Origin of the sequence: Neobacillus niacini, from assembly GCF_048572935.1 — a bacterium.
In the GTDB taxonomy this organism is placed as follows: Bacteria; Bacillota; Bacilli; order Bacillales; family Cytobacillaceae; genus Neobacillus; species Neobacillus niacini.
Genome location: NZ_CP183883.1, coordinates 1441716 through 1499386 on the forward strand (window position 1 = coordinate 1441716; position 57671 = coordinate 1499386).

Genomic DNA, 57671 nt, shown 5'->3' on the forward strand with positions numbered 1-57671 from the left:
TCCCGTACGAAAATTATGTGAATCCGCAAATATTTGAAGAGGAAAAGAAAAAGATCTTTCAAGACAGCTGGATTTTAGCTGGACACACAAGCCAGGTGGAAAAACCGGGGGATTTTTTTACTTTTGATATAGCAGATCAGCCATTAATCATTAGCAGGGATAAAAACAATGAATTGAATGCCTTTTACAACATTTGCCCGCATAGAGGAACCAAAGTGGAAAAAACCGAATGTGGAAATAAAAAGGTTTTCACTTGCACCTATCATGGCTGGACATTCCACCTGAACGGGAAATTAAATAGGGCGCCAAACTTCGATACGAATGAATTAGGAAACCATAGCTGTATGCCACAAGTAAAGCTTGAAGTATTCCAGTCCATGATCTTCATAAATTTGAACCCAGAAGCAAGACCAATGGAAGAAACATATGGAGAATTTATGGCCAATCTGGAAAGATACACTTTCTTGGAGTCTTTGAAAAAGGTTCGGGTAAACCAAAGGATCATTGATGCTAACTGGAAAGCGGTTATTGATAATTATCTGGAGTGTGATCATTGTAAGATTGCCCATCCTGAGTTTTCAAAAACATTTGATATGAAAAATTACCACATCGATTTACATGGTAATTTCTCATGTCAATATTCAGAGTTAACCAATAAATCGAATGAACAACAAGATGATCACGCCAATTTCTATTGGGTATGGCCAAACTTGATGGTGAGCATTTATCCTGGAAAAGAAGGCAATATGACGATAAGTCAAATCTTGCCGCTATCACCGGATAAATCACTTGCCATCTATAGCTACTACTTTAAATCGGATGAAATTAGCGAAGAGCAAGAGGAACTGATTCGTTTTGTCGATCAGGTAAGATTAGAGGATTTCGACCTAGTAGAGTTATTGCAAAAAGGGTTCCATACGAATGCCTTCAAGCATGGAGTGTATTCACCGACTGAGTATGCACTCAAATTTTTTCACAACCTTTATGAAGAAGCTATGAACGTGAAAGAAGGAATGCTATAGCGTACCCCTTCGTTTATATGAAAATAGATTTATATAGAAATATATTACTAGACATATTTGGAGGATTAAAATGAATAATCAAACAGAATTCACAGCCGTTGCAGATCCAAATGTTAAAGGTTACCAAACAGAATTCACAGTTGCGGACGCCATTGTAAAAGAGCTCCTGCAAGCAGGAGTGGAAGCAGTATTTGGAATCGTTAGTATTCACAATATGCCAATTTATGATGCGATCCTTAGGGATGGAAACATCCGGACCGTTACTGCCCGTGGTGAAAGCGGAGCAGTCAACATGGCTGACGCCTATGCCCGTGCTACAGGAAAATTGGGTGTTGTCATCACAAGTACAGGTTCTGGTGCAGGGAACGGTGCAGGTTCCTTGTCAGAAGCATGGAACTCAAGCACGCCAGTTTTGCACATTACTGGGGAAGCGGATTCTAATTATATTGGAACGGATCAACGTTATATCCACGAGGCGAAAGACCAGTTAAAAATGATGGAGGGAGTCAACAAAGCAGCTTATTTGTTGAAGCGTCCAAAGCAAATCATTCCGTTTATGCGTAAAGCAATAAAAGAAGCGCTATCGGTACCAACAGGTCCGGTAACTGTTTCGATTCCAACGAATTTCCAGGCACAGATTATTCCTAACAATCAATTAATTGAAATGGAAGCGCTTCAAAAACAGGAGGTAAAACTCAACATTCCTGCTGATGTTGTTGAAAGGATTGCTTTAGCAAAAAGACCCATCATTTGGGCAGGCAATGGGGTAATTGCGTCAGGTGCATCAGAGGAACTGCGTAAGCTGATAGATAAAATTCAGCCTGCGGTCGTTACAAGTGAATCCGGAAAAGGGTCTATCCCTGAAAACCACCCGCTTTGCATCGGTAACTTTGCGTTTTTCCCTCAAGTGGAGGCACTATTAAACAAGTCGGATTTACTTATTAGTGTCGGTGTCCGTTTCCGTGGTAGTGAAACAAATGGATGGACACTTCCGGTACCGGAAAATCACATCAATATTGATTTGAACCCGAATGCCTTTAATCGTAACTTTGATACATTGTATACACTGAACGGAGATGCCAAGGCAGTCTTACAAGAGATTAATCGTCTTTTGGCCAATAAAGGGATCCATCCTGATGCAGATTATGTCGATGAAGTGAAGTCAGTCCGTCAGGCTGTACGTGATGACCTGCGAAGCCAAATTGGGCCTTATGGTGAAGTGGCGGATATTATGCGTGAACAGCTGCCTGAGAATACCGTTTTGGTGACGGACGTAACGATCCCTGGATACACTTGGGGAAATAAATTGTTCGATATTTATGAACCAAGAGACTACCTCTACATGACAGGCGGCGGAATCGGACAAGGTTTGCCAATGGCGATTGGCGCCAAAATTGGTCAGCCGGATAAAAATGTCGTTCTTATTGCTGGTGATGGTGGATTCATGGTGAATTCAAGTGAGATGATCTCAGCGATTCAGGAAGATGCGCCGATTATCGTTTTATTATTCGATGATGGCGGCTATGGAATCCTACGATACTATCAAGAAGCGGCATATGGCCGACGTATATCGGTAGACTTGAAAAACCCTGATTTCGTCATGCTGGCAAAATCAATGGGATTCAAATCAGAGAAAGTTCGCACGGTGGAAGAGTTCAGAGCAGGATTAGCGAATGCCATCGCAAGCAAAAAGCCTTATATGGTTGTAGTGGATGTAGAGGCAGTTGGAGTGTTGGAATACAAGGATTCGGACGAATACATTGCTTCTTTCCGTCCAAAACAGGGATAGATTTCCGCCGTATTTAACGTTATCCCCCACTTCTAAAGTGGGGGGAGCGCAAGCCATACTGGGAGGTACAAAGCTATGACAAAAGAGTTAAAACACTATATAAATGGGCAATGGGTAGACTCAAGTAACCCGAACAAACTTGATATTATCAATCCCGCAACACGGAAGGTCATTGCCAGGGCACCGAGCGCTACAAAGGAAGAAACAGAAGAGGCAATCAAAATTGCAAAAAGAACGTTTGAAAGTGGGATTTGGTCTGATCAATCTCAACAAGAGCGGGCGGCTGTTTTACTTCAGATTGCAGATCTATTACAGGAAAACAGTGATGAATTAAGAGATTTAGAAGTACAGAATAATGGAAAAACGAAAAGAGAAGCAGCGTCGGATGTTGAAGAGGCAGTGAATACATTTCGTTATTATGCAGGTCTGCTTAATGTGCCTAACGGCCAGGTTTATGAAACCTCCGGAAATATGCAGACATTGATCATTAAGGAACCAATCGGAGTTGCGGGATTAATTGTCCCTTGGAATTTCCCCTTATTGATGAGTGTATGGAAGATTGCACCGGCACTTGCGGCTGGTAATAGTATCCTTTTAAAACCTGCGGAAATTACTCCGATGACAGCAGTAAAATTGTTTGAACTGATTGATCAGTCCGATTTACCAAAGGGAGTTGCTGCCCTCATTATGGGAGATGGACCGGTTGTTGGCCAGACGATTGCTGAAAGTGATGATGTAGATATTGTTTCCTTTACTGGAAGCACAGGGGTTGGCCGCCATATCATGCAGGCCGCGGCCGGTAATATGAAAAAAGTGTCGCTTGAGCTGGGAGGGAAATCTCCGAATATCATCTTTGATGATGCCGATTTGGAAACAGCACTTGATTACTCTTTATTTGGCATTTTCATGGGATCTGGTCAGGTTTGTTCTTCTGGGAGCCGGATTCTTGTCCAAGAAGGACTGTACGATGAATTTGTTCAGAAATATATACAAAAGGCCAAAAAGATTAGAGTAGGTCCTGGACATGATGAGCACTCCCAAATGGGGGCTATTGTTAGTGAAAAGCACATTAAGAGTATTTTAAATTACATCCAGATTGGTAAAGAAGAAGGTGCGAACCTTGCTCTTGGCGGTAATAAAATCGAGGGTAACGGTTTAGAGGATGGATTTTTCATTGAACCTACGGTCTTTACCGATGTAACCGCCGATATGCGGATTGTCAGGGAAGAAATCTTTGGACCAGTTGTTACGATCCAGAAATTCAAAGATGAAGATGAGGCCATTAAGATTGCCAATGACACAGAATATGGACTTGCAGGTGCTGTTTTCTCTACTGATCATAACAAAGCCTTACGTGTCATCAAAAAGGTTCGTGCAGGGATCACTTGGGTAAACGCCTACCATCTTACAACGATTCAAGCGCCATGGGGCGGATATAAACAAAGCGGCATCGGCAGAAGCCTAAGTACGTATGGATTGGATGAATACCAGGAAACGAAACAGATTAACATTAATCTTGATCCTGTACCTATTCGCTGGTTTGAATAGTAACCTATTTTTTTTGAAGTGATAACAACAAATTCATAGTGTTAATAGTATTTTTAATAGTGGCTGCATGATGGTAGAAAGAAGAAATTCTTGGGAGGTATTGGAATGTCTAAACCATATTTAATTGTTGAGTGGAATGATACAGAAACGGACGCACAGGGGTGGCTTGTTGTTCATAACTTCGTGAAAGGATATACAGGCGGCGGTACGAGAATGCATCCGACAGTAACAAAAGAAGAGGTTGAAAGATTGGCCGAAGCGATGGCTTATAAGTACGTAGCTAGTGACAGCGGAACGACCGGAGGATGTAAAGCAGGAATTAAATATGATTATAAAGCTCCAGATGCGAATGCCGTATTAAGGAGATTTTTAATCGCGATGATGCCCTATATTGATAGCGGGGTATCTTTAGGAAGTGACCTAGGTACGAAGTACGAAGATGTACTACAAATCTTTAACGAATTCGGCATCGACATCCCGCTGACAAATTCAATGAAACAAAATCCTGCGATTCTTCAAGGGATCAAGGATTTTGATGGGCTGATGAAAACAAGAATTGATGGATTGCTTTTAAATGATGCTGTCACAGGATATGGTGTTGCGTTTTCAGCCGATGAAGCTTGGAAGTTTAAAAATGGTAAGGACGGCGCGAAGGTTGTCATCCAAGGCTTTGGTTGTGTAGGGGCAAGTTGTGCATTAAAACTGTCTCAATTAGGTTATAAAATCGTGGGAATTTCAGATGCAAACTTGTTAGTCACCTGTGAAGAAGGATTGGATATACAAAATCTTATTGACCATAAGAATGTATATGGAGAAATGGACCAAGATAATTTTGAACCAAACTATACGGTAAGGCCGAACTCTGAGTGGCTCGATGTGGATTGCGATATTCTTATCCCCTGTGCATTAGAGGACGTGATCAACAAGTCTAATGCTGATAGAGTTAAAGCGAGTTTGATTGTTGAAGCGGCTAATATACCATTATCTTCTGAAGGAGATGAAATCATCAAACAAAGAGGTATTGACATTGTTAATGATTTTGTTGCGAATCTTGGTGCAATCAGATTTTATGACGCTGTTATTTTTGGACTGGTCAAACCAGATCCGCAGGCAGTGATGGATGATATTGAAAAGCTATGCCGAAAAAATACCGATCAACTATTTTTAGAAGCGAAGAAACAAAACAGATATCAGCGGGATGTTGCGTATGAAATTTTTGAACCTGAGGTCAGTGATTTATTAGAGTTGACAAGCATGTCTGAGAAGGAAGCCGTCAGATAAGCAGGTAATAAAATGGGGCATGATTTGCCCTATTTCTTATACGGATCGAAAAAATACAGGGGGAATTGGATGAAACCAGAACAAGGAAGTCAACCAAAAGAATTAAAACGTTCGATGAAAAGCAGGCATTTATTTATGCTGTCCATAGGGGGAGTCATTGGAACTGGTCTTTTCCTAGGATCGGGGTATGCGATTGGTGAGGCCGGACCTTTCGGGGCTATTACCGCCTATTTATTCGGCGGCTTGCTAATGTACTTGGTTATGGTTTGTCTTGGGGAGCTATCCGTCGTCATGCCGGTTTCGGGTTCATTTCAGGCACATGCCGAGCGGTTTATCGGTCCTGCCTCTGGGTTTATGATTGGATGGACTTACTGGCTTAGCTGGGCCATTTATGTAGGACTAGAGTTTATTGCAGCCGGTTTGCTGATGGCCAGGTGGTTTCCAGATGTACCAGTCTGGGTATGGTGTGCTGTTTTCTCCTTACTTTTATTCGGTATAAATGCCTTGACTACAAGAAGCTTTGCTGAGATGGAGTACTGGTTCTCTGCCATTAAAGTAGTGGCTGTTCTCTTTTTTATTGTCGTTGGCGGGGCAGCGATTTTCGGGTTGGTCCCTATAAAGGGACAATCGGCCCCTTACCTTTCAAACTTTTTCGGTGACGGAATATTTCCAACAGGTTTCATCGGCGTCTTTATATCCGTGATGACAGTCGTTTATGCCTTTATGGGTTCAGAAATTATGGGAGTTGCAGCCGGTGAGACAGAGGATCCCGAAAAAAGTATCCCAAAAGCTATTCGGAGTATCATTGTCCGTATTTTACTTTTCTATGTACTGGCCACTTTTGTCTTATCAGCCATTGTTCCGTGGAAACAGGCAGGTGTGCTCGAAAGCCCATTTGTAACGGTATTCGATATGACAGGAATTCCTTATGCGGCAGATATTATGAACTTTGTTATATTAACAGCGATACTTTCAGTGGGAAATACAGGTTTGTTTGCTTGTACGAGAATCCTTTTTTCACTTTCCCAAAGCGGTCAGGCTCCTCTAGCCTTCGGTAAGGTAAACAAACGCGGTGTTCCGATGAACGCCTTGCTTGTGACGCTCGCCTTTGCTTTGCTTTCCTTGCTTACCAGTGTGATAGCAGAAGAAACATTATTTGTTGTCCTGCTTGCCATCAGTGGTGTTGGAGGGGTCGTTACGTGGATGGCCATTGCGTTTGCACAGTATAAATTCCGCAAACAGTATATTGCGGGTGGCGGAAAGCTTGCGGATTTGAAATATAAAGTTCCTTTCTTCCCGCTCGTTCCAATTGTCTGCCTTATCATGTGTGTAGGAATCGTCGTGTTTACTGCTTTCGATCCTGCGCAGCGGACATCGCTTTATATAGGATTTGGCTTTGTTGTCGCTTGTTATGTTTTTTACTACTTTAAATTTACAAGAAAGAAAGTGGCTACAACCGTCTTAACAAATGGGGAGCCTGATAAGATCGTGCAATAGATTTAAAAAAGCCTAGTTGTGTATGGATGGGCACCCAAAAATCAGATACCTTTCCAAAATTCAAAAAGATAATGGTTGCATGGAGTTTCTATTGTCAGAAGGTTCAAATATTAGCTATCCAAATAAAACATACCGTTTACTGAATTACATTTATCTATTCTAAACTAGGATGGTGAAATATGAAGAAGAAGGTATATCTATTAACTTTAATACCAGCCTTGGGTTCACTTTTTGTCATTAATCGGGTGGAACCCTATATATTTGGATTGCCATTTGTCCTTTTTTGGTCTATATGCTGGGTTGGTCTGACATCCCTATTCTTAATCATTGCTAATAAGCTGGATCCGGCGAATAAGGAGGAGGAAGAATTATGAACGCAGCCCTTCTAGTTATCCTCTTTTTCCTCGGATTGTGTATTTGGTTAGGTTTGCAAGCCCGGAAAGGGAAAGAAATGACGATCGAGCAGTGGTCTGTCGGGGGACGGGGTTTTGGAAGTCTTTTGATGTTCTTTTTATTAGCGGGTGAGATGTTTACCACCTATACATTCTTGGGAGCAAGTGGTGGTGCTTATCGATCCGGCATGCCTCCTGCCATATACGCTTTTAATTGTTTTTACTTTGTAATCGCTTACTGGCTGCTGCCTCCTATTTGGAAGTATGCTAAGAAAAATAAAGTCGTATCCCAATCAGATTTTTACGAGAAAAAGTATAACAGTCAGGCATTAGGTATTCTTGTATCCATCATCAGTATTGTTGCCGTTATCCCTTACTTAGTGATGCAGTTAAAAGGATTAGGAATTATTGTATCTGAAGCTTCCTATGGTTCTATTTCTCCTCACATGGCAATCGTCGTAGCGGTGACGGCTGTTACCATTTATGTAACGGTATCTGGGATGCACGGAGCCGCATGGACTGCCATTATTAAAGATATCTTGATCTTAGCTGTTATGGTCTTTATGGGGTTTTATTTCCCTTTTCATTATTACGGCGGCATAGAGCCGATGTTTGAAGCCATTGATACCGCCAAAACTGGGTTTTTACTATTCCCAGAACAAGGATTAAGTATTTCATGGTTTGTTTCGGCTACGATCATGACAGCACTGGCATTCTACATGTTTCCACATATGATGGCGGGGATATTCTCAGCTAAAAGTGGAAAATCACTGCGTATAAATGCAGGGATCATGCCCATCTATCAGGTAATTATCGTTTTTTCTTTGATCATCGGTTTTTCTGGTGTTTTACAAGTGCCAGATTTAAAGGGGCCCGATACAGATTTGGCCTTATTTAAAATGGCGAAATTGTCTTTTGACCCTTGGTTTGTCGGAGTCATAGGGGCAGCTGGAGCCATGGCCGCCCTTATCCCAAGTTCTTTGGTATTGACGGCAGTTTCAACGATTCTTTCTAAAAATATATATAAGGCATGGAAACCGAACACAACAGACCAACAGCTGGCAAAGCTGGCCAAAAGGTTGGTGCCTATTATAGCGTTGGTAACACTTTTCTTTACATTTAATGGAGGGGAATCGATTCTTACGCTATATCTTATGTCTTATAGCTTTATGGTTCAGTTATTTCCTGCTTTGTTTTTTAGCCTTTGGAAAAGGAACCCGGTTACCGTTCAAGGGGCCTTCGCTGGAATGATTGTAGGCAGTATCATCGTCATTTATTCAACCATTACAGAAATGTCACTTGCAACGTTATTCCCGTCATTCCCAAATGTCATTAAGGATTTAGATTTAGGACTGGCCGTATTAATCATCAATGTTGCTGTAACGCTGGGAGTTAGTGTTGTAACGAAGAAAACAGTGGCTAGTGTGGATGATGATACCAAATTAGTAATCTAGCATGAACTAATCTTAAAAATGATTGATAGAAGAGTTTAGGAGGATTTATCAATGCGCCATTTGAATTACATTAACGGCCAATGGAAAGAACCAACGACCCTTGAATATAAAGAGAATCTTAATCCACATAATGGAGAAGGCTTGGGGGAATTCCCATCCAGTGCAGCAACTGATGTACAAGATGCTGTAGCTGCTGCAAAAAATGCTTTTCCAGCTTGGAAAAAGCTCTCCATTCAACAAAGGGCAGTGTATTTACAAAAAGCTGCGGCTATTTTGAAAGAAAACATAGAGGAAATAGGACGGGATTTAATTAAGGAAGAAGGGAAGGCGTTTTCGGAAGGGATGGGGGAGGCTAATCGCGCAGTAAGCATCCTCGAATATTTTGCAGCGGAAGCACGGCAGCCACTTGGAGATGTCATACCTTCCGCGAATGAGAAAACATTTTTGTATACGACCCGTACACCCCTAGGTCCTATTGGCTTAATTACACCATGGAATTTTCCCATTGCCATTCCAGTATGGAAGATGGCACCAGCACTTATATACGGAAATACAGTGGTGATTAAGCCTGCTGATTTAACACCGAAATCTGTCTATCACGTTATGAAGGCTTTTGATGAAGCTGGTCTGCCAGCAGGTGTCCTTAATTGTGTATTTGGCAGAGGATCTGTTATTGGGAATGAATTAGTGAACCACCCAGATATTAAAGCCATTTCTTTCACCGGTTCAAACCAGGTAGGAAGGCAGATTCAAAAACAGGCTATAGAACACGGAAAAAAGGTACAGATGGAAATGGGAGGAAAGAATCCGCTCGTTGTTCTCAATGATGCAGACCTTGAAAGAGCCGTTGAGATAGCTGTAGGCGGAGCATTTAAATCTATCGGTCAAAAATGTACAGCAACGAGTCGTGTAATTGTCGAAGAAGGGATTTACGAGTCATTCCGTGATAGGCTTGTCAAGCGTACGAAGGAATTAACCATTGGTAACCCGCTTCACGAGGGAACCGATATCGGGCCGGCCGTATCAAAAGCACAGCTTGATGGGGTGCTCGAAATGATCAAAGCGGGGAAATCAGAAGCAACACTGCTTTGCGGTGGAGAGATCCCAGAAGATGAAGAATTAAAAAATGGCTTTTATGTAAAACCAACAATCTTTGAAAACGTGCCTAAAGATGCTCGTATTGCCCGAGAGGAAATTTTCGGTCCCGTTCTTGCATTGTTTAAAGCAAAAGATTACGAGGAAGCAGTGGAAATGGCAAATGATACTGAATTTGGTCTTAGCGCAGCCATCTGTACAAACAACCTAACATTGGCCCGCCGCTTTGTTGAAGATGCGGAAGTTGGACTTGTACATGTGAACTCGGAAACTTCGGGAGCTGAACCACAAATGCCTTTTGGCGGAGTTAAAAATTCTAGTTCCGGCAGTCGTGAACAAGGAAAAGCTGCTATTGAGTTTTATACAGAAGTGAAGACTGTTTATATGGATCCTATGTAATTCTTACTATTCAACAAGGAAAATCAAAATGGAGAGGGGTCCTAATGAATATGTATGATTTTGCAATCGTTGGCGGAGGAATTGTTGGTTTATCCACAGGGATGGCCATTTATGAGCGTTTTCCCAACGCGAAGGTAGTTGTCATTGAGAAGGAATCCGTTGTTGCCGAACATCAAACAGGGCATAACAGCGGTGTGATTCATTCGGGCATTTATTATAAGCCTGGTAGTTTCAAAGCTCGTTTTGCCCGTCAAGGAAGTAAATCGATGACTGCATTCTGCCAAACACATGGTATAGACCATGATATTTGCGGAAAAGTAATTGTTGCAACGAAACAAGAGGAATTACCGCTTCTTGAAAGTTTATATAATCGAGGGCTGGAAAATGAATTAGCTATTCATAGAATCGGTCCAGATGAATTAAAGGAAATCGAACCACATGTTAATGGTTTAGGAGCAATACGTGTTCCGGTCGCTGGCATCGTAAATTACAGACAAGTTAGTGAAAAGTTCGCTGAAATTATCCAAGAGAATGGCGGAGAGATTCGTCTAAATACAAAAGTGGAGAAAATGCAAGAAGAATCGGATCAAGTAATCATTGAGACAAATCGCGGAACATTAAAAGCTGGAATGGTCATTAACTGTGCTGGGCTTCACAGTGATCGTGTAGCACGAGCAACAGGATATAAAACAGATATGAAGATTTTGCCTTTTAGAGGCGAGTATTACAAATTAAAACCTGAAAAGCGTTATCTAGTAAAAAATTTAATTTATCCGGTTCCAAATCCAAAGTTCCCATTTCTGGGGGTCCATTTTACACGAATGATCAGCGGTGAAGTCGATGCGGGACCAAATGCTGTGCTTAGCTTTAAACGGGAAGGATACAGAAAGACAGATTTTAATGCAAAGGATTTACTAGAATCATTAAGTTTTCCTGGATTATGGAAAATGGCAGGGAAGTTTGCGAAGGAGGGGCTTGATGAATATATTCGCTCCTTCAGTAAGAAACAATTTACAAAGAGCCTTCAGGAACTGATTCCAGAAATCCAAGAAGATGATTTAATCCCTGCACCTGCAGGGGTCCGTGCTCAAGCATTAAGGAGTGATGGAAATATGGTGGATGACTTCCATATCATTCAAGGGAAACGAACGATCCATGTATGTAATGCGCCATCTCCTGCAGCAACGGCTTCAATCGAAATCGGAAAAGAAGTTGTGAATAGAATACCAGAACAAACAAACTTAAAAGAAGCAATACTAGTTTAATTAATTCCTTTGAGAGGTAGGCCTATTATGCTGAATGGAAAGACTATTTTTATTGCAGGTCACGCTCGTCTGCCGCAAGGAATGGCAGCAAAAAGCGTCTTCGATACGTTAACAATCACAGCTGAAATCGATCGTAAATACGGTGTAATCGTCGAGGCGTCTTGTACTTTAGCAACCGAGCAGGGGAGCGACTTTATTGGCCGTATATTAAAGGGCATTAGTCTAAATGATGGAGTAGAAGGCGCGGTTGAGGAAATTGAAACCTATTACCGTGGCAAGGCAACAAATGCTCTTGTTGCGGCTTTAAAGGATCTAGACCTTCATTTCCATCAAATAAAGACGGAAGAAAAGCAGAAGGTCATATAAAGTGGGCGATATGTTATTTTAAACTCCTCTTGCAGCACAAAACATCGGACGGGCAGTAGCGTCTGATGTTTTGTGCTGCTTTGAACAGTAAAAGGCAACATTATATCAGTCCTGTCCGAAGTCGAGGCAACTTCGGACACCAGGAGTGAAAATTACTTTAGCCCTGTCTGAAGTCGAGGTAACTTCGGACACCAGGAGTGAAAATTACCTTAGTCCTGTCCGAAGTCGAGGCAACTTCGGACACCAGGAGTGAAAATTACTTTAGCCCTGTTTGAAGTCGAGGCAACTTCGGACACCAGGAGTGAAAATTACCTTAGCTCAGTCCGAAGTCGAGGTAACTTCGGACACAAGATGGCAAAATTCCTTTACACCTGTCCGAAATCAGGAAACCTTTTTACAAAAAATGTTTTCCGACATGCTGTAAAAAATACTCGGTTTCCCAAGCACCTATTATGCTAATTTTCGTACAAAAGTAATGTTAATCAGGTTGATAGTTAAGTTATTCATTTTAATCTTCCACTTCATAACTGAACTACGTACAGATATTTTCGAATTATTCAAAATAATCAATTGACAATCTATCATATACAACATATACTAAGAGTAGTCAAAATATTATTAATACTTCCACTCCTGAATAACACCCTTTCAGATCCGTGGATAGATTATAATACTTGGAAACAGGAAATATAAACAACCATTAACTGCTAATTCATTGTGACTCTATTAACCATAGAGCTGTGAAATGATTATAAGCCAGTTGTACATTGAGTCCCGCTTTTTTTGGGTACTTTGTGCAGCTGGCTTTTTATATTCCTTAATTTCCATATTTTAACTATCTTACACAAAACAGGAGGAATAAAAAATGGTAATCACAGAAAAACAAAGAGGGAAATTCGAAACAAAAACAAATAGGTATGAAGTGAAAGTTCATCCGCAAACAGACCGTTTATACCACATTCAACTTTCAAAAAAGGCCATTCAAGGGTTTTTGGATACCGTCAAAGCAGAGAATTATTCTGTCCAGCATTTAGAATATACACCCTATTCTCGTCTTATTGTCTCTTCTATTTTATTAGATCATGTTGGAGAAGAATTCGGCGACTTACTTCGAAACATCGTTCATGACCGTGAATCTGGCGGATTTACGATTGGTTTGGATGGTGTTACTGAGGATACAGATGAATACGTTATTTTCTCTACTGCTATTTCTTATTTGTTAGGTTCATCAAACTTTGATTCAATGTCTGGAAAATATTATGCACGCTTTTCTGTCAAGCATACTGATAACAGTGACTCCTATCTTCGTCAAGCTTATCGCTTATTTACCCTTCATACGGATGGGACATTTGTAGATGAGCCGACAGATTGGCTGTTAATGATGAAAATAGTAGAAGAAAATGCATGCGGCGGTGAATCTCGATTATTACACCTTGATGATTGGAAGGACCTTGATACGTTTTCAACTCATCCACTGGCATGCCATAAGTTTACTTACAAAGCACCATCTAGTAAAAATGTAGATCAGGAAATTCAGCGCTTAACCTTCTTCAACTACAATAATAAGCCTGGTGTATGCTTCATCGACCAATTTGTCTATCCTGAAACCATTGAAGAAGCTAAATACCTTCATGATCTTTCCCATTCAATGGAAACCGATGAAAGTGTTACAGAACTCAAACTTCCAGTCGGAGATTTAGTAGTGGTTAACAATATATTCTGGTTACATGGGCGTGCAGCCTTTGAGGTAAACCCCAACTTGAACCGCGAATTACTACGTCAGCGAGGACGTTTTCAACAGTAATTGTCCCAAGTGACAAGCACCGCCCGATTTATGTCATAAGGCCAATTATCCTTTTCTTGGAGTGATTATGAATGACACCGTTTAAACATTTATTTAGTCCAGTTGAAATTGGCCATACAGAATTGAAAAATAGGATTCTAAGTACGGCACATCAAACCAATCATGTTAAGAATGGAATCCCTACATTGGATATGACTGCCTATCATGTAGAACGTGCCAAGGGCGGTGCCGGATTACTTATACTAGAAGCCGCCGCCGCACATCCATCGGGGATGCTGACAACCAAAACAATTGCTGGATATGACAAAAAGATTGTCCCTGCTTACCAGGAGCTATCCAATGAAGTGCATAAATATGGAACGAAAGTATTTTCCCAATTATTCCATGGCGGCAGGGAAGTCGTTTCAAGCGAGTACCGGAATGCGGCCTGGGCACCGTCAGCGGTTCCAAGCCTTAGGTTCAGTACGATGCCCAAACCGATGAGTATGGAAGAAATTAAAGATGTGATTGAAGGATTTGCCCTGTCAGCTAAATGGGCGAAGGAAGGCGGGCTGGATGGTGTAGAAATCTGTTGCTCACACGGATACTTGCCTGCACAGTTTTGGTCGGAAGAGACCAATCTTCGTACCGATGAATATGGGGGATCGTTTGAAAACAGAATGCGGTTTATTGTCGAAGTGATGGAACGAGTCTGGCAGGAAGTTGGGGAGGACTTTACGGTTGGACTCCGTATGAGTGCAGATGAAATGACCATGGATGGAACAACCGTATTAGATGCCGTACAAATTGTCGAATATTTGGTCGAAAGAGTAAGATTGGATTTTATTGATGTCACCTCCGGGGATTCCAGTACATTTGCCGGATCCACCCATATTGTACCGCCATCTCCAATGAAGCATGGATATAACACACCCTATTCTTTCAAAATTAGAATGGCTGGTGCTGTACCGGTTTTCGTCGGCTCGCGTATTGTAGACCCGGCAGAAGGGGAGAAGATTGTGGCAACAGGAAAAGCAGATGTTGTCGGCATGACCCGTGCATTAATTGTAGATCCTTACATGCCTAACAAGGCAAAGTCTGGCAATCTTCAACAAATTGATGCCTGTTTAGGCTGCTTACAGGCTTGTATCGGGCATTATCACAATGGTTTAACCATCGGCTGTGTTCAAAATCCCTCAGCGGGCAGGGAAAATGAAGTGCAAACACTTAAGAAAAGCCATAGAGACAAGAAGAAGGTTCTTGTGATCGGTGCTGGACCAGCAGGCATGCAAGCAGCGGTTACATTAGATGAACTTGGCCATCACGTTATTCTGGCAGATAAGGGTGACAAAATCGGCGGATTATTGCATACATTAAAAAAGATGCCCATGAGACATGAGCTTGCTGAATACATGCTTGATAATTATATGCGGAAAATATCTACTAGTAACGTGAACGTTACACTTGGAGTGACTTTACAACCAGATGATATTAACAAAATTTCGCCGGATGCCATTATCTGCGCCACAGGATCAAGACCGTATATCCCCGATATTCCAGGGATTCATGATCAACGTGTCATGACGGTGGAAGAGGTGTTTCAGCATCCGAATAACCATATTGGAAAAAGTGTTTTGGTATTTGATTTTGCGGGTGATTGGCCAGCCATAGAAGCAGCGATTGATTTGGCGGAAAAGGGGCATATCGTCTCGCTTATTACGGCAAGGCTGCATGCGGGCGAAGGCGTGCCTCAATACTTACGAAATGAATATTTAAAAAAGCTTTATCAACTAAACGTAAAAATAATGCCTCACTATGATTTAGGAGAAATTAAAGGGGATTCTGTTGTCATTAGAAATCTATTCTCTTATGAAAAAATGACATTGGAAAATTGGGATTCTATTATTCTTTCGCACGGTCGTGTACCAAATAGTGAACTATATGAACAAATGAAGAAATTAGCACCTGAAGTATGGCAAATCGGTGATTGCCTGGCGCCGAGAACAATAGAAGAGGCAACTTTTGAGGGTATGTCTATAAGTTTGCAATTAGGAGTCCAAGACAATGGAAATCTTTCCGTTTCTACTAGTAAAGGGCTTCTAACGAAATAATAGTGTGGCCATCACGTTTTTTCAAATAAGGATGAGTAGGAGGTGGGATATTTTGAAAGGAGCTTTGGAAGGTATAAAAGTATTGGATTTATCGAGGGTACTGGCGGGTCCATACTGTACGATGATTCTTGGGGACCTTGGAGCGGATGTCATGAAAGTGGAGGCTCCGGGAGGCAGTGATGAAACGCGGGGCTGGGGGCCGCCGTTCCAAAATGGTGTAAGTGCCTATTATTTATGCACTAATCGCAATAAGCGCAGCATCACCGTAAATCTGAAAACCGAAGAGGGAAGGGAAATCATTCGCACTTTAGCTAAAGATGCTGACGTAGTGATTAATAACTTCAAAACCGGTTCGATGGAGAATTGGGACTTGGACTATGACTCTTTGAAAGCGATCAACCCGAGGCTGGTATATTGCTCGATCACCGGCTTTGGCGAAACGGGACCATACCGGCATTTGCCGGGCTATGATTACATTATTCAGGGAATGAGTGGACTGATGAGCATTACCGGGAATAATGAAAGTGGCCCAATGAAAATTGGTGTAGCAATGGTTGATATTTTAACAGGTTTATATTCTGCCATTTCGATTGAAGCAGCCTTACTGGAAAGAGAGAAATCCGGACAAGGGCAAAAAATAGATATGTCGCTTATGGATACGGCGGTAAGCTCCCTCGCCAATGTAGCAAGCAATTATCTTATATCTGGAGCAATCCCAAGAAGACTTGGTAACGACCATCCAAATATTGTGCCTTACTCAACATTTAGAGCAAGAGATGGAGAAATGATCATTGCAGTTGGTAACAACCGGCAGTTTGCCGCCCTTTGTGAAGTAATGGGAATAAGTGAAATTGCAGCTGATGAACGGTTCCATACCAATGAAGCAAGGGTTAATCATAAACTTGAACTCACGGGCATTTTAGAAAACAGGCTGCAAATCAAACCTGTCGATGAGTGGATGGAGCTGTTTTCACAGCATAATATTCCGTGCGGTCCTATTGCGATGATGGATCAGGTATTTAATCATCCACAAGTATTGGCACGGGAGATGGTCGTTGAAGTGGATCACCCGGAAGCAGGTTCAGTCAAGCTAGTCGGCTCGCCCATTAAACTGTCACGAACGAAAACAAAAATAGAACGTCATCCCCCGATTGCTGGGGAACATACCGTTGAAATCTTGCAGCAGGCGGGATATTCACACGTGGAAATTGAACAATTAAAAAAGAATAATATTATCCAAATTTACCAGGAGGCGTATACGCTATGAATTTTGAATTTTCAGAAGAACAGGTAATGTTAAGAAAAATGGTTAGAAGTTTCGTAGATAAAGAAATTATTCCAAATATGAAAGAATGGGACGAGCAAGGGAAATTCGATCCGATTATTTGGAAACGATTAAGTGAGCTGGATCTTATGGGTGTTTGCATTCCTGAAGTATATGGCGGAAGCGGCATGGATTACAATTCACTCGCCATTGTTTGTGAAGAAATGGAAAGAGGCGATACTACTTTCCGTACTGCTGTATCTGTTCACATCGGCCTAAACAGTTTAACACTACTGCAATGGGGGAATGAGGAACAAAAACAAAAATATCTCGTTCCGCAGGCAAAAGGTGAAAAAATTGGCGCCTTCGGGTTAACAGAACCAGGGGCGGGTTCAGACGTGGCAGCCCTTCAGACAACGGCAGTAAAAGATGGGGATGACTATATTTTAAATGGTTCAAAAACGTGGATTTCCCTTTGCGATGTAGCGGACCATTTCATTGTGTTCGCCTATACGGATAAATCGAAAAAACACAACGGTATTTCCGCATTTATTGTGGAGCGTACCATGCCTGGTTTCTCTTCAAAAGCAATAAAAGGCAAAATGGGTATCCGTTCCGGAAATACAGGAGAGTTATTTTTTGATCAGGTAAGGGTTCCAAAGGAAAACCTTTTAGGTTTAGAGGGTGAAGGGTTCAAAATCGCTATGGCCGCACTTGATAACGGCCGCTTTACCGTTGCAGCAGGAGCTGTCGGTCTGATTATGGCGAGCTTGGAGGAAAGCGTAAAGTATTGTCATGAGCGAAAAACATTCGGCAAAGAAATCGGCCGGCACCAGCTTGTACAGCAAATGATTGCAAATATGGAAGCTGGATTGCAAATGAGCAGCTTACTCGTATACCGTGCCGGTGAGCTTAAAAATAGGGGAGTTCGTAACACAAGAGAAACATCACTTGCCAAATGGCAGGCGTGTGATTTTGCCAACAAAGCAGCGGATGACGCAGTTCAAATTCATGGGGCATACGGATTTTCAAGCGAATACCCTGTTGAACGATTCTTAAGAAACTCAAAAGCACCTGTTATTTACGAAGGAACGAGGGAAATTCATACCATTATGCAGGCTGAATACGTTCTTGGTTATCGTGTAGATAAGACGTTAAATAAAATGCTGCCGGCGTGGCCGTTTGAAAAAGAAACGGTAGAGAGCAGGTAAAGGAATTCACAATGAAAGCATAGAATGAATATAATAGACTTCCCTTTTTAACGGGGAAGTCTATTACTGTCTATGGTCGAACGGGTTCCTTAAAGTCACCGAATTATTGATGAAGGGATTCATATTGTTTATACAAATCCTTTAACGCTGCGATTAGCGCGTTATTGGCTTTTCCTAAGTAACCCTCTTTTAACTCTTCAAGAGGCGTGTCAATCCCATTTCTCAAACTATGGCCTTTTAGCAATCTAGCAATATAATCTCTCCCATGTTCAGTTGCCAGCGTACAAGAGGCCTCCACTATGACCCCATAATATTTATCGATTTCTGCCGTAATAGTCAATGTTTCATAGATACTTCTAGCTGCCATTCCTGTAGGTAATTTCGCATGTCCAGCGATAAAAATGGTATTCATTCGACCACTCTCCTAAATGAGATTTACTTTTAGAATAATATATATTCAAAGAAATAGTAAGGATAATTACAGCACTCTATATTATATGTTTCCCATCTCTTGGTTTATGGTGCCTGTCACCGCTCGTGGACACTGTCCACCTCAGGCGGACACAAAAAAGAATGATGAATTGAATAAAAAAATCTGTAAATACTCGTTTATTACTATGCAGAAGCGGGTAAATAAAAAATAGAAACTTTTTGAATCGCTAATAGACAATAAGTGGTTGTATTGGGGTGGTTCGATTTAGCAAATCTGTAACGTTTGCACTATTTTTGAAAAAATAGGGAACATTTCCAATTTTAAAACGTCTTATTAGTATAGGATCCATTTGGGGGGGAGTAAAAATGATGAAGCATGGTTTAATCTTGATCACTTTTTTGATGGGAATGACTGCATGTTCTTCTGTTGATGTTTCTCCAGGTAAGGTAGAACAAACGAATGAATTACTTCCACAAACTATCGCTTTGGAACAGACCAAGTATATTACTGAAAATGAAATGATTGATAGCAACCAAGATATGAAACTGGTAAACAGTGAAAATATTAATAGCGTTGAAACGCAAAGTTTCCTTTTAAATTCTACACAAACACTGGAAGACAATACATACTTTTCACAGGAATCTTTAGAAAGCCTAGTGGACGAAAAGGAAGAAACACCTGCCGAGGATTCTATTATCATTGGCGATACGGAATATATTAAGATATCGCATGAAGAAAAATTTCAGGATTGGCTAACGGTTGCAGAGAAATATGGAGCAGCACTTTATGCTATCCCCTATTCTGATGTTTTTGCTATTGTAAAAGACGAAGAGATACTGGTCGGTATGAGTACCGGGGTGGCCAGTGCGGCACCAAACCATATCGATATTCTATGTGATTTGATGGCAGATAAAGGAGAATATTCATCAGAAATTATAGAGGGCATTCAACATGTGGCTCAAACCGGGGAAAGTGTGCAAGTGAACGGTCCGCAGGAATTTGGCGATGATTTTGCCATTGATAAGCAGGATGATTGGATTGTTGTATCCTGGTAATAAGAAGGGAGGATTTCTAACAGCTTAGAAACCTCTCTTTTTTGGTGGCATGAATTTGTAAAATACACACTTTCATCAAAATCACCTAATGCTAAAACGAATCCTCGAACTATTTTTTAAATCATTTGAAATTTTAATGGTAAAAACTGTACAAAGTTTAAAAATGTCACTTAAAATAGACTCGTTAGTCTATTTATTTTTAGGAGGAGTATCCATGAAAAGTTTTGAAGAGAAATTGGATCAATATGCTGAACTCGTGGTCAAGATAGGTCTTAACATTCAAAAAGGACAGCGCTTACTGATAAATTCTCCTATTGAATCTGCGGATTTCACACGGAGAATTACGAAATATGCTTATGAACATGGATGTAAACGCGTGTTTGTCGATTGGGTTGATACAGGTTTAAATAGAATCCATTACTTAAACGCCTCGGATGAGGTTTTAAAAGATTTCATTCAACCGTGGGAGATTGAAAAGTTTAACAGCCTGGGAGACAAGAATGACTGTATGCTATATATAGCTGGTACAGATCCTGCTGCATACGCAAATATCCCGCCTGAACGTATTATGTACGTTCAAAAAAATGGAGCTGACAAACTGAAATCATTGGCTGAGAAAAGACTAAGGGGTGAAGTACCCTGGGCCATTATCGGTGTACCTACGGAAGCTTGGGCAGCGAGCATTTTTCCAGATTTGAACAAAGAAGAAGCGGTCGCAGCATTATGGGAAGCGATCTTTAAAACTGTCAGAGTCGATCAACCAGATCCAATCGCAGCATGGGAGGAACATTCGGCTGAACTTACAAAAAAAGTGGATTATCTGAACGAACAAAAGTTTAAGACGTTGCATTATAAATCACAAGGAACAAATCTTTCCATTGATCTACATCCTGAGCATAAATGGGTCGGCGGTGGACATCCATCCACTTTTGGTACCATGTACATTCCAAACCTTCCAACCGAGGAAGTGTTTACGACACCACATAAATATGGAGTAAACGGTACCGTCGCTAGTAAAAAGCCTTTATCTGCTTTAGGCAACTTAATCGATAACTTTACCATAACGTTTAAAGAAGGAAAAGTTGTAGATTTTACTGCTGAAAAAGGATACGAGACATTAAAGCAACTTATTAATATGGATGAAGGTATGCTATACCTCGGTGAAGTGGCTCTAGTCCCACATGACTCACCAATTTCTAACTCCGGTATCATCTTTAATAATACCTTGTTTGATGAGAATGCTTCGTGCCACCTGGCTATTGGAAACGCGATTTCTATGGCGCTTCATAATGCAAAGGATATCAGCACGGAGGAGTATGAGGAAAAAGGTATTAACCAAAGCAGCGGACACACTGACTTTATGATTGGTTCAGCGGATTTAGAGATCGATGCTGAGTATCATGATGGGAAGAAGGTTCCTTTGTTTAGAAATGGTAATTGGGCATAACAAGTTGCAATTTAATGGGAGAGGAGCTAAAATGCCTCTCTCTTCGTGAAAAATTATTCGGGACAATCCTCGACAAAAAATTTTCTAGGAAATAATAGAAAGTTCGTCTATTAAAAGGGTTTAATGTACTTTTAATCAAACGATTGATTGGAAAGATTATAATCTGAATTTGTCGAGTTTACACTCTTTTGAGTAGACGAGAAAAAGCCACTGTTTCGGCTAACAGTGGCTATTTCCTTTGATATCCTGCTGAATTTCATTTCAAACGTTAAAATCTCATAACTGTTTTTAGGAAAAATCAATATTTTTATTCCTGATGATATAGGATTTTTAAGGTGACCAGTAATATACTTTTAGTAAGAAAGTGCGATTAAAGGAGGTTAAGTATGAAGCAACTTTATATAAAGCAGAAGGTACTCAGTCTCAGTGGCAAGTTTACGGTTAAGGATCAGCAGGAGAAGGATGTCTATTATGTAGAGGGCAGCTTTATGCAAATTCCAAAAACTTTCTCCATCATGAATACAACAAGAGATGAAGTTGCACTTATTACAAAAAAGACGTTTAGCATGTTACCTAAGTTTTTTGTTGAGGTGAATGGCCGAGAAGTGTTAACGATAAAGAAGGAGTTCTCCTTCTTTAAAGCACGCTATACAATTGATGCGGCAGGCATTGAAGTAAATGGTAATTGGCTGGATATGGATTTTCAGGTATTACAACATGGTAAAGTCGTTGGGACGGTAAGCAAGGAGTGGTTCACTTGGGGCGATAGCTACAAGGTTCAAGTATTGAATGAAGAGATGGAAACCATGGTGATTGCGCTCGTTGTCGCCATTGATTGTGTGAAGGCTGACCAAGCAGCTGCTTCATCAGGAGCGACGCCTTAACGTAGGTATGTACATAAGATAGGGACGGTTCTTGTGGTCATAAGCATATAAAAACCATGAGAACCGCCTTTTTTGTTAAGATGGATTCGTTGACCACAGTCCTGCCGTTTTTAGGACAACTCTTGGATGAAGCTTTAAACCTGATACAATCAGGTCAGCTAAATCTTCAGGGTGCATCACTTTTTCTGAGTCGCCCGTAATGAGATTGGTATCATAGGCTAAATCCGTAGCGACTGTACTTGGTGTTAATGCTGTCACACGAATATTATGCTTTCTAACTTCAAGCATGAGCGATTCTGACAGTCCAAGGACAGCAAATTTGGATGCACTATATGCACTTGTAACTGGAGCTCCTTTTTGCCCTGCAGAAGAAGAGATATTGATGATATCCCCGGATTTTCGTTCAATCATTCCCGGTAAGACAGCTCTAGTAACATTATAAACACCCATTACATTTACACGGATAATGCTTTCCCACTCTTCAGGAGATAACTCTAAAAAACCTCCAAATTTGGCAATCCCTGCGTTGTTAATTAAAATATCAATAGACTCGAGGTCTGATTGTAAATGCTCTACAGCGTGTTGAACGGACGTTAGATCAGCTACATCAGCTGCTGCAGCAGAAACGTTAACATCATATGAAGCTAGTTCAGCCGCCACTTTTTCCAGGTTAGACATATTTAAGCCGATTAACCCTACATTGACACCTTCTTTGGCTAAAGCAATGGCTGTAGCTCGGCCAATTCCTCTTCCAGCCCCTGTGATGATTGCGTTTTTTCCTTTTAATGAGATCATCTGTACACTCCCTATGTTTACTAATGAGTCATTTCAGAGGTATTATCTCCATATTTTTCAAATTCATTACGAAAAAGGCTTTACCGTAAAGGTCGAATTCCAAACGATATCATGCCTTTGACGATTGACTCAGAACCATTCTAGTTTTTTTACAGGAATGGATTTTTTGATTACACTTTGGGTGCATATACATAAGAATCAATAATTGGAAGCAAAATAATAGGGTTAACATAGGGGGTGGCTTATGAAAAACAGCCAGTTTTGGAACCAGATCTATCAGAAAAATGGGGAGGTAAATGCTCTATATTCTGATTATTGGAAGGAATATTCCGATTTAGGAACGTGGCAATTTTGGGTAGTTTTAGCGTTGCTGATTATACCTCTAATCATATTATGGTTTACAATTGATCGAAAAAGGATTTTTGAGTTGTTTTTCTTCGGTTATACCGTACATATTCTTTGGACCTATTTTGATATTGCACTTGGAAGAAACGGTTACTTTGTTCACAAATATTTTTTAACTTCTGTTCTGCCAAACGCAACCAATATGACAGCTTCTGTTTTACCAGTTGGTTTCTTACTCGTTTATCAATACTGTATCAATAAACAAAAGAATTTTTATTTATATATAGCAATCTTAAGCGCTTGCTTTGCTTTCATTTTTGCTTCGATTGAGCAATATATGGAATTTGTAGAATTCCGAAAAGGAATGAATCAATTTTACCTTTTCCTTATTGATTTAGTCATCGTATTTATTTCTTATTGGTTAACGAAATTTATTCTTAGACTAAAACATGGGGTCCGCTCCTAAGCTGCTTTCTCACCAAGCAAAATTAGCGGAAAATCATGAAGATGATGAAAAGTTTGTTTCAAGAAAATAGCCTAGTCTATAGAACTAGGCTATTCCTGTATTTCTACCAAAACATTTCTGTCTGCTTCTATTGTTGTACTAACCGGACAAGCATATGAGCCAGTTTATGCTGCTCTTCCTCCGTCCCCACTTTCCAAAGCTCTTGCAATAATCGCTCCTCGGTATTCTTAGGAGACTCCTTGGCCGCAAGGTAATCTGCTACTTTCTGAGCCGAGTTGGCTAACTGCTCTTCATCCATACCTAGCTTTTTACCTAAATTTACTTTTCCGCTAAGATATTCCCTGAAATCATCAAAACTTGTTAAGGAATCTCCATTCTTATAAATCTGGTTTTCTATTTGTTTCTCATCTAACTGTTTGTCCATGAATATCACTCCTTTAGATTGTTTTCATGTGCTTGTCTTGTACATTCCCTGTTTCTTTCTAAATAAAACCTAATGAAAAAGGGTTCTTAAAAAAGGTTAATAGGAGCATAGAAAATCAGAACAGACGAGAAAAAGGCCACTGATTGGGCTTTTGCTCACAGTGGCCTTTAACGATCATTAAGAAATCTTGCTAAATTTCATTCCAAAGGTTAAGATTTCATAATTGTTTTTAAGAATAAATCCATAATTTTTTTTATGGTCTATCACGATATCCTCATCTAGATGGCTAATCACCACTGGGTCGATTAGAATCGTCATTCCATCAATATTAAAACTCTCTTCATTGCTTATCTGCTCAACCTGAGCAAGTTCGTACTCATAGGTGGCACCTCAACCAGTCGTTCGGATTTGAACCAGCTTAATGAGGGGCTCTTCACCAAGTAGATTTTTTAACTGCTGTTTTGCGTCTATCGTAAGCGTAACCTTCATTTTTTTCACCTCAATCTAATAATACCCTGTATTGAATATTCCTAACAATTTAGGTGCAACATTTTCAATGTATTTATCTATTTTACTATAGCAGGAGATTTTATCGATTTCACGTTAGAGGAATTTTTAAGGAAAACTCTCCCCAGCATTCTTGCCTTAAGAAACTGCAAACCATTCTCGACAAAAAAATTTCTTGAAAACAGGCAAAAATATGATTGCCAAAAGGTTTAACTGACTTTTAATCAAACGATTAATTAGTGGATTTGGTTTTTAAGTAAACGTTTGATTAAATTGCCTTTTTCGCTGTCACAATAACTTTTAGTCCTCCTTCGCGGTGAGAATATTGTCGAGTGGAGTGTTTAGAAAAAAGTGCGTTTTAGCATACTATTTGAGAACATTTGCTGTAAAATCATAGGCTGGGGACAAAACTTGTATGTATTTTCAATAATAGCAAAATATTTTTTGAAAAATAATAAAAGATAGCGTTTGCATGAATATTTAGTATATTGAGAAAATATTCATCCCGTGCTACTATTACAATAGTTTAAATTCTTCAGAGTTTAGACCTCCTAAATGGAACTTAGTCTAGACCACTAAGTTCTGCTTTGGCCTTTGATTAATTCAATCAAAGGTCCTTTTTCATTGTTTGCTGTGGATGATCAGATTGATATCTTGAATGAATTAAAAAAGGCTTTTTTGGTATTATAAACCTGTAATCATTCGTATCATTGACATTCTTTTAAAAACACACCGAGAGAAGGCAGTTAAATGTTGAAACAACTAACAAACAGAGTGTATTATATGCCGCATTATTCGGAAACTGATCGTCCTGCCTTGGGATTGATATGTGGGGATACCTTTAGTGTCATTGTTGATTCCGGGAATTCACCTGCACATGCGAGCGATTTTCTCGCGTTAGTGGATAAAATGGATATACCGCCTGTGAAGTTTGTGATCATTACTCATTGGCATTGGGATCATATTTTTGGTATGAAAACGATGGGATTCGTATCAATTAGTCATGAGGAAACGAAAAAGAAGCTAGCTTATTTGAAAACGTTAAACTGGGATGATGCCTCATTGGACGCACGCGTTGTGACTGGTGAAGAAATTGAGTTTTGCAGAGACATGATAAAACGGGAAATGCCTAACCGGGATCATTTGGAATTGAAGGTGCCGGATCTTGCCTTTACGGGTAAAATAGCGATGGGTTTAGGCGGCGTGAACTGTGTCATTGAGCATGTTGGCGGCGTTCATGCGCAAGATTCTTCTATCATTTATATACCTGAAGAAAAAGTAATGTTTTTGGGGGATTGTATCTATCAGGATTTTTATAGCGGCGAATGGAGCTATGACCTGGATGAACTTGTCATTCTATTAGATAAAATCAAGAAATACGATGTTGAGATATATGTAACTGGGCACCAACATCCAAAAACGCGTGAAGAAATGTGGGGATTTTTTGATGAACTGACGAGTATTGGGGAAATCGTGGCGAAAGAGGTCTCACTTGAAAAAGCTGTCACGGCCTTTACCGAGATGCGAAGGGAAAAGCCGAACGAAGAACAACTCGAGTATATTCAAAACTTTGTTAATGGAAATCGGAAGAAATGAAAATGCAGCAAGGCCGGTTCTCATGGATTGAGAACCGGCCTTGTGGTCTTTTTTAAAAGTTTTAACTGTATATATTCAATTTTATGTTCGAAAACTGCTGGGGGATATAAAATTTATTGTGTATGATGGGATAATCACCATTATTGTAAAGACTTTCTAATAGGATAAAGCACTCACTTTGGCCGATTAATTTTTCATTCTTATCGGCTACATTCACGGTATGTGTATATTTTATTTCCATTTCTCCATGGTTGGCATTTTCATACACTTGATTCTCTAGAAAATTCAGCAGCTGTTCTTCATTATTTAAATCCAGAGATAAACTTTCTACGGTTTCCATGGACATAAACGTAAACGCATACGCTACTAAATCATTTCCCATTCGATACAATCGTTCCATAGCAACGACTTGAGACGAATCTCTTTTTAATACTTGTTTCGTGTATTCCGTATCCTCATCGAAACGATAATTTGTATCTATTCGGTCAAAGGTGCTTATATGACACTTATGCATAGGATTACTTAATTTTTCTAAATGAACATCCTCTTGCTTAACGAATGAATTGACCACAAAATTCCCTTTACCGCGTATATTTCTTACGATCCCATCATCTTGCAACAGTGCCAGCGCTTGTCGTAATGTTGCCCGGCTAATCCCTAATCTGCTCGCTAAGTCTGGTTCTGACGGAAGCTGGCTGTCTACAGGGAATATTCCTTTCTTAATTTGAAGAAGGAGCTCGTCATAAACATTTATATAAAGTGGTTTTTTCAATTGAGCATGTTTAGTTGTATTCATTCATTTCGTTTCCTTTTCAGCAAATTTAACAAAGAACCCCAAAATACATGTTTTGGGGTTCTTTTTATCGTAACATATTATTTTAGGAATGGTAAGAATGAATCGCCGAATTCAGGCTTATTCACATCGAAATTATCTGCAATTGTTGCCCCAATATCAGCAAATGTATCATTTTCAGGTAATTTGCCAGAGTCCTTCAATTGTTTCGAATAGGCTAAGACAGGAATAAATTCACGTGTATGGTCTGTACCCGCAAATGTTGGATCATTCCCATGGTCAGCCGTAATGATTAATAAATCATCCTCATGGAGTGAATCCAATACTTCGTCTAAACGTTGGTCGAATGCTTCTAATGCTTTTCCATAGCCCTCTGGGTCACGGCGATGGCCATATAGCGCATCAAAATCGACTAAATTTAAGAAGCTCATCCCTGTAAAATCCTTCTTGATGACGTCGAGCAATTTGTCCATTCCATCCATATTGTCTTTCGTCCGAATGGATTCTGTAACCCCTTCGCCATCAAAGATATCATTAATTTTTCCAATGGCAATCACATCATAACCGCCGTCTTGCAGGCTATTCATGACGGTTTTTCCAAAAGGTTTTAATGCATAGTCATGACGATTGGAGGTTCTTGTAAAATTCCCAGGCTCGCCCACATAGGGTCTTGCGATAATGCGGCCGATTAAATAAGCAGGGTCTTTTGTAATTTCTCGAACCTTTTCACAGATATCATATAATTCCTCTAGCGGAATGATTTCTTCATGGGCTGCAATTTGTAAAACAGGGTCAGCTGATGTATAAACAATCAAATCTCCCGTTTTCATTTGATGCTCCCCATATTCATCAATAATCGCTGTCCCGCTTGCAGGTTTATTCGCTACAACTTTACGACCTGTTATTTCTTCAATCTCTTTAATTAGTACGTCTGGGAATCCATTTGGGTATACATTAAATGGTTTGTCGATATTCAAACCCATGAGTTCCCAATGGCCTGTCATCGTATCTTTACCCACTGATTTTTCTTGTAATTTTGTATAATAAGCAAGAGGTTTATCCGCTTTCGGCACACCCAAGATTTCTTCAATATTTGATAGTCCTAATTTAGCTAGGTTCGGTACATTTAATCCATTCATATGCTCTGCAATGTGGAGGAGCGTATGAGATCCAACATCATTAAATTGCTCCGCGTCTTTTCCTTCGCCAATCCCTACTGAATCCATGACTACCAAGTGTATTCGTTTAAACTTCTTCACGCTGCTCGCTTCCCTTGATTTAGAATGTTATTGTCTTTTTTACGGCCAACTAAAGCCCAGAATAAAACGATCGCAAATAGAGCAATAGCTGCAATAATAAGGATAATGGAACCATAGTTCAATGCTGCTGCATTATCTGTCGTAAAACTCAAAAAGCCAAATTGTAAATCTTTCTTATCAATTAAGAACGCAGAATAGGTGAAACCAGCTGACATCGCAATATTGATACATAAATTATAGAATCCCAATGCTGTCCCTGCTTTTTCAACTGGAACATTTTTAATGCTGGTATCAATTAATGGCGCATATAACAAAGCAAAGCTGCATGAGAATAAAATAAGAGAAATAACAAATACAGTAATAGATGAATCTACAAAGATGGCACCCATTAAAATACTGATCGTAATTAAGCTCATGGCTAAATAAATGCATTGCTTACTACTTAAATATTGTCCTATTTTCCCTGAAAATGCCCCAACTGTTGCAGCTAGCAAACACGCAGGTATAAACATCAATGAAACAGAATCCAATTTGATATCATATACAGTCGTTAACAAGAACGAAAGTGTATTTAACGCATAAGCAGCATAAGTAGAATAAATGATAAATGCCACAATTAATACGAATAAAAATTGTTTGTTTTTAAAAAATTCAATGGTGATAAAAGCATTTTTCTTTTTACTTATATAGAATAAGAACACACAAACGGATGCAACAAAGAGAATAAAAAGTCCCCAATTGAAATAGCTCATATATAACATAATAGAAGTAGCTACAGCTGCAATTAAAATAAGTCCAATAAAGTCTACATTATTTTTCTTTCGATCTTCTTTTGGTAATAGTTTTAGAATGAATGGTAATAATAGTAGGCTTAACAAAGGAATTAAGAATAAGTTTTGCCATTGCAAATACGTAGTAACAAATCCGCCTGTTAAAATACCAATAACGGTCGCAAGTTGGTAACTGCTTGTACTGAAGCCCAAATATTTTTTTTGGTCTGCTGCACTTGCATATTTAGCGACAAAGATTAAGTAAAGTGTTTCCGTTGCCCCTAAACCAGCAGATTGGATGATTCTTGAAAAAACAAGTAACCAATAATTTTCAGATACAACATAACCAAGTAAAGAACCCGCACAAATTAAAATGATACCGGCTACTAGTAAATTTCGTACACTAATCGAATCAGACAAAGAAGAATAAACTACTGCACCGATTCCAATTACCAAACCTGCAAGCGTTACTTGCCAGCTTACCGTACTTGCGGAAACGCCAAAATATTTTACTAAATCTGGAGAAATAATTTTAAAAGAGTTATCAATTACGAGTGAAAAAATCATTAAAAGTAAGACGACCGGAACGGTTTTACTTAAGTTTACAACCGGTTTGTTTTCAATTGAACTATTCATGATAGTACCTCCAGGATAAATTCCGAACATAGTTGATTAACAGCGTTTTCAATATATCGATAATATCAAGCTTCCTTCACGACAACTGCCGTGAAGGAGGCTTGTCTTTACTGTTTAATGGATGCGATTTATGCTAATTCTAATGCGATTTCCATCATTTTCGTAAAGGCAGTTTGACGTTCCTCCGTAGAAGTCTGTTCTCCTGTGATTAAATGATCACTCACCGTTAAAATACATAATGCATTAACACGCGCTTGAATCGCATTCCAATACAGGGATACCGATTCCATTTCAACACTCAATATCCCCATGTCTTGCCATTTTTTCATAGCTGTTGGATCGGCGCTATAAAAGATTTCACTGGATAAGATGTTTCCAATATGAACTTTCTGTCCTTTTTCATCCGCTACTTTCTTTGCTTTTTCCAATAGTTCGAAAGAAGCCGTTAATGGAAATTGACCAGGTAAATTAAATTGATGGCCATAATTGGAATCCGTTGCCGTTCCCATACCTAAAATCACATCATATAAATTAATGTTTTCCTGCATGGCACCACATGTACCAATGCGAATTAAGTTTTTCGCTCCAAAGACATTGATTAATTCCCAAGAATAAATCCCCATGCTTGCCGGGCCCATTCCAGTACCCATAACAGAGATTTTCTTTCCTTTGTAAGTGCCTGTATATCCCAACATTCCTCTTACTTCGTTAAAGCACTCGGCATTTTCTAAAAAAGTTTCCGCAATAAACTTTGCTCTTAATGGATCCCCTGGTAACAGTACCGTTTCAGCTATTTCTACACCATTTGGTTTAATGTGAGGAGTTTCTTTTGTATTCATCATCATTTTTATTTGCTCCTTTGGTTTAAAATTATTCTTTTTAGACATGTCTATTTTTTATACAAGTTAAAAATAGCACACCTTTTTATTTGATGCAAGCACTTCCAAAAAATAAAATAACGGCTCATTGTAACTCCATTTCTTTATAGATACATGATACATTTCGTGAATATTCGATAAGATTATTGCTAACTAAACGTTTGATTAAAACAGCCTTGACCTCCTTTGGAAAGGGAACTCTAGGCATTTTACTTTCAAAAAGTTTGTCGAGGAATTATTTGGAAAATGTTAAAATAGACATAATAAGTGAAACGGGGGAATGAAATTTGGCGAAGAGAAGAACGAAAAAACAACAGAAAGAGATAGAAGACGGTATAAAACTATTGCTTATACTTGTTGCAGGAGCTTCTTATTACTTTACCAGAGACTATGTTATAACTGGTTGGATGGTGGGACTAACGTTCATTGCGGTTATTGTTTTTGCTGTCTACCAAAATAAAAAGAAAAAGGAACGACTAAGCAAATCTGGTATTAAAGATATAGATTCAATGGACGGCATTCAATTTGAGTATTATTTGAAAGAGTTGTATCTTAGTAGAGGTTTTGGTGTAGAAGTAACAAATGCCAGTGGTGACTATGGTGCGGACCTTTTACTGACTAAGGCGGGGAAAAAGATTGTAGTTCAAGCCAAGCGGTATTCGAAAGATGTTGGAATCAAGGCCGTTCAAGAGGTGATTGGCGCCAAGTCTTATTATAAAGCCGATGAGACTTGGGTTGTTTCGAATAGCTATTTTACGAAAGCGGCAAGGGAATTAGCCCATAAAGGTAATGTTTTGCTGGTAGATCGAGATGCGTTGATTGATTTTATCCTAGTGTTTAACCCATCAATCGAAAAGGGTGTTCCGGCTGAGGTGAAGCAGCGTAAATCTAGTAGTCATGGTTTAACCTGTGTTAAATGTGGAAGTCCGATGGTTTTGAAGACGGGTAAGCGAGGGGCATTTTACGGCTGCAGTGGATTTCCAAAGTGCCGATACACCAGGGACAGTCTAGAGACAAAAAAAGAGATTCGGCCAGCAGCCGAATCCAAAAATATATAAATAGGGGAGTTATGAAAAAGATAAAGTTTAGGCTTCCTCTTCATGTTTCTATCATACCCGCTAATCATGACTAAACTATGAACAAAAATTTAAAGATCTATTAATGATTTTTATAAAGTGAATTCAAGAAGAGGCAATAGTGAATATGAGGGTGCAGGTACTTTATCAAAAGGCTCTGTTATGATTCTTTGTTGATTTTCGTGTAGGTAGATACGTATGAGATTTCATAGGCGGAGAATTTCCGGTTAATGATTATAGGGGATGCTTAAGAAGCGGATATAAGCGGAGGGATTACGGTTAACTGCTCTAAATAAGACAAAATCCATAGATTTGGATCATCTAACCGGAAAAACTCCCCTTATTTTTAATGAAATATGGGCATATCCCAATTTAGCCGGAAATCCTCCGTTTATTTTTCAAACACAAAAAATCAACATCAGACTTTAACAAAACTTATCAAAAAAGGATGCATAGAAACGCAAATAATAGTAAATAAATTAACAGGTATGATACGATATACACCTATAAAAAGTAAATACATATCCATTCAAAAAGGAGAATAAAGCCATGAATTTTGTTACGCTAAATAACGGTCTAAAAATGCCGCAGTTGGGATTTGGTGTTTGGCAGGTTCCAGACGACCAGGCAGCAGAGTCGGTTGCCATCGCACTAAAGGTTGGCTATACCTCTATTGATACAGCGATGATTTATAAAAATGAAAAGGGCGTAGGAAGGGCGATTGCTGAGTCTTCTGTTCCTCGTGAAGAGTTATTTATTACCACCAAAGTTTGGAATTCCGATCAAGGGTATGATAATACCTTACGTGCCTTTGACGAAAGCTTAGAGAGATTAGGACTGGATTATGTTGATTTATATTTGATCCATTGGCCGACTCCTAATTTTGACCAGTATGTGGACACGTATAAGGCGTTAGAAAAGCTTTATCATGATGGCCGCGTGAAGGCGATTGGAGTTTGCAACTTTGAAATTGAGCACTTAGAGCGCATTTTAAAAGAATGTGAAGTTGTGCCGGTATTGAATCAGATTGAGTGTCATCCATACCTTGCTCAAAATGAATTAAAAGATTTTTGTGCAAAACACAATATTTTTGTAGAAGCATGGAGTCCCCTTGATCAGGGTGGAGAGGTTCTGCAAGACGAAGTTATTCAAAAAATTGCATCCTCACACAGCAAAAGTCCTGCACAAGTTGTGTTGCGCTGGCATTTACAAAATAACACCATCGTTATTCCAAAATCTGTTACACCATCAAGAATCGAAGAAAACTTTAACGTCTTTGATTTCGAACTAAGCACAGATGAAATGAATGCAATTGATAAACTTAATCGTGATCGACGCAAAGGTTCACATCCGAACGACATGCATGCGCGATAACGTTTCAGAAGCTTCCACAGTTAAAGCCTGGCCATCGCCAGGCTTTTTAGTTTTATTATTTTTGCAGCTTATAAAACTCTTATAGAATAGATTAATTCATCCTCTAGGGCCTTGACCACTTTACCGGTATCCTTAAAACCAGCTGATACATAAAGCTGTTTGGCCTTTTCGTTTTGAGGAACAAAGGTGATAAATATTTCGTCACATTTAAATTGATTCACCATTTCTTTTATGACTAAGTTTAATGCTTGCCTGCCAAACCCCTTTCCTTGAAACTTGTAATCAATCATCATTCTACAGATTTCATAGCCAGAAAGTTCATCCGAATACCCATACATGGTAAAGCCGATGGGTATATCGTTTTGATATATGGCTTTCACTGTCCAATTCTCTTCCATACTGGCCTGCGCTAAAGACAAACAATTTGACGCAATGGTTTTTTCAAATACTCTGTTCTTTTGATCTTCTGCACTGCAAAGTCTAACAATCTCCAGCCAGTTTTGTTTATTTACCTCTTTTAACGTAATCATTTCATTTCCCTCTAATCGTTATTTTTACACCTTTAATACATTCTCCTTTTGGCGAAAATAACCTTTGTTTTTACTATAAATTGTTACCAGAGAGGGATGACGCACCTGATTCAAAATTGTTCAGAAAAAACATACCGAGCAATCTACCAGATTAACTTGATTGTTTTACCGCAAATTTCCTAATGAAACTCATAAGGAACCTGACCAATATAAAGGATAAGGAAATGGAAAAAAAACTGTGGAAGGAGGTCCACGATTTTTTATAGGTAATTAATTTTGTGTTTTTTTCAATCCAATCTTCCGCTAATGCTGAGGGAGCACTAAATAATATGCTTTTTACTATGATTCCTAATGGACTTGAGTTTTTGGTTGCTTGATTAAAATACATGCAGCTTACAGGGAAAAGTAGATAACTAAACAAAACGCTAATATCAAAGGTTTTAAATAAGTTTACAGGATATTTAAGATACCCTTTTTTTACCAATATGTTGTCTAAAAACGAAGCAATATAACTCTTCAATAAAAAAATAATCAGCCAATCCTTTACCGGGGGCTTTCTAACTGCATGTAAAAAAGTAAAGATTCCAAAGGTGAATAATATCCTTAACATGTTAATTTCAAACTTTTTACCCATTCAACCTCTCCTTATTTGTTTTCATTAGTTTTACCAAAAGAGAGGAAAAAACCATTTTTACAAATGGATTTCCTAATGCGTAACTTATTAAGCTAGCTCAGTTATATGCAGCAACTCATTTTTATTTTTCGTTGTTGATTTTCGTATAGGGGTGAGGATTCATAGGCGGAGAATTTCCGGCTATTGATATAGAAGGACCTTAAGAAGGAGATATAAGCGGAGATATTCCGTTTAACTGCTTTAAATAAGACAAATTCCATGGATTTGGATACAATAAGCGGAAAAACGCTGCTTATTTTTAAGGATATATAGGTATTTTCCAAAATAAACGGAAATTCTCCGCTTATTTTCAAATCTCAGTAAAATCAACATTCAGTGGCCATTTTTAAAGGGAAAATTGGACATATTATCCGTAGGAGGTGATAAGGTGGACAACAAAAAAGAAACTTCCGAAGAAAAAGAAAAATACATTCGATTAGAAAATGATCGACATAATGATAATGCTAGGGCAGCTGCGGCTCCTGAATCAAATACCCCAAGAATTAATACCGATAATCTTTAAAATCGGGAAACCGAATCACAAACAAAACCTACACCTATCAACGCTTGGATCAAAACCCCAGGCGTTTTTCATTTCTCCCCGTTTGTATCCTTTTTATAAAATTCATCTTGGCTTTGTTAAATAAACAGGTTAATAGTATTCGGCCGAATCAAAGTAAATTATAATTTAAATGCTAATAAAATCTTAAGATTTTCATCAAGTGTTTGTTAAGATTTCATGGGTATGATGTTCCTAGCAGAGAAAATAAAGGAGATAGGGTATCCATTACATAGTCGGGGGTTGACGATCGTGAACATATTGGTCTGTGATGATGATAAAGAAATTGTGGACGCAATTGGAATTTACTTAGAAAATGAAGGCTATCAAATATTTAAAGCCTATGATGGAATCGAGGCGATCGAAGTGATCGACCAACGGGAGATCCATCTTATTATCATGGATATTATGATGCCAAGGATGGATGGAATAAGAGCGACGATGAAGATTCGGGAGGATAATAAAATACCATTGATTATGCTATCGGCAAAATCGGAGGATTATGACAAAATATTAGGCTTAAATATAGGTGCGGACGACTATATCACCAAGCCTTTTAATCCATTAGAGCTGATTGCGAGAGTGAAATCTCAGTTAAGAAGGTATACAACCTTTGGAGGCGTTGAAACCAAAAGTAATGTATACAAAACAGGGGGTCTCGTCATCGATGATGAAACGAGGACCATTACGGTCGATGGGGAGGCAGTCCACCTTACGCCGGTGCAATATAAAATCGTAAAGCTGTTGACGGCAAACGCCGGCAGGGTTTTCTCGATAGAAGAAATCTATGAAAAGGTATGGAATGAAACCGCCTTTAGTCCGGAAAATACGGTAACCGTTCATATCAGAAAAATTAGAGAGAAAATTGAAATCAATCCGAAAGAGCCTAAATATTTAAAGGTGGTGTGGGGAGTTGGATACAAAGTTGAAAAAATATAGCCACTTACTGACAACAAAGATCATTATTTTTATTATCATGATTCTCTGTTTTACAGGTGCCATCCATGCAGTTCTAGAGGTAGAAATAAAAAATGATGGTGATTTTGGAGTTGTTTTTGAAGACGACTATTATCTTAGTAGGGCATTTGTAGAGGAAGGAGTAACGATTACGGATGACTTAACCAGACTGCTAGGGGAATTTAAGAATGAGGAACATATCGTAAATGGCGGGACCATCAGTGAGGATGAGTTACGAAGTGAAGAAGAAATCCTTTTTGAGGATTATCACTTCCAATCAAAAAATTACAATCCGAATTTAAGTGAAGATGAAAACTATAAAAAGTTCAAAGAAGAATATGCAGATAAGATCACTCGTGCAAAAGATATGCTGATAAAAAATGATATAAGGGAATTTCATGTAACGCTTCAAAAGCTAGGGAAGGCTGAAGGGTCACTGTATTACGCTAGTGATGGTGTCAATGTGTATACGAACACCACGAAGACAGAAAAAGAACAGTTTAAAACCTATCCTGCTTATATGGTTTTTGAGAACTATCAAAAGGAAATTTACCCAAAGAAATTAGAAGAGAATCAATACGTAGATCGGATTACCCAGAGAGTGGATGAATTGAATCCCGAAAACCAAGTGCTTTATGTGGCGTTTACGGAGAAGTTTTTAAATTCTAAGATAAAAGAGTGGAATGAGAATAAAGAGCTTGCTACAAAAAACTTTTATCTTCTACTTATATGTTTGGCAGGATTTATTGTTTCTTTTGTTTATCTTGTACTCGTAATCGGCAGAAAATCATTTAAGGATCAAGAACTGCACTTACATGCATTTGATAAACTCTATAATGATATTAATATCGTGATTTTTATAGCGCTGATAGCATTTTGGGTGGCCATGCTAGAGGAATTATTTAATGATAGTAATAAAATCATCCTACTCCTGACGATTCCGCTTGCTGCCTTGGGATTCGGGCTTGTTCTATCACTCGTGAAACATTTAAAAAATAGAACATTTTTCAAGCATACCTTGATTTATACGATCATCAGTAAATTGGTTCATTTTATAGGAGATGTTTACAAAAGCGGAAGTGTTGGGGTAAAGACGGTCCTAATCGTTGTGGGATACCCGCTATTGGTTGCGGCAACGTTTTTCATGTTTCCGATAACCATCGGTCTTGCTGCTTGGTTTGCACATAAGAAAATCAAGGCATTTCTAGCGATTAAAGAAGGGGTAGAGAGAATTAAAGATGGAAATCTTCATCATAGCATTGATGTTGGTGGAAAGGGAGAATTTGCGGGACTCGCTGCTAATATTAACAGCATCACGGATGGTTTGAAAAAAGCGGTTGATAGCGAATTAAAAAGTGAGCGGTTAAAGACGGAGCTTATCACAAATGTGTCTCATGATATTAGAACCCCGCTGACTTCGATTATTACCTATGTGGATCTATTGAAAAATGAACAGGACCCATCAAAGGTAGAACAATATATCGAGGTACTGGACCAAAAATCAAAGAGGCTAAAAATCCTAACAGATGATTTATTTGACGCAGCAAAGGCTACAAGTGGAACCATTCCGGTTCAGTTTGAGCGAATTGATATTATCTCACTAATCAGCCAGGGCCTTGGGGAAGTGAATGATAGAATTGAAGATTTAGATTTAATGTTCAAGTTTCATCATCCTCAGGAAAAGGTATATATTGCGGCTGATGGAAAATTACTCTGGAGATCCATCGAGAACGTCTTATCCAATATCTTCAAATATGCCCTTCCAGGGTCAAGGGTCTACATCGATATCGAAGAGGCAGGAAACGAAGTTCTTCTCACCTTTAAGAACATTTCAGCTTATGAGTTAAATATATCAGCGGACGAATTAATGGAGCGCTTTAAAAGAGGCGATGAATCACGGTCTAGCAGTGGAAGCGGGTTAGGGTTATCGATTGCGAAAAGCCTGATTGAAATACAAAAGGGTAAATTCATGATTCAAGTCGATGGGGATTTATTTAAGTCGATGATTTGTTTACCTAAATATAGTGAATAAATACCTGAGCCAGGCGGCAGCCTGGCTTTTTCCAGTTGGATTTGAGTGGTGGTGTGTGGAATTTGTTAGGCAGATAAACAAAGGATATATGCAGGTAAAAGGAGATTTGTGCAGGTAAGGAAATAAAATATGCAGATAAGGAATGCAAATTGGCAGGTAGAGGGTTCTTACCAAAAAAGGTACCTTAAAAAAACCGCACCTTAATCCAGAATCTATGTTTAATTTCGGGTGTAATATCCACATTTAGGAAATTTGGATACGCAATACAAGCTGAATCCTGATTTTTTAGAAGAGGGTATGGATAGCAGATTTTGTTAGGCAGATAAACAAAGGAAATATGCAGGTAAAAAGAGATTTGTGCAGGTAAGGAAATAAAATATGCAGATAAGGAATGCAAATTGGCAGGTAGAGGACTTTTACCAAAAAAGGTACCATAAAAAACCGCACCTAAATCCAGAATCTATGTTTAATTTCGGGTGTAATATCCATATTTAGGAAATTATGGCGCGTAATACAAGCTGAATCCAGATTTTTTAGAGGAGGGTATGCATAGCAGATTTTGTTAGGCGGATAAACAAAGGAAATATGCAGGTAAAAAGAGATTTATGCAGGTAAGGAAATAAAATCCGCAGGTAAGGAACACAAATTGGCAGGTAGAGGACGTGTATACAGAAAAAACTAAAACCTCACCTGAACAATCGGTGAATCTAAATCGCATCTTTATTTACAAACAATTTACTCATAATTAACACTTTATAACTTGGTACCAAGTTATTCTTATAACAAAGATAAAGGAGGGACCTGCGTGAAAATTGAGCTGCATTGTCATACGAATATTTCGGATTGCCCATTATCCATTGAAGAAGTCTTGGAATTAGCTCTTGCACAAGGCGTTACACACTTAGCCGTTACAAATCATGACACCACGAAAGGTCTGGAAGAGGCAGTTGAAACGGGAAAGAAATATGGTATTGAAGTCATTCCAGGCATTGAGATGTCAGGGTTTGATTTTGAAAGAGGCCGGCGTGTACACATTCTCGGTTATTTTATTGAACCTGGTCATGAGGGGATTGAAACGATTTGTCAACCACTCGTAAACCAAAGGCACAGCGCTTCGGAGGAAATGGTTGAAAGATTAATGGTTGCAGGCTATAAGATTTCATGGGAGCGTTGCAAGGAAATCGCTCATGGAGGAACAGGCGTTTATAAGCAGCATATCATGCATGCATTGATTGAAGCTGGATATACTGATTCCATTTATGGCCCCCTTTATAAAAAATTATTTAACCGCGGACAAAATGGGGAGAAGCCGGGGATTGCGTTTATTCCAATGGAATATATGGATGCCAAAATAGCTGTTCAGGTCATTCTTCTTGCTGGAGGAGTACCCGTGCTTGCTCATCCGGGACAGTATGGCAACTTTGAAATGGTGCCGGAATTAGTGGAAGCGGGATTGCAGGGAATCGAGGTTTGGCATTCACTGCATGATGTGAAACATGAAGAACAAGCCAAACAGCTGGCAAAAGAATATGATTTGATCATGACAGGTGGCTCCGATTTTCACGGTGAGTATGGAGAAAAACCTGTGCTAATTGGAAGTAAAAGTCCAGGAATAGAGACTCTCGAAGCACTACTAGCGAGAAGAGAGCGGATTGTAAAATAGAATTAAATAAGGAGCTGTACCTTCATATGCCATTTATCTATCAGCCCCAAAAAGAAAAAAAGCTATCCATCACACCAAGCTTCGCGGATTCTAGTTATATCATCAATAGTTATGCAGGGGAATGGACTTCGATTGGAGAAAATAATCATATTATCGAGTCGACTTTTGGTGATTATACCTACACAATGGATGATGTAACGGTTAACTATGCAGAAATAGGTAAGTTTTGTTCGATTGCATCCCACGTCTGTATTAACCCGGTTCAGCATCCAATGGACCGAGTCAGCCAGCATCATATGACTTATCGAAAGGTGGCCTATAACTTTGCCAATGAGGATGACGAAGCTCTTTTTAATTGGCGGAGGACTCACACCGTGAAAATTGGTCATGATGTATGGATCGGTCATGGTGCGATCATTATGAAAGGCGTAGAGATTGGTACAGGAGCAGTGGTTGGATCTGGAGCAGTTGTAACAAAAAATGTCGAACCATATACAATCGTTGTTGGTGTTCCTGGCAAGTCGATTAAAAGAAGGTTTTCAAAAGAAATAGCAGATCGGTTACTTGAAATTGCCTGGTGGGATTGGCCAAGGCAAAAACTTGAAGCTCATTTTGATGAATTAAACGATGTGGAAACCTTCTTGAAAAAACATGGATAAGCGGTGTGACAAGTCCTAGTGGTGTATTAGGACTTTTTCTTATTTTTTTGAAAATTTACAGAGGCTTAACGTTTATTTCATAATCCGGCGATATACTAGACATAGAGTTGGTGTCGAAAGGGGCAAAGCCTTGATGTCGGAGAAAACGATATTAGTAGATCGATTGATTTCGGAAATACGGGAAGGAAAATATAAACCGAATGACAAATTACCCTCTGAAAATGAATTAGCCGACTTGTATAAAGTACCAAGAATGGTCATTCGGAAGGTATATGAACGCTTGCAGGAACTCGGTTATATTTTTTCGAAACAAGGAAAAGGCAGCTATGTTCAAAATCAGAAACTGCAAATCCCGCTTATCTTAACCGGAGATGTTAGTTTTACAGAGAAAATGAAAGAATTACAGTATGATTCTAGGACGATCAATCTAGCCTGTGAAAAAATTCCATACGATTCTTCCATTTATCATATGTTGCAAGTGAAACGTGAAGACGCCGTGTATAAGATTAGCCGATTACGAATTGTAGCTGACTGTCCCATTGCTGTTCATACTTCCTATTTATCTCAATCTCTTTTTGAAAATATAGAGAAGGACGGGAAGGAAATTCACTCTATTTTTCACTATTATCGACAACAAGGCTACACCGATTTTCACTCGACACGCAGCCAATTGAGTGTCGTCTTTCCGAGTAAAGTAGAACGAGATCTATTGAAATGTCCCAGCCTTGTTCCCCTATTACTTTTAGAATCAGGATGTGTAGATAAGAAAACAGGGAAAGTGCTGGAATATTCGAAGATTATGTATCGCAGCGATTGTTTTACTTATGTGATCTAAAGGTGTTATAAGGGCAAATACTACATAAAGGTCTTTTCGTGAACTTTGTTGCCTTTTATTTTTCTTAGTTTCGGGTATTTCAGAAATTTTTGATGAGTGAGTACAAAGGTACCTGTTTTTAAAGGAAGGGCACACCTGCGATTTGTTCACTCGATTGAGGACAAAACTATCGGACCACTCATGAGATTTGTCCCCAATCCCCATGCTTGAGGACAAAACTATCAGGCTATACAAGAGATTTGTCCCCAATCCCCATGCTTGAGGATAAAACTATCAGGCTACACAAGAGATTTGTCCCCAATCCCCTTGCTTGAGGACAAAACTATCTGGGCACATATGAGATATGTCCCCAATCCCCTTGCTTGAGGACAAAACTAGGTGGGCACATATGAGATATGTCCTCAATCCCCTTGCTTGAGGACAAAACTATCTGGGCACATATGAGATATGTCCCCAATCCCCTTGCTTGAGGACAAAACTATGTGGGCACATATGAGATATGTCCCCAATCCCCTTGCTTGAGGACAAAACTATGTGGGCACATATGAGATATGTCCCCAATCCCCTTGCTTGAGGACAAAACTATGTGGGCACATATGAGATATGTCCTCAATCCCCTTGCTTGAGGACAAAACTATCTGGGCACATATGAGATATGTCCCCAATCCCCTTGCTTGAGGACAAAACTAGGTGGGCACATATGAGATATGTCCCCAATCCCCTCGCTTAAGGACAAATCTATCCGACCGCTCATGAAATTAGTCCCTAATCCCCTCACAAACGAGGACAAATAGACAGGTTCCGTTAATTCAAAAGCAACCGTATCCGAATCATCCCCCTTAGTTAATCTGTTATAAACCAACAATCAATAAGAAAACAGCCCCCAAAAAATCGGCCATTATAAGGCCGATTTTTTTAAAAAAGATACCACTGTATTTACAAAACCCATACAAACTTAACCATTCTTTTACGTTCGCTCACTTGGCAACAAGATAGAGTAAAACTTGTAGAACAACGACATTAGGAGGCCTTCGATGAAAAGAAGACGAAGAACAGAGATATTAATCAATGGCTCTAACAAAGTAGTAGAGGACATGGCCAATTGTATAAAAGATAACTATCAAGTGAAGGTCATACAAGAGCCAGAAAGTGGCTTAGTGATGTTGAAAATTCGAGAGACTTCTCAAAAAAGCTTGTTTTATCCTGGTGAAGTGTTGGTAACAGAATGTAAGGTTCAAATCAAAGGGAAAATTGGAATTGGCATTGTGGCAGGAGATCAGCCAGAGCTTGCGTATCATCTCGCTGTGATTGACGCCGCGTTTGAAGCCATGCCGCCAGAAACGATTAGGTGGATGGAGCTGCTGCTTGAAGAAGAGGAGAAAGTCATTCAGGAGCAAAAAGCTGCAGCCAATCATTCAATTTTAAAAACAAAAGTAAACTTTGAAACGATGGATGTTTAATAGGGAGGAAAAGACTTTGAAACTAGATATCGTTCACGATCTTCAATCTGTTTATCGAAAAATGGTGGATTCTACTTCAAGGCCAGGGCTCATTTCCGATTTGAAGAAAGAGGCGGCTTTGGTAGAAGCGGAGGATAACAAAGCCTGCACACCATCCCTTTTATTGTTGGCCCTAACCTTATTCGATCAGGAAGTTACTTTTAAGGTTTTTTCTACCCAGGCAGATACGGTTACCCAAACCATTAATCAATTAACCTATGCGAAGCCGACAGAAACAAAAAATGCTGATTATCTATTAATCCTTCAAGATGCCAAGAAAGGATCGCTTGAAGAGGCCATTATAAATGCCAAGGCTGGGACGTTAAAGAATCCACATACATCCGCAACCATTATCGTGGAAGTGGATTCTGTGACAAGCGGTGAAGCCCTATTGTTAAAAGGACCAGGCATTCACACAACGGAGCTCATTTTTTTGGATCTAAATAAAAACTGGCTGGAAAGCCGCCAGGAAAAAAACAAGGAATATCCGTTAGGGATTGATTTGATTTTTATTGATCAACATCATCAGCTTTTATCATTGCCTAGAACCACACAAATTACTAGAAATAGGGTGACGGTTTAATGGGATATGTAGCCGTTAAAGGTGGAACGCATGCAATTGAAGAGTCTATCAAGCGTTTGAAATATGAAAGAATTCATCAGGGACAAACCATTGAGGTAGATAAAATTAAAGCTGGTATGCGCGGACTAATCGATCAGGTGATGTCTGAAAGCAGTCTATACAATGAAACCTTAGCTGCTATCGCGATTAAACAAGCAGAAGGAAATCCAGAGGAAGCAGTCTTCTTGCTAAGAGCTTATCGATCGACGGTCCCTAGGAAGCATTATTCAAGAGTGATTGAAACCGACCAAATGAATGTAGAGCGTCGGATCTCGGCCAGCTTTAAGGATATCCCGGGTGGTCAAATCCTTGGGGCAACCACCGATTATACTCATCGCCTGCTTGATTTTAACTTAATAGATGAAAGTGACGAAACCGTCCAGGAATGGCTTCATCAATATCACAAGGAAAGCCTGCAAGGTGAGGAGCAAAAGCTAACGTTACCAAAGGTGCTCGATTATCTGCGTAAGGAAGGCTTAATCCCCCCTTGCGAAGACAACAATCTTGAACCTGATGATGTGACGAGAGAAAGTCTGGAGTTCCCATCTAGCAGAAGCCAGAGACTGCAAATTTTAACAAGAGGGGAAACAGGAGCTGTTACATCCCTTGCCTATGCAGTTATTCGGGGCTATGGAGCATTGCACCCAACTGTTGGCGAGCTTCGTGTTGGCACTTTGCCAGTGACGATTGATCATCCAACAGATGCTGGCGACGACGATGACGCCTTTTATATTGGAGAAGTCAAGGTTACAGAAGTTGAAATGCTCATGCCAGTTACCGTTGAAAAAGAATACGGAAAAAAAGAAATGGAGTTTGAAATCGGCTATGGCCTTGTGTTTGGCCAAAATGAAACAAAGGCGATTGCGATGGGTATTTTAGATAATTGTCTTGAACATCCAAGTTCTGACTTTCCTAGCCATAATGAAGAATTTGTTCTTTATCATATTGATTCAGTGGAATCGACGGGCTTTATCTCACACTTGAAAATGCCTCATTATGTTACGTTCCAATCTAAGCTGGATAGCGTACGGAAAACGAAAAAAGCAGGGATTTCAAAAGAACAAGAGGTGAAAATCTGATGAATACAGCCTATAATTTTGCTTTTTTTGACGAAGGTTCAAAAAGAGAAATTAGAAGAGCCACGCTAAAGGCGATTGCAATTCCTGGTTATCAAGTTCCATTTGCCTCAAGAGAAATGCCGATCGGCAGAGGATGGGGAACTGGCGGTTTGCAGTTAACGCTATCGTTAATTGGCAAAAGTGATGTTCTAAAAGTGATTGATCAAGGATCGGATGAATCTGTTAATGCCGTCAATATTAAAAAGCTCGTTTCGGATACGACTGGGGTGATAACAACGGATCATACGAGGGAAGCAACCCTTATTCAATCGAGACATCGAATTCCCGAAGTACCGTTAAAGAAAGATCAGATTCTTATCTTGCAGGTGCCGCTTCCTGAACCGCTTCGTGATTATGAACCAAGCGAAAATGAAACGAAAAAACTTCATGCGGAGAGAGAATATAGTGGTGCTTGGTTAATGCTGTTTGAACAGATTATGAAATATGGAAGTATGACAACAGGGGCAGATCACCCTGTGATGGTTCATGATCGCTATGTGATGGCACCAAGTCCAATCCCACGATTTGATAATCCGAAAATGCATGAAAGTGAAGCACTCATTCTGTTAGGGGCGGGCCGTGAAAAGAAAGTGTACGCCGTCCCGCCGTATACAAAGGTCGTATCACTCGACTTTGAAGATTATCCATTTGAGCCAGAGACCTTCGAAGGCAAGCATTGCCGATTATGCGGCTCAGCTGGGGTATTTTTAGATGAGCTTGTAGATGAAGCAACGAATGATACGTTCTATCAATGTAATGATACAAGCTATTGTATTGAAATATTAAATGAAGTCGAACCATTTGGAGTGAAATAAATGGCTGAATTTGAAGTTCCGGTTTTATCGATTAAAAACTTAAATAAGCAGTTTGGTAAAGGATGTCTACATTGTCAAGACGGGGAATCCCTCGTTAAAAACTATTGCCCGATTTGTGGAACGGTTTATGCATGCAGGGATGTATCCTTTGAAGTTTTTCCAGGAGAGGTTCTTGGCATCGTCGGAGAGAGTGGCAGTGGAAAATCAACGTTAATGCAATGCCTTTACTTTGACCAGGAAGTATCGGCGGGAGAGGCATATCTAGCAGACTACCATAATGGTGAGAGAAATCTCTTTCAAGAGTCTTCTCAGCAGCAACGCTATATTCGTAACCACATCATGGGGAAAGTCTACCAAAATCCTTTGATGGGTTTAAAAATGAACTTTTCCTCGATTGGGAATATTGCCGAGAAGCTGATAGCGGCTGGCAGCCACCATGTAGGCATGATGGAAAACAGAGGGACGGAACTTCTAAATAAAGTAAACATCCCTGTGCACCGCCGAAAAGAGGCGCCGAAAAACTTTTCGGGGGGAATGCAGCAGCGGGTTCAAATTGCCAAGGCTCTTTCCAACCGCCCTCCACTTCTTTTACTAGACGAAGTGACGACTGGATTGGACCTTTCTGTACAAGCAAGTGTCCTCGACTTAATTAAAAGTCTGCAGCGGGAATTAAATATTAGTATTGTTCTTGTTTCGCATGATTTAGGAGTCATCCGTATGCTGGCAGACCGAACGCTCGTGATGTTAGAAGGAAAGGTCATTGAGCAGGGATTAACAGATCAAATCCTTGAGGACCCGCAGCATCAATATACACAGCAGCTTGTTCATTCATTGCTGTAAAAGTCCATTCTTAATCTAGGGGGAACTACTTTGTTTGTCATTACAAATGGAAGATTAATCACCGAAGAAGCCGTTTTGTATGGCTATGATTTATTAATTGAAGAAGACAGAATTGCGAAGATTGCTCCTAAAGGCGAGATTAAATTTGAGGAACAGATAGAGGTCATTGATGCAGCAGGAGGATATGTTTCTCCAGGTTTTATCGATATCCATTCGGACTACATCGAGCATATGGCTGCACCTAGGCCGACCTCACTGATGAATTTTGATTTGGCTATCCGAGAAACAGAGAAACAGCTGATTGCACACGGTATTACGACAATGTTCCATTCTCTTTCCTTGTTCAAAGGAAGTGATTATGAGTATAAGCCGATTCGTGAGCCTGAAAATGTTCGGAAATTTATTGATTTAATTGATCAGACCCATAGTATGAAGCACCTTGTCCGCCATCGGTTTCATGCAAGATTTGAGATTGATAATGTGGAAGAAATGGAAAATCTCAAATGTTATATAAAAGAGGACAAAGTTCATTTGGTTTCATTTATGGATCATACTCCTGGGCAGGGACAGTATCGTCATCTAGAAATATATCGAAATACCGTTAAGAGCTATAACAATATTAGTGATTCCTCGATTGATGTTCTCATTCATAAACACCAAACGAAAGAGAAGTTATCGATTGAAGACATAAAGGAAATCGCTCAGCTTGCACATGAGAAAGGGATTGCCGTTGCCTCTCATGATGACGACAGTCTTGAAAAAATTCAACTTGTTCATAGTTTTGGGACGACCATTAGTGAATTTCCCATCACGTTAGAGGTGGCGCGTCGAGCGAAGGAGCTTGGCATGTATACAATTGCGGGTGCTCCAAATGTGCTTCTTGGAGGTTCTCATAGTGGGAATTTGGGAGCAGCCGAAGCGATTCTAAACGAATCGATTGATATCTTGTGCAGTGATTACTATCCGGCTGCAATGCTTCATTCTATCTTTGAGTTGGTTGAAAAGTATGGCATGGATTTAGTGGATATGATGAAGCTTGTAACGATTAACCCAGCCAAAGCTGTAAAAATGGACGGGGAAATTGGCTCGATTCGCGAAGGGAAAAAAGCAGATTTGCTTATCATTGAAAAAATTAATGATCATTTCCCAGTTATTACGGGAGTATTTGTGGACGGAAAGCTGATTCAAAAGACCAATTATCGCATTTAAGCAGTCAGCGAGTGTGTAACGGAGCATTTCAGAAAGCAGGTGAATGGGTGGAAACTCTTCTAGAGATTAAGGATTTATCCAAATCGTTTGACCTTCATAATTTGGGCAAACATATCCGAGCGGTAAGCAGTGTGGATATACAGATAAAAGAAGGAGAATTCGTCGGAATTACGGGGAAAAGCGGAAGCGGCAAGTCGACGATTTTAAAATGCATATATGGAACGTATCGCATCGGGCAAGGGAGTATTTGGTACCATTCGAAAAAATTTGGGCGCATGAATTTAGCAGTTGCAACAGAACGAGAACTGCTTTATTTAAGGAAGCATGAAATTGGCTATGTGTCCCAATTTTTAAATGTCATGCCGCGAACAACTGCGAGACAGCTTGTGAAACAAGCCATCCTTGAAATGGGGAAAAATCATGAAGTGGCGGAAAAAGAAACAGAGAAGATTCTCGCGCATTTTGAATTGGATGAGGAATTATGGGACAGCTACCCAACCACTTTTTCCGGTGGTGAAAAGCTGAGGCTTAATATCGCCCGGGCGATGGTAAAAAAACCGAGACTGCTGCTATTAGATGAACCGACAGCGAGTTTAGATCATGATTCTAAAATAAGGGTGAAACTTCTCATTGAACAGCTCATGAAGGAAGGCACAACGATGCTTGGAATCTTTCATGACCTTGAGTTTATGAATCATTTATGTAATCAAGAGTACAACATGCAAAATGGTATTTTCTCGCACTCTACCAGTTTTACCAACTCTTAACAAATCTTTATATAAGTTTAATAGTGGCTTGACAATTCGTTGGTACAGTATGGTAGTGGACAAATTTTATAAAAAATAGTGAGGAGCTTGATGATGAAAAGGACGTTATTATTTTTACTATCTTTCGTTATGTTAGTTGTATTTGCAGGTTGTTCAGCTTCAGCTGGAGCTGGCGAAAAAGATACACTTACCATCGCTTGGCTTCCAAATGAATCTGGGGCAGATCTTACAGAAGCTCGTGATGAAATTGGAAAAGTAATCGAAGAGAAAACTGGTAAAAAAGTCGAGCATCAAACAACAACAGACTATATTGTTGCGATTGAAGCAGTAGCCAATGGAAACGCGGATATGGCTTTCCTAGGAGCACAAGGATATATTGAAGCACATAACAAAAATGATAAAGTGCTTCCGTTAGTCGTTCCTACAGGTGCGTCTGGAACCTTGGAAGATGCGGTTTATTATAGCTGGTTAGCCGTAGATAAAGACAATGTTGATGACTATCAGAACGGCAAAGATTTTAAAATTGATAATATTCAAGGTAAGAAATTCTCCTTTGTATCGAATAGTTCCACATCAGGTTTTAAAGTGCCATCAACAGGAATCGTTGATTACTTCAGTAAAATGGGAGAGTTCAAAGACTTAAACGCAGAAGATTTGCTTGAAGGCGGCGAAGATAAATTCTTTAGCGAAGTTTTATATGGAGGTTCCCACCAGGGTTCAGCAGTCAATCTATTATCAGGCAAAGCGGACGTAGCGGCTTTCTGTGATACATGTGTAAATAATTATGTAGAGCTTGTTGATGGGGAAGAGAACCGACCAGGTGCTGTGTATCAAGTGAAAAAGGATGCGGCAGAACCATTTAACACTGTTGTTGGAAAAGAATTTTCACTTATTTCTGTTACTCCTGTCTTAAATGCACCATTTGTCTTCAATGCAGAGACTGTGAATGAAGATCTTAAAGCTCAACTTCTTGAAATCATGACATCCGATGAAATTACGAACAACGAAAAAATCTTTGTACCAGAGGGTTCTGAGTTTTCAGGATTATTTAAGAAATCAGCAGACGAGCGTTTAGTAGAAGTTGAGGATACTTGGTTCAACCCAATTCGTGAGCTTTCGAAATAAGTAACCAAATAGCAGGGAGAGTTAACCTATGACAGTCTTATTAGAAGTAAATCATGTGACCAAACAATTTGGTAGTGATACGAAGGCGTTATCGGATGTTAACTTCTCCGTCAATGAAGGAGAGTTTGTTTCCATCATCGGTCCATCGGGAGCGGGGAAATCCACTCTCCTTCGCTGTATTAATCGGATGGTTGATGCAACGAGCGGAGAAATTACCTTTGATAACATGAATGTGATGAATCTGAAGAAAAAGGACTTAAAAAAAGTCCGTACGAAAATCGGAATGATTTTTCAGCATTATAATCTTGTCAATCGCTTAAGTGTAATCGAAAATACGCTTCATGGAAATTTAGGGAAAAAGTCAACATTGGCTGGAGTTCTCGGTCTTTATAGTCAAGAAGAAAAGGAACAGGCCGTTAACCTGTTGCATGTTCTTGGTTTAGACGAACACATTTATAAGCGCGCAGACCAATTGAGCGGCGGTCAGAAGCAGCGAGTTGGAATCGCTCGTGCTCTTATTCAAAATCCACGGATGCTTTTGTGTGATGAGCCTATTGCTTCACTTGACCCTAATTCTGCCAAAATCATTATGGATCACTTGAAAAATATTTCAAGGACAATGGGCATTACCGTTCTCGTGAATCTGCACCAAGTGGATGTGGCGTTGAAGTATTCAGATAAAATCATCGGGGTTAACCATGGCCAAGTCGTTTATAATGGATCACCTAAAAACATAACAAAAGAAGATATTCAGCGTATTTACGGATCTGAAGCTGAAGATCTTATTTTTGATGTAGGAGGCATCCATGCAAGCTGATTATTTTGTAAAGAAGAAACGGAATACACTGGGGTTCCTATTCATCTTAGGCGCAGTCACGATACTAGCCATTATCATCACTGAGTACAATGTCGCCAAAGGCTTTTCTTCCCTTCCAAAAGCTGTGGAATGGGGCTTAGCGAACTTTTATCCAACGCAAGATTCCTTAACGAAGCTTCCTGCTATTCTCGATAAGCTAATTGAAACCCTGTTGGTTTCGATTGCAGCCACCACTACGGGAGCAGTCATTGCCTTACTATTTGCAATTCTAGGCTCGAATACCACTAGAGTGAATGCCTTTTTTGGGAGCATAAGCAGAGGAATCGCGACCATTTTTCGAAATGTCGATGTGGCAGCCTGGGCTATGATTCTACTATTTTCATTTGGTCAAAGTTCATTAACAGGTTATTTTGCCTTGTTTTTTGGTTCATTTGGATTTTTAACAAGAGCCTTTGTTGAAACGATTGATGAGGTCAGCGGGGGATCGGTTGAAGCGTTACAAGCGACTGGTGCAAGTTACTTTTCGATTATCTTTCAGTCGGTAATTCCATCAAGCCTTCCACAAATGATCAGTTGGATTTTATTCATGATTGAAACAAATATAAGAAGTGCAACGCTGATTGGGTTGCTTACTGGTTCTGGAATTGGGTTTACTTTTAACTTGTATTATAAAAACTTAAATTATGATGTTGCTTCTTTGGTTGTCGTCGTTATTATTGCAGCTATTCTTTTCATTGAATCTGTATCTAATTATGTCAGAAGGGCGGTTCTCTAATGGAGGCAAATGAACAAATAACTTCTGCAAAACAATTACTGAAGTCACATCCACACCTGCAAAAAAAAATAAAAATTAAAACCTTGACCAAATCGTCAGTGGTTATAAGAAGCACACTAATGATCCTAGTATTTCTAACGGTTTATGCATTTTTTAGTTTCGACTATAAACAACTTGATGTTGGGGAAGCGATTTTATCCACTTTTGCGAATTTAAAAGCAATGTTTCTAGAGCCGCACCTTGAACATTTTACTTTTACCCATGCGCTTTATCAGGTGTTTGTCACGTTGGGTCTAGCTTTTTTAACTACATTGTTTGGAGCAATCATCGCTGTATTTTTGGGATTACTGGCTGCTGAAAATCTGACGAACAAACGAGTTTCTACGGTGATTAAGGGATTTGTTGCTTTTATAAGAGCCGTTCCGACTGTTTTGTGGGTGTTAATCTTTGCAGTTGCAGCAGGTCTTGGGAGTGTTGCTGCTGTCATTGGGATGACGTTTCATTCGGTCAGCTATTTAGTAAAGGCCTATTCTGAGTCCTTTGAGGAATTGGACAATGGCGTCATCGAAGCACTTCAAGCGAGTGGGGCTAATTGGTGGCAGATTATCTTTCAAGCAGTTATTCCGTCTTCTCTCACTTATATCATTTCTTGGACGTTTCTTCGATTTGAAATTAACTTCGCCGTTGCCATCGCGATGGGTGCCGCAGCAGGTGCTGGCGGTATCGGATTTGATATGTTTATGGCCAGCAGTTTCTACTTAGACATTAGGGAAATCGGGGCCATCACTTATTTTGTCTTAGCCATTGCTATCCTACTTGAACTGGTGGCGATCCGATTTAAAAAGAAGCTCAAGGTCAATGGGTAGAGGATTAAAATTATATAATTACCAGAGCCAGGCCGCCGCCTGGCTATTTCACTTTACTAGATTTGCCTTCGGAACAAGTATGCAGGTGAATGATGGGTTTTTATGGTAATATCCTTAAATTTTTTTTTCAACTTGATCCCAAACTTAGTTGAATTATCAAAATCGTTAACATGAAATTTGAAAAAGGAGACATTGCTTAGCAAATCAGTGAGATTTATAGTATACATAAAGGATTAACAAATAATAGTTAGATATTATATAGGAGGGTATATGAAGCAATTTCTTTCTATCAGTCCCATTCTTATCATTCTCTTGTTAGCTGGTTGTACAGGAAATGAATTAGATCAATCTCTCATAAAAAAAGAAGATAAGATTGAACTTGAATTTTTTTCACCAAAACCTGAAACAGAAGTGATCTTTAATGAACTGATTCAAGAGTTTGAAGAGCTGCATCCTAACGTTACGATTAAGCAGGTCATTGTACCTGAACCGATGACAGTGTTAAAAGCAAGAATTGCAAGAGGTGATATTCCGGATCTTTTTATTACATATCCGATCGAACAAGATTATAAAGTAAGAGCTGAAAAAGGATATCTGCTTGATTTATCAAATGAACCCTTCATTAAAAATATCCAACCCACTGTCCAAAATCGTTATCTTATAAACGGAAAGATGTACGGTGCTGCCTTAACGCAAAATGCGGTAGGAGTCCTATATAATAAGGATCATTTCGAAGAATTAAATTTATCGGTTCCTAACAGTTGGAATTCGTTTGTTCAAGTTTTGGAAGAGTTAAAGTCTAATGGAAAAACAGCTTTAGTCATGCCTAACAAAGATGCAAACCAGGCGAGTATTTTTAATTTAAACTTAGTCGTAAATGAATTCGAAACGAGTTATTGGGAAAAAGATGAGTTTTCAATTGTATCTGATCCAAGGTGGAGGGAAATAGCAGAAAAAACCCTTACGGTGCTGTCATATGTTCAGCCAAATTCTTTTAAAGACAGCTATTATGATGTAAATAAAAAGTTTGCAAATGGTGAAGGTTCTATGTACATTATGGGAACATGGGCGTTAACGATGATTGAAAAGTCGAATCCTAATTTAAATTATGGCATTTTTCCATTTCCGGCATCGAATCAAATCGATCATAATGTGTTGGGAGGAGTTGATATCGGCTTTGCCATTTCCGCTGATACAAAACATCCTAAAGAAGCGAAAGCATTTTTAGCGTTTTTGATAAAAAAGGAAAACGCTCAAAGAATTTCCAATTTTGAAGGTTCAATCAGTGCGGTTAAAGGAGTTACAAGCACCCATAAAGAAGGTCATTTAATAAGAGAAAAAATTGCAAGCGGGCAAGTAGTAAACTGGCCCAATCATTACTGGGCAGGAGGGACTGCTGCAGAATCCGATTTTCGAAAATATACGGCACAGTTTTACTATGATCATAATATGGATGTTTATCTGGAGAATTTAGACAAGATGTTTAACCATTATTCGAATGCTAAATAAAAGAATTAGGTGCCGATATGTTAAAATTTCAGCATAAGTTAATCATTGCCTTTATCAGTTTTGTATTAATTCCGATTATTATACTAGGTGTGGTTTCTTACAAAATTTCATCCACCACGTTACAAAAAAATATTAGTGAGCAAATGATCCAAACTTTAAAGGCGGTTGATCGAAATTTATTAGCCGCTGTTTCTGAAGTGAATTCCTTTTCTGACTATGTTGTTTCATCAACTGTCATTCAGAACTATTTAAATACACAAAATACTTCCTCGATCTATGAATTTTACAGCGATCAGCAGGAAATCGCCGGAAAGATGTATGGAAATTCACAGATTGAAAATCTTGTTCTTTATACGAATGGCGGGAATGTGATTACTTATACCGATGATAGGGTTACGAGTTTAGATACGCTTCGCTCAAGTTTGTTTTTGGATAAGGTTTTACAGCAGAAAGGTCGCCCGGTTTGGTTAACTCCATATGAAAATCAAAACCTTTTTTTTAGTCAGGACTATATTCTCACTCAATCAAGAGTCGTAAAGGATCTTAACACGCTTGATAATTTAGGGTATTTAATACTACAAGTAAAACTAGATTTATTTGATCCGATTTTTAAAGATATTTATGGAGGTCCCAGCCATGAATTAATTGTGAATAAAGCGGGGACCGTGCTTTATTCATTAAATCGAAATTTCATTGGTAAAACTCTGGACATTCAACGTTTTTCTGAATTTCCAACCAATAAAAGTGGTTACTTCACTGATGAATGGGACGGTGAAAAAAGTTTGATTACGTATATGCCGTCTAGTTTTGAAACGGGAAGTAACTCACAGCTCATCCTAGTATCAATTAAGCCTTTGAAAACAATTGCCAGTGAAATCGTTACTATCCGAAACATCATGTTAGTCGTTGTAGGGTTTACCGTGTTAACCGCCGGTTTATTTAATTTATTGTATTTGAAAAGAATTTCTCGTTTTATTCATGAACTGTTAATAAGGATGAAGCAAGTTGAAAGCGGCAGGCTGAGCAAACGAATGGGAAGATTTAAATTTCAAGAATTACAAAACATTTCGCAGGGCTTTAATAACATGATCGAAAAACTTCAACAATTGATGCGCGACATTGAGATAGAACAGGAACGCAAGCGTGAGGCTCAGTTTAGAGTGCTGCAGCAGCAAATCAATCCTCATTTTTTATACAATACCCTTGAATCCATTAATGCACTCGCCGCTTTAAACGGGCAAAGGGAAATTAGTAAAATGACGATTAATCTCGGTAAGCTGCTGCGCATTAGCATTAATGGTGGATATGAAGTGAATGTAAAAGATGAGATTCGTCATGTAATCAGCTACCTGGAAATACAGAAAATAAGATTTAATAATCGTTTTTCTTTCGAAGTAGATGTAGAGGAAGAACTTAATCATTATCCGGTCCTTAAACTAATTCTGCAGCCGCTCGTAGAAAATGTATTAAACCATGCGTTTTCAAACACAGATGATGAAGAAGGGCTGATTAAGATTAAAGGTACGGTTTCAAACGGTCATGGCGAGTTTTGGATTGAAGACAATGGTAAGGGTTTTGATGAACAGGTACTAATGGAATTAAATCAGTGGAAACTAAAAAATCATCATACTCAAACAAGTAATGGCCACGGTGTACGCAATGTTGATGAGCGGATAAGACTTTTTTATGGAGAGAAATATGGTCTCATCATTTGTTCTACGAAAACTGAGGGTACGATAATTAAAATTTCATTTCCGATTAAAGGTGATTAAATGGGATATAAAGTAGTGATTGCGGACGACGAACAGTTAATCTTAAAAAATCTTGCACAAATCATCGATTGGCATGGATTAAACTGTGAAATCATTGGGACAGCTCAAAATGGAAAAGAAGTGATGGAAATCATCAAAAATCAACAAACGGATCTTCTACTAACAGATATCTCAATGCCTGAAATGAGCGGGATTGAACTGTTAAAGACATTAAATCAGACCGATAATATGCCAATGGTTATTTTAATAAGCGGTTATGATGATTTTGAATATGCAAAAGAGGCAATTAAAAATAACGCGTTCGACTATATTTTAAAGCCAATTGATTATGAGGAATTGGAAGATGGCGTTAAAAGAGCGCTTAACAAATTAAAAGAGCAAAAGGTAAGTGTTTATCGACATGAGAAAAATGCAATCTATGAGCTGATTACATCAGGGAAAGTGGACGTACAAATTAAAAATAAACAAGCTCTTTACTTCTCAGTGATTGTAAAAAACTATAAGGAAGACATCGAGTTTATTTTTACAAAAAATGCAGACTTCCTTTCTAAGTGGAATGCAAACCTATTTGTTTACAAGCTGTCAGAAAGAGAAGTGATGGTTGTCGTTGAAATGGCAAAACACTTCATCAATCAAACAGCCGAGATTACCGATGCATTCTCACAGCAGCTTCTTCATGAAGGCTCTGATCAATGCGTCATCTCGGTTGGTAAAGTCGTTGAGCAGTTATTTGAAATAAAGCATTCCGTTGATGCTGCCAAGGAATTACTAAAATATGAAAACTATATAAGTGGCAATGTTCTGACAGAAGAGCGGCTAAAGAAAGAATATAAGCCCAGCCAATCAGCTGCAGATATGATGGAAGAGGCGCTCGACTATATCCGCGATAACTTTCAAACAGATCTTGGTATGGAACAGATTGCCGAACGTGCAGGATTAAGTGTTAGCTATTTCAGCCTGCTTTTTAAACAAAAAACGGGTCTTACCTTTCTCGATTATTTAACCAATGTCCGAATGGAATATGCCTGTCTTTTCCTGCGAAATACAGCTCTTAAAACATATGAAATTGCCGAAAAAGTCGGCTATACCGATCAGCGCTACTTCAGCCAAGTATTTAAAAAGAAAATGAAAAATACACCAAGTGAATATCGTAAACTAGTAAAAAATAAGTAAGCTAAGTAAGCCTCTCCCTGCTGGGTGATGAGGCTTTTTTGTTTATTTCCTTGTGCTTGTTGCTGATAAGCGGGCACCTTACGTTTTTCTTTTTCAATAATAAGAATTTAAACATTTTTTAGAAAAATGCCACATGTCGAAAGCGCTTTAAATACCTTATCATTAACTTATGAAAGCGCTAAACGAACTCACACTTCAATAATGAAAGCGCTTGATAGGGTATTAAGAGAACGAGGGGGAGAAGTATGAAAAAGTTAATATTATTTGTTTCAATCCTGTTTTTAGTCTTTTCGTTAGCAGCTTGTAGTTCAGACAAAACTAGCAGCGGTGATAAAATTGTCGTTTGGACACAAGCCGCAGCAGATCATCCAGAAGGAAAGATGTTTGCTGACCGGGTAAAGAGCTACAATGAGGCTCATCCAGACGGACCGAAAGTCGAAATACAAAACATCACACGTGCAGGAGCTGGTTCAGGCTATATAGATAAGCTGAATGCAGCCATTACAGCAAATGACATGCCTGATATTTTTACATTAGATGGACCAGATATTGGGGCTTACGTTGATTCAGGATTACTTGGTGAACTAGATGAATACATGAGCGAAGGATTCAAAGATGGATTCACGCAAGCGATTATCGACCAAGGAACAGTGGACGGAAAATTCTACGGAATGGGTTATTCAGATTCAGGCGTAGCGATCATGTATAACGAAGACATGATCAATGCATTACCTGAAGATATAAAAGCATTAGTTCCTTCACTTGATCAAGACTGGACTTGGGATCGATTTATTGAGTTATCAAGAAAAGTGGACGAGTTCGCAAAAACGACGGATGATCCAGCGTTTGCAAATTATGAAGTGGCTGTAAGTTTATTACTAACAGACATTACTGCGGGTGCCTATGAATTAGGAACATATTACTTCACACCACTTCTTTGGGGAAATGATGCAAACATTGTCGCTGAAGATGGTGTAACAGTTGATGGCGTATTAAACAGTAAAAAAAGTGTAGAAGCATTAACAAAGTATGCGCAATTATTTGCTGAACCAGCACTTGCTAATGCGACAGAATCTGAAAAAACATTCCATACTGGAAAATCAGCACTATCAGTCAGCGGATTCTGGTATGTAAATGAACTTATCAATAATTATCCTGACTTAAAATTCAAAACCGTTCGTTATCCAAAGATGAGTGAAAACATGAACGGGTTATACACCCCATCAGGTTCATGGGCATTTGTTCGCAACGGACAAGAAAAAGACGAAGATCGCATCAAGCAAATCGTTGAAGTCATGGAATGGTTAACGAATGACGAAGCATCAAAAGAATATTTCGCTAAAAACGGTTCTATTCCAACAAGAATCAATTCCGTGGACGCAATTGATACAAATACAGACAACCCATATCACAACGATGCATGGTCAGTATTAAAGTATCAAGTGGAAAACACAAACAAATCACGTCCTGTATCCCCAGGATATCCTTATCTTTCTGAAACCTTTGCAAAAGATGTCATTCTTAAAATCGCTCAAAACAAAGCGACAGATGAAGCAACAATCAAGAAATATTTAGACGATGCAGCCAAGAAAATTGATTTAGAATTTGCAAAGTACAAAAAATAATCGTTTGGAAAAGTAA

Annotated in this window: 51 protein-coding genes (1 of these 51 only partly in view); 42 read left to right on the top strand and 9 right to left on the bottom strand. The window is 39.2% G+C overall.

The annotated features are described in order from the left end of the window. The 14 genes from ACN6MT_RS06875 to ACN6MT_RS06940 all read left to right on the top strand — a co-directional run. Nucleotides 1-1022, top strand: partial view of an aromatic ring-hydroxylating oxygenase subunit alpha gene (locus ACN6MT_RS06875; protein ID WP_419955265.1) — the 3' portion only. It extends 37 nt beyond the left edge of the window; the window shows 1022 of its 1059 coding nt (coding positions 38-1059); its start codon lies off the left edge, out of view; its stop codon occupies nt 1020-1022. 70 nt (nt 1023-1092) lie between these two features. After that, nucleotides 1093-2811: a thiamine pyrophosphate-binding protein gene (locus ACN6MT_RS06880; RefSeq protein ID WP_419955266.1), complete on the top strand. Its 1719-nt coding sequence runs from the start codon at nt 1093-1095 to the stop codon at nt 2809-2811. 75 nt (nt 2812-2886) lie between these two features. Next, entirely contained in the window at nt 2887-4359 is a 1473-nt protein-coding gene (locus ACN6MT_RS06885) for an aldehyde dehydrogenase family protein (RefSeq protein ID WP_419955267.1), read from the top strand. A 105-nt stretch (nt 4360-4464) separates the two neighbouring features. Further along, entirely contained in the window at nt 4465-5640 is a 1176-nt protein-coding gene (locus ACN6MT_RS06890; RefSeq protein ID WP_419955268.1) for a Glu/Leu/Phe/Val family dehydrogenase, read from the top strand. A 69-nt stretch (nt 5641-5709) separates the two neighbouring features. Further along, a complete protein-coding gene (locus ACN6MT_RS06895) occupies nt 5710-7137 on the top strand; it encodes an amino acid permease (protein WP_419955269.1) in 1428 nt (475 codons plus the stop codon). Nucleotides 7138-7316: 179 nt separating this feature from the next. Then, complete coding sequence (locus tag ACN6MT_RS06900; protein WP_419955270.1) at nt 7317-7511, top strand: DUF3311 domain-containing protein; 195 nt, start codon at nt 7317-7319, stop codon at nt 7509-7511. After that, nucleotides 7508-8983 (top strand): sodium:solute symporter family protein, encoded by a 1476-nt coding sequence (locus ACN6MT_RS06905; RefSeq protein WP_419955271.1) that lies wholly within the window; start codon nt 7508-7510, stop codon nt 8981-8983. The genes ACN6MT_RS06900 and ACN6MT_RS06905 overlap by 4 nt, the downstream gene beginning before the upstream one ends. 51 nt (nt 8984-9034) lie before the next feature. Further along, complete coding sequence (locus ACN6MT_RS06910) at nt 9035-10477, top strand: aldehyde dehydrogenase family protein (protein ID WP_419955272.1); 1443 nt, start codon at nt 9035-9037, stop codon at nt 10475-10477. Between the two features lie 50 nt (nt 10478-10527). Beyond that, entirely contained in the window at nt 10528-11742 is a 1215-nt protein-coding gene (lhgO, locus tag ACN6MT_RS06915; RefSeq protein ID WP_419956399.1) for an L-2-hydroxyglutarate oxidase, read from the top strand. Nucleotides 11743-11769: 27 nt separating this feature from the next. Continuing rightward, nucleotides 11770-12108: a DUF3870 domain-containing protein gene (locus tag ACN6MT_RS06920; RefSeq protein WP_419955273.1), complete on the top strand. Its 339-nt coding sequence runs from the start codon at nt 11770-11772 to the stop codon at nt 12106-12108. Nucleotides 12109-12973: 865 nt separating this feature from the next. Next, the gene (gene glaH, locus ACN6MT_RS06925; RefSeq protein WP_419955274.1) at nt 12974-13912 is read left to right on the top strand and encodes a glutarate dioxygenase GlaH; all 939 of its coding nucleotides are present in this window, start codon (nt 12974-12976) and stop codon (nt 13910-13912) included. Nucleotides 13913-13983: 71 nt separating this feature from the next. Beyond that, complete coding sequence (locus ACN6MT_RS06930; protein WP_419955275.1) at nt 13984-16002, top strand: FAD-dependent oxidoreductase; 2019 nt, start codon at nt 13984-13986, stop codon at nt 16000-16002. A 52-nt stretch (nt 16003-16054) separates the two neighbouring features. After that, a complete protein-coding gene (locus tag ACN6MT_RS06935) occupies nt 16055-17269 on the top strand; it encodes a CaiB/BaiF CoA transferase family protein (protein ID WP_419955276.1) in 1215 nt (404 codons plus the stop codon). Then, nucleotides 17266-18477, top strand: a complete 1212-nt coding sequence (locus tag ACN6MT_RS06940; protein WP_419955277.1) for an acyl-CoA dehydrogenase family protein — start codon at nt 17266-17268, stop codon at nt 18475-18477. The genes ACN6MT_RS06935 and ACN6MT_RS06940 overlap by 4 nt, the downstream gene beginning before the upstream one ends. 103 nt (nt 18478-18580) lie before the next feature. On the opposite strand, the gene ACN6MT_RS06945 is transcribed toward ACN6MT_RS06940, so the two are convergent. Beyond that, nucleotides 18581-18889 (bottom strand): DUF3870 domain-containing protein, encoded by a 309-nt coding sequence (locus tag ACN6MT_RS06945; protein ID WP_063255479.1) that lies wholly within the window; start codon nt 18887-18889, stop codon nt 18581-18583. Between the two features lie 386 nt (nt 18890-19275). On the opposite strand from ACN6MT_RS06945, the gene ACN6MT_RS06950 reads away from it, so the two are divergent. From ACN6MT_RS06950 to ACN6MT_RS06960, 3 genes are all read left to right on the top strand, one after another. After that, complete coding sequence (locus ACN6MT_RS06950; protein WP_419955278.1) at nt 19276-19965, top strand: hypothetical protein; 690 nt, start codon at nt 19276-19278, stop codon at nt 19963-19965. Between the two features lie 214 nt (nt 19966-20179). Further along, nucleotides 20180-21412 (top strand): aminopeptidase, encoded by a 1233-nt coding sequence (locus ACN6MT_RS06955; RefSeq protein WP_419955279.1) that lies wholly within the window; start codon nt 20180-20182, stop codon nt 21410-21412. A 386-nt stretch (nt 21413-21798) separates the two neighbouring features. Beyond that, nucleotides 21799-22296: an LURP-one-related/scramblase family protein gene (locus ACN6MT_RS06960; RefSeq protein ID WP_419955280.1), complete on the top strand. Its 498-nt coding sequence runs from the start codon at nt 21799-21801 to the stop codon at nt 22294-22296. A 75-nt stretch (nt 22297-22371) separates the two neighbouring features. Here the strand turns inward: ACN6MT_RS06960 and ACN6MT_RS06965 are convergent, their stop codons facing one another. Then, nucleotides 22372-23091 (bottom strand): 3-ketoacyl-ACP reductase, encoded by a 720-nt coding sequence (locus tag ACN6MT_RS06965; RefSeq protein ID WP_419955281.1) that lies wholly within the window; start codon nt 23089-23091, stop codon nt 22372-22374. A gap of 244 nt (nt 23092-23335) precedes the next feature. Between ACN6MT_RS06965 and ACN6MT_RS06970 the strand changes: the two genes are divergently transcribed. After that, nucleotides 23336-23902 (top strand): hypothetical protein, encoded by a 567-nt coding sequence (locus ACN6MT_RS06970; protein WP_419955282.1) that lies wholly within the window; start codon nt 23336-23338, stop codon nt 23900-23902. Between the two features lie 127 nt (nt 23903-24029). Here the strand turns inward: ACN6MT_RS06970 and ACN6MT_RS06975 are convergent, their stop codons facing one another. Next, nucleotides 24030-24326 (bottom strand): DUF3243 domain-containing protein, encoded by a 297-nt coding sequence (locus ACN6MT_RS06975; protein ID WP_419955283.1) that lies wholly within the window; start codon nt 24324-24326, stop codon nt 24030-24032. A gap of 1257 nt (nt 24327-25583) precedes the next feature. Here ACN6MT_RS06975 and ACN6MT_RS06980 point away from each other — a divergent pair. Next, entirely contained in the window at nt 25584-26429 is an 846-nt protein-coding gene (locus ACN6MT_RS06980; protein ID WP_419955284.1) for an MBL fold metallo-hydrolase, read from the top strand. 61 nt (nt 26430-26490) lie between these two features. Here ACN6MT_RS06980 and ACN6MT_RS06985 read toward each other — a convergent pair whose 3' ends face one another. The 4 genes from ACN6MT_RS06985 to deoD form a co-directional block, all read right to left on the bottom strand. Then, nucleotides 26491-27225 (bottom strand): GntR family transcriptional regulator, encoded by a 735-nt coding sequence (locus ACN6MT_RS06985; protein WP_419955285.1) that lies wholly within the window; start codon nt 27223-27225, stop codon nt 26491-26493. A 77-nt stretch (nt 27226-27302) separates the two neighbouring features. After that, on the bottom strand, nt 27303-28448 hold the full coding sequence (gene deoB / locus ACN6MT_RS06990; protein ID WP_419956400.1) for a phosphopentomutase: 1146 nt from the start codon (nt 28446-28448) through the stop codon (nt 27303-27305). A gap of 29 nt (nt 28449-28477) precedes the next feature. Then, entirely contained in the window at nt 28478-29887 is a 1410-nt protein-coding gene (locus ACN6MT_RS06995; protein WP_419955286.1) for an MFS transporter, read from the bottom strand. Between the two features lie 128 nt (nt 29888-30015). After that, on the bottom strand, nt 30016-30726 hold the full coding sequence (gene deoD / locus ACN6MT_RS07000) for a purine-nucleoside phosphorylase (RefSeq protein WP_419956401.1): 711 nt from the start codon (nt 30724-30726) through the stop codon (nt 30016-30018). A 326-nt stretch (nt 30727-31052) separates the two neighbouring features. On the opposite strand from deoD, the gene ACN6MT_RS07005 reads away from it, so the two are divergent. Beyond that, nucleotides 31053-31823: a restriction endonuclease gene (locus ACN6MT_RS07005; RefSeq protein ID WP_419955287.1), complete on the top strand. Its 771-nt coding sequence runs from the start codon at nt 31053-31055 to the stop codon at nt 31821-31823. A 567-nt stretch (nt 31824-32390) separates the two neighbouring features. After that, nucleotides 32391-33215 carry an aldo/keto reductase gene (locus ACN6MT_RS07010; RefSeq protein WP_419955288.1) on the top strand — a complete coding sequence of 275 codons (825 nt, stop codon included), beginning with the start codon at nt 32391-32393 and terminating at the stop codon, nt 33213-33215. Nucleotides 33216-33283: 68 nt separating this feature from the next. Here the strand turns inward: ACN6MT_RS07010 and ACN6MT_RS07015 are convergent, their stop codons facing one another. Next, nucleotides 33284-33745, bottom strand: coding sequence for a GNAT family N-acetyltransferase (locus tag ACN6MT_RS07015; RefSeq protein WP_419955289.1), 462 nt, complete (start codon nt 33743-33745; stop codon nt 33284-33286). Nucleotides 33746-33896: 151 nt separating this feature from the next. Beyond that, nucleotides 33897-34379 (bottom strand): CBO0543 family protein, encoded by a 483-nt coding sequence (locus ACN6MT_RS07020; protein ID WP_419955290.1) that lies wholly within the window; start codon nt 34377-34379, stop codon nt 33897-33899. Nucleotides 34380-34806: 427 nt separating this feature from the next. On the opposite strand from ACN6MT_RS07020, the gene ACN6MT_RS07025 reads away from it, so the two are divergent. From ACN6MT_RS07025 to ACN6MT_RS07125, 21 genes are all read left to right on the top strand, one after another. Beyond that, nucleotides 34807-34941, top strand: coding sequence for a hypothetical protein (locus tag ACN6MT_RS07025; RefSeq protein WP_268875116.1), 135 nt, complete (start codon nt 34807-34809; stop codon nt 34939-34941). Nucleotides 34942-35229: 288 nt separating this feature from the next. After that, nucleotides 35230-35916, top strand: coding sequence for a response regulator transcription factor (locus tag ACN6MT_RS07030; protein ID WP_419955291.1), 687 nt, complete (start codon nt 35230-35232; stop codon nt 35914-35916). Then, entirely contained in the window at nt 35891-37966 is a 2076-nt protein-coding gene (locus ACN6MT_RS07035; RefSeq protein ID WP_419955292.1) for a histidine kinase dimerization/phospho-acceptor domain-containing protein, read from the top strand. Before ACN6MT_RS07030 ends, ACN6MT_RS07035 begins: the two co-directional genes overlap by 26 nt. A gap of 805 nt (nt 37967-38771) precedes the next feature. Further along, nucleotides 38772-39629 (top strand): PHP domain-containing protein, encoded by an 858-nt coding sequence (locus ACN6MT_RS07040; protein ID WP_419955293.1) that lies wholly within the window; start codon nt 38772-38774, stop codon nt 39627-39629. Between the two features lie 26 nt (nt 39630-39655). Beyond that, nucleotides 39656-40288, top strand: a complete 633-nt coding sequence (locus ACN6MT_RS07045; RefSeq protein WP_419955294.1) for a DapH/DapD/GlmU-related protein — start codon at nt 39656-39658, stop codon at nt 40286-40288. 133 nt (nt 40289-40421) lie between these two features. Next, a complete protein-coding gene (locus tag ACN6MT_RS07050; protein WP_419955295.1) occupies nt 40422-41123 on the top strand; it encodes a GntR family transcriptional regulator in 702 nt (233 codons plus the stop codon). 1034 nt (nt 41124-42157) lie between these two features. Next, a complete protein-coding gene (gene phnG, locus ACN6MT_RS07055) occupies nt 42158-42583 on the top strand; it encodes a phosphonate C-P lyase system protein PhnG (RefSeq protein WP_419955296.1) in 426 nt (141 codons plus the stop codon). Nucleotides 42584-42599: 16 nt separating this feature from the next. Continuing rightward, complete coding sequence (gene phnH / locus ACN6MT_RS07060) at nt 42600-43205, top strand: phosphonate C-P lyase system protein PhnH (RefSeq protein WP_419955297.1); 606 nt, start codon at nt 42600-42602, stop codon at nt 43203-43205. After that, complete coding sequence (locus ACN6MT_RS07065; protein ID WP_419955298.1) at nt 43205-44323, top strand: carbon-phosphorus lyase complex subunit PhnI; 1119 nt, start codon at nt 43205-43207, stop codon at nt 44321-44323. Before phnH ends, ACN6MT_RS07065 begins: the two co-directional genes overlap by 1 nt. Beyond that, nucleotides 44323-45177 (top strand): alpha-D-ribose 1-methylphosphonate 5-phosphate C-P-lyase PhnJ, encoded by an 855-nt coding sequence (locus ACN6MT_RS07070; protein WP_419955299.1) that lies wholly within the window; start codon nt 44323-44325, stop codon nt 45175-45177. The genes ACN6MT_RS07065 and ACN6MT_RS07070 overlap by 1 nt, the downstream gene beginning before the upstream one ends. Further along, nucleotides 45178-46017 (top strand): ATP-binding cassette domain-containing protein, encoded by an 840-nt coding sequence (locus ACN6MT_RS07075; protein WP_419955300.1) that lies wholly within the window; start codon nt 45178-45180, stop codon nt 46015-46017. Between the two features lie 30 nt (nt 46018-46047). Continuing rightward, the gene (gene phnM, locus ACN6MT_RS07080; RefSeq protein ID WP_419955301.1) at nt 46048-47226 is read left to right on the top strand and encodes a phosphonate metabolism protein PhnM; all 1179 of its coding nucleotides are present in this window, start codon (nt 46048-46050) and stop codon (nt 47224-47226) included. A 47-nt stretch (nt 47227-47273) separates the two neighbouring features. Next, entirely contained in the window at nt 47274-47993 is a 720-nt protein-coding gene (locus ACN6MT_RS07085; RefSeq protein WP_419955302.1) for a phosphonate C-P lyase system protein PhnL, read from the top strand. A gap of 93 nt (nt 47994-48086) precedes the next feature. Next, on the top strand, nt 48087-49118 hold the full coding sequence (gene phnD, locus ACN6MT_RS07090) for a phosphate/phosphite/phosphonate ABC transporter substrate-binding protein (RefSeq protein ID WP_419956402.1): 1032 nt from the start codon (nt 48087-48089) through the stop codon (nt 49116-49118). A gap of 28 nt (nt 49119-49146) precedes the next feature. Continuing rightward, nucleotides 49147-49935 carry a phosphonate ABC transporter ATP-binding protein gene (gene phnC / locus ACN6MT_RS07095; RefSeq protein WP_419955303.1) on the top strand — a complete coding sequence of 263 codons (789 nt, stop codon included), beginning with the start codon at nt 49147-49149 and terminating at the stop codon, nt 49933-49935. Beyond that, nucleotides 49925-50710: a PhnE/PtxC family ABC transporter permease gene (locus tag ACN6MT_RS07100; protein WP_419955304.1), complete on the top strand. Its 786-nt coding sequence runs from the start codon at nt 49925-49927 to the stop codon at nt 50708-50710. Before phnC ends, ACN6MT_RS07100 begins: the two co-directional genes overlap by 11 nt. After that, a complete protein-coding gene (locus tag ACN6MT_RS07105) occupies nt 50710-51576 on the top strand; it encodes a PhnE/PtxC family ABC transporter permease (protein WP_419955305.1) in 867 nt (288 codons plus the stop codon). Before ACN6MT_RS07100 ends, ACN6MT_RS07105 begins: the two co-directional genes overlap by 1 nt. A 270-nt stretch (nt 51577-51846) precedes the next feature. Then, the gene (locus ACN6MT_RS07110; RefSeq protein ID WP_419955306.1) at nt 51847-53085 is read left to right on the top strand and encodes an ABC transporter substrate-binding protein; all 1239 of its coding nucleotides are present in this window, start codon (nt 51847-51849) and stop codon (nt 53083-53085) included. A gap of 17 nt (nt 53086-53102) precedes the next feature. Continuing rightward, nucleotides 53103-54857, top strand: a complete 1755-nt coding sequence (locus ACN6MT_RS07115) for a sensor histidine kinase (protein WP_419955307.1) — start codon at nt 53103-53105, stop codon at nt 54855-54857. Then, the gene (locus ACN6MT_RS07120; RefSeq protein ID WP_419955308.1) at nt 54858-56030 is read left to right on the top strand and encodes a response regulator transcription factor; all 1173 of its coding nucleotides are present in this window, start codon (nt 54858-54860) and stop codon (nt 56028-56030) included. A gap of 245 nt (nt 56031-56275) precedes the next feature. Continuing rightward, on the top strand, nt 56276-57655 hold the full coding sequence (locus tag ACN6MT_RS07125; protein ID WP_419955309.1) for an ABC transporter substrate-binding protein: 1380 nt from the start codon (nt 56276-56278) through the stop codon (nt 57653-57655). The last annotated feature ends 16 nt before the right edge of the window (nt 57656-57671 follow it).

Bases quoted from the DNA above. Each gene is read 5' to 3' on its own strand.
- ACN6MT_RS06880 (WP_419955266.1), top strand. From the start codon at position 1,093: ATGAATAATCAAACAGAATTCACAGCCGTTGCAGATCCAAATGTTAAA.
- ACN6MT_RS06885 (WP_419955267.1), top strand. From the start codon at position 2,887: ATGACAAAAGAGTTAAAACACTATATAAATGGGCAATGGGTAGACTCA.
- ACN6MT_RS06890 (WP_419955268.1), top strand. From the start codon at position 4,465: ATGTCTAAACCATATTTAATTGTTGAGTGGAATGATACAGAAACGGAC.
- ACN6MT_RS06895 (WP_419955269.1), top strand. From the start codon at position 5,710: ATGAAACCAGAACAAGGAAGTCAACCAAAAGAATTAAAACGTTCGATG.
- ACN6MT_RS06900 (WP_419955270.1), top strand. From the start codon at position 7,317: ATGAAGAAGAAGGTATATCTATTAACTTTAATACCAGCCTTGGGTTCA.
- ACN6MT_RS06905 (WP_419955271.1), top strand. From the start codon at position 7,508: ATGAACGCAGCCCTTCTAGTTATCCTCTTTTTCCTCGGATTGTGTATT.
- ACN6MT_RS06910 (WP_419955272.1), top strand. From the start codon at position 9,035: ATGCGCCATTTGAATTACATTAACGGCCAATGGAAAGAACCAACGACC.
- lhgO (WP_419956399.1), top strand. From the start codon at position 10,528: ATGTATGATTTTGCAATCGTTGGCGGAGGAATTGTTGGTTTATCCACA.
- ACN6MT_RS06920 (WP_419955273.1), top strand. From the start codon at position 11,770: ATGCTGAATGGAAAGACTATTTTTATTGCAGGTCACGCTCGTCTGCCG.
- glaH (WP_419955274.1), top strand. From the start codon at position 12,974: ATGGTAATCACAGAAAAACAAAGAGGGAAATTCGAAACAAAAACAAAT.
- ACN6MT_RS06930 (WP_419955275.1), top strand. From the start codon at position 13,984: ATGACACCGTTTAAACATTTATTTAGTCCAGTTGAAATTGGCCATACA.
- ACN6MT_RS06940 (WP_419955277.1), top strand. From the start codon at position 17,266: ATGAATTTTGAATTTTCAGAAGAACAGGTAATGTTAAGAAAAATGGTT.
- ACN6MT_RS06945 (WP_063255479.1), bottom strand. From the start codon at position 18,889: ATGAATACCATTTTTATCGCTGGACATGCGAAATTACCTACAGGAATG.
- ACN6MT_RS06950 (WP_419955278.1), top strand. From the start codon at position 19,276: ATGATGAAGCATGGTTTAATCTTGATCACTTTTTTGATGGGAATGACT.
- ACN6MT_RS06955 (WP_419955279.1), top strand. From the start codon at position 20,180: ATGAAAAGTTTTGAAGAGAAATTGGATCAATATGCTGAACTCGTGGTC.
- ACN6MT_RS06960 (WP_419955280.1), top strand. From the start codon at position 21,799: ATGAAGCAACTTTATATAAAGCAGAAGGTACTCAGTCTCAGTGGCAAG.
- ACN6MT_RS06965 (WP_419955281.1), bottom strand. From the start codon at position 23,091: ATGATCTCATTAAAAGGAAAAAACGCAATCATCACAGGGGCTGGAAGA.
- ACN6MT_RS06970 (WP_419955282.1), top strand. From the start codon at position 23,336: ATGAAAAACAGCCAGTTTTGGAACCAGATCTATCAGAAAAATGGGGAG.
- ACN6MT_RS06975 (WP_419955283.1), bottom strand. From the start codon at position 24,326: ATGGACAAACAGTTAGATGAGAAACAAATAGAAAACCAGATTTATAAG.
- ACN6MT_RS06980 (WP_419955284.1), top strand. From the start codon at position 25,584: ATGTTGAAACAACTAACAAACAGAGTGTATTATATGCCGCATTATTCG.
- ACN6MT_RS06985 (WP_419955285.1), bottom strand. From the start codon at position 27,225: ATGAATACAACTAAACATGCTCAATTGAAAAAACCACTTTATATAAAT.
- deoB (WP_419956400.1), bottom strand. From the start codon at position 28,448: ATGGATTCAGTAGGGATTGGCGAAGGAAAAGACGCGGAGCAATTTAAT.
- ACN6MT_RS06995 (WP_419955286.1), bottom strand. From the start codon at position 29,887: ATGAATAGTTCAATTGAAAACAAACCGGTTGTAAACTTAAGTAAAACC.
- deoD (WP_419956401.1), bottom strand. From the start codon at position 30,726: ATGAATACAAAAGAAACTCCTCACATTAAACCAAATGGTGTAGAAATA.
- ACN6MT_RS07010 (WP_419955288.1), top strand. From the start codon at position 32,391: ATGAATTTTGTTACGCTAAATAACGGTCTAAAAATGCCGCAGTTGGGA.
- ACN6MT_RS07015 (WP_419955289.1), bottom strand. From the start codon at position 33,745: ATGATTACGTTAAAAGAGGTAAATAAACAAAACTGGCTGGAGATTGTT.
- ACN6MT_RS07020 (WP_419955290.1), bottom strand. From the start codon at position 34,379: ATGGGTAAAAAGTTTGAAATTAACATGTTAAGGATATTATTCACCTTT.
- ACN6MT_RS07045 (WP_419955294.1), top strand. From the start codon at position 39,656: ATGCCATTTATCTATCAGCCCCAAAAAGAAAAAAAGCTATCCATCACA.
- ACN6MT_RS07050 (WP_419955295.1), top strand. From the start codon at position 40,422: ATGTCGGAGAAAACGATATTAGTAGATCGATTGATTTCGGAAATACGG.
- phnG (WP_419955296.1), top strand. From the start codon at position 42,158: ATGAAAAGAAGACGAAGAACAGAGATATTAATCAATGGCTCTAACAAA.
- ACN6MT_RS07065 (WP_419955298.1), top strand. From the start codon at position 43,205: ATGGGATATGTAGCCGTTAAAGGTGGAACGCATGCAATTGAAGAGTCT.
- ACN6MT_RS07070 (WP_419955299.1), top strand. From the start codon at position 44,323: ATGAATACAGCCTATAATTTTGCTTTTTTTGACGAAGGTTCAAAAAGA.
- ACN6MT_RS07075 (WP_419955300.1), top strand. From the start codon at position 45,178: ATGGCTGAATTTGAAGTTCCGGTTTTATCGATTAAAAACTTAAATAAG.
- phnD (WP_419956402.1), top strand. From the start codon at position 48,087: ATGAAAAGGACGTTATTATTTTTACTATCTTTCGTTATGTTAGTTGTA.
- phnC (WP_419955303.1), top strand. From the start codon at position 49,147: ATGACAGTCTTATTAGAAGTAAATCATGTGACCAAACAATTTGGTAGT.
- ACN6MT_RS07100 (WP_419955304.1), top strand. From the start codon at position 49,925: ATGCAAGCTGATTATTTTGTAAAGAAGAAACGGAATACACTGGGGTTC.
- ACN6MT_RS07105 (WP_419955305.1), top strand. From the start codon at position 50,710: ATGGAGGCAAATGAACAAATAACTTCTGCAAAACAATTACTGAAGTCA.
- ACN6MT_RS07110 (WP_419955306.1), top strand. From the start codon at position 51,847: ATGAAGCAATTTCTTTCTATCAGTCCCATTCTTATCATTCTCTTGTTA.
- ACN6MT_RS07115 (WP_419955307.1), top strand. From the start codon at position 53,103: ATGTTAAAATTTCAGCATAAGTTAATCATTGCCTTTATCAGTTTTGTA.
- ACN6MT_RS07120 (WP_419955308.1), top strand. From the start codon at position 54,858: ATGGGATATAAAGTAGTGATTGCGGACGACGAACAGTTAATCTTAAAA.
- ACN6MT_RS07125 (WP_419955309.1), top strand. From the start codon at position 56,276: ATGAAAAAGTTAATATTATTTGTTTCAATCCTGTTTTTAGTCTTTTCG.